At 50.5% G+C, this 56944-nt stretch carries 60 protein-coding genes (2 of these 60 running past the window's edge); 33 read left to right on the plus strand and 27 right to left on the minus strand.

Annotated elements, in window-relative coordinates; translation table 11 throughout:
* Positions 1-169 carry the final stretch of an excinuclease Cho gene (gene cho, locus BEB54_RS03045; protein WP_105276960.1) on the plus strand. 719 nt of this gene lie to the left of the window's left edge, so 169 of the gene's 888 nt are visible here — the last part of the coding sequence; its start codon lies off the left edge, out of view; it ends in the stop codon at positions 167-169.
* Here cho and ves read toward each other — a convergent pair.
* The 7 genes from ves to astC all read right to left on the minus strand — a co-directional run bounded on the left by ves (position 129) and on the right by astC (position 7748).
* Entirely contained in the window at positions 129-704 is a 576-nt protein-coding gene (ves, locus tag BEB54_RS03050) for an environmental stress-induced protein Ves (protein WP_105276959.1), read from the minus strand. The genes cho and ves overlap by 41 nt on opposite strands.
* Before the next feature lie 201 nt (positions 705-905).
* The gene (spy, locus tag BEB54_RS03055; RefSeq protein ID WP_001228981.1) at positions 906-1391 is read right to left on the minus strand and encodes an ATP-independent periplasmic protein-refolding chaperone Spy; all 486 of its coding nucleotides are present in this window, start codon (positions 1389-1391) and stop codon (positions 906-908) included.
* A gap of 329 nt (positions 1392-1720) precedes the next feature.
* Positions 1721-2689 carry a succinylglutamate desuccinylase gene (astE, locus tag BEB54_RS03060; RefSeq protein ID WP_105276958.1) on the minus strand — a complete coding sequence of 323 codons (969 nt, stop codon included), beginning with the start codon at positions 2687-2689 and terminating at the stop codon, positions 1721-1723.
* Positions 2682-4025 (minus strand): N-succinylarginine dihydrolase, encoded by a 1344-nt coding sequence (gene astB / locus BEB54_RS03065; protein ID WP_105276957.1) that lies wholly within the window; start codon positions 4023-4025, stop codon positions 2682-2684. The genes astE and astB overlap by 8 nt, the downstream gene beginning before the upstream one ends.
* A complete protein-coding gene (gene astD, locus BEB54_RS03070) occupies positions 4022-5500 on the minus strand; it encodes a succinylglutamate-semialdehyde dehydrogenase (protein WP_105276956.1) in 1479 nt (492 codons plus the stop codon). Before astD ends, astB begins: the two co-directional genes overlap by 4 nt.
* Positions 5497-6531: an arginine N-succinyltransferase gene (astA, locus tag BEB54_RS03075; RefSeq protein ID WP_000989455.1), complete on the minus strand. Its 1035-nt coding sequence runs from the start codon at positions 6529-6531 to the stop codon at positions 5497-5499. The genes astD and astA overlap by 4 nt, the downstream gene beginning before the upstream one ends.
* Positions 6528-7748, minus strand: a complete 1221-nt coding sequence (gene astC / locus BEB54_RS03080) for a succinylornithine/acetylornithine transaminase (RefSeq protein ID WP_105276955.1) — start codon at positions 7746-7748, stop codon at positions 6528-6530. Before astC ends, astA begins: the two co-directional genes overlap by 4 nt.
* A gap of 445 nt (positions 7749-8193) precedes the next feature.
* On the opposite strand from astC, the gene xthA reads away from it, so the two are divergent.
* The 9 genes from xthA to ynjE all read left to right on the plus strand — a co-directional run bounded on the left by xthA (position 8194) and on the right by ynjE (position 16540).
* Positions 8194-9000, plus strand: coding sequence for an exodeoxyribonuclease III (xthA, locus tag BEB54_RS03090; RefSeq protein ID WP_000673911.1), 807 nt, complete (start codon positions 8194-8196; stop codon positions 8998-9000).
* A 166-nt stretch (positions 9001-9166) separates the two neighbouring features.
* On the plus strand, positions 9167-9877 hold the full coding sequence (locus tag BEB54_RS03095) for a TVP38/TMEM64 family protein (protein ID WP_105276954.1): 711 nt from the start codon (positions 9167-9169) through the stop codon (positions 9875-9877).
* 4 nt (positions 9878-9881) lie between these two features.
* Positions 9882-10559 (plus strand): lipoprotein YdjY, encoded by a 678-nt coding sequence (ydjY, locus tag BEB54_RS03100; RefSeq protein WP_105276953.1) that lies wholly within the window; start codon positions 9882-9884, stop codon positions 10557-10559.
* Between the two features lie 14 nt (positions 10560-10573).
* Entirely contained in the window at positions 10574-11281 is a 708-nt protein-coding gene (locus BEB54_RS03105) for a TVP38/TMEM64 family protein (RefSeq protein ID WP_000977148.1), read from the plus strand.
* Complete coding sequence (locus tag BEB54_RS03110; RefSeq protein ID WP_105276952.1) at positions 11281-11829, plus strand: carboxymuconolactone decarboxylase family protein; 549 nt, start codon at positions 11281-11283, stop codon at positions 11827-11829. The genes BEB54_RS03105 and BEB54_RS03110 overlap by 1 nt, the downstream gene beginning before the upstream one ends.
* A 9-nt stretch (positions 11830-11838) precedes the next feature.
* Entirely contained in the window at positions 11839-13005 is a 1167-nt protein-coding gene (locus BEB54_RS03115) for an ABC transporter substrate-binding protein (RefSeq protein ID WP_105276951.1), read from the plus strand.
* A complete protein-coding gene (locus BEB54_RS03120; protein ID WP_105276950.1) occupies positions 12978-14513 on the plus strand; it encodes an ABC transporter permease subunit in 1536 nt (511 codons plus the stop codon). The genes BEB54_RS03115 and BEB54_RS03120 overlap by 28 nt, the downstream gene beginning before the upstream one ends.
* Positions 14513-15166 (plus strand): ATP-binding cassette domain-containing protein, encoded by a 654-nt coding sequence (locus BEB54_RS03125; protein ID WP_032184378.1) that lies wholly within the window; start codon positions 14513-14515, stop codon positions 15164-15166. The genes BEB54_RS03120 and BEB54_RS03125 overlap by 1 nt, the downstream gene beginning before the upstream one ends.
* 66 nt (positions 15167-15232) lie before the next feature.
* Positions 15233-16540 carry a thiosulfate sulfurtransferase YnjE gene (gene ynjE / locus BEB54_RS03130; protein WP_105276949.1) on the plus strand — a complete coding sequence of 436 codons (1308 nt, stop codon included), beginning with the start codon at positions 15233-15235 and terminating at the stop codon, positions 16538-16540.
* A gap of 8 nt (positions 16541-16548) precedes the next feature.
* On the opposite strand, the gene BEB54_RS03135 is transcribed toward ynjE, so the two are convergent.
* Positions 16549-17169, minus strand: coding sequence for a CDP-alcohol phosphatidyltransferase family protein (locus BEB54_RS03135; protein WP_105276948.1), 621 nt, complete (start codon positions 17167-17169; stop codon positions 16549-16551).
* Positions 17170-17255: 86 nt separating this feature from the next.
* Here BEB54_RS03135 and nudG point away from each other — a divergent pair, with 86 nt between their 5' ends.
* Positions 17256-17663 (plus strand): CTP pyrophosphohydrolase, encoded by a 408-nt coding sequence (gene nudG / locus BEB54_RS03140; RefSeq protein WP_105282129.1) that lies wholly within the window; start codon positions 17256-17258, stop codon positions 17661-17663.
* On the opposite strand, the gene BEB54_RS03145 is transcribed toward nudG, so the two are convergent.
* Positions 17629-17901 carry a YnjH family protein gene (locus BEB54_RS03145; RefSeq protein ID WP_105271084.1) on the minus strand — a complete coding sequence of 91 codons (273 nt, stop codon included), beginning with the start codon at positions 17899-17901 and terminating at the stop codon, positions 17629-17631. The two genes, nudG and BEB54_RS03145, sit on opposite strands and share 35 nt — an antisense overlap.
* Positions 17902-18135: 234 nt before the next feature.
* On the opposite strand from BEB54_RS03145, the gene gdhA reads away from it, so the two are divergent.
* Positions 18136-19479 (plus strand): NADP-specific glutamate dehydrogenase, encoded by a 1344-nt coding sequence (gene gdhA, locus BEB54_RS03150; RefSeq protein WP_000373043.1) that lies wholly within the window; start codon positions 18136-18138, stop codon positions 19477-19479.
* A gap of 83 nt (positions 19480-19562) precedes the next feature.
* Here the strand turns inward: gdhA and topB are convergent, their stop codons facing one another.
* The 3 genes from topB to BEB54_RS03170 form a co-directional block, all read right to left on the minus strand.
* Complete coding sequence (topB, locus tag BEB54_RS03155) at positions 19563-21518, minus strand: DNA topoisomerase III (RefSeq protein ID WP_001235791.1); 1956 nt, start codon at positions 21516-21518, stop codon at positions 19563-19565.
* 4 nt (positions 21519-21522) lie between these two features.
* Positions 21523-22566 (minus strand): selenide, water dikinase SelD, encoded by a 1044-nt coding sequence (selD, locus tag BEB54_RS03160; RefSeq protein ID WP_001295485.1) that lies wholly within the window; start codon positions 22564-22566, stop codon positions 21523-21525.
* A 116-nt stretch (positions 22567-22682) separates the two neighbouring features.
* The gene (locus BEB54_RS03170; RefSeq protein ID WP_000339269.1) at positions 22683-23234 is read right to left on the minus strand and encodes an NAD(P)H nitroreductase; all 552 of its coding nucleotides are present in this window, start codon (positions 23232-23234) and stop codon (positions 22683-22685) included.
* A gap of 160 nt (positions 23235-23394) precedes the next feature.
* Here BEB54_RS03170 and sppA point away from each other — a divergent pair, with 160 nt between their 5' ends.
* The 4 genes from sppA to pncA all read left to right on the plus strand — a co-directional run bounded on the left by sppA (position 23395) and on the right by pncA (position 27877).
* Positions 23395-25251, plus strand: coding sequence for a signal peptide peptidase SppA (gene sppA, locus BEB54_RS03180; RefSeq protein WP_088541829.1), 1857 nt, complete (start codon positions 23395-23397; stop codon positions 25249-25251).
* 115 nt (positions 25252-25366) lie between these two features.
* Entirely contained in the window at positions 25367-26077 is a 711-nt protein-coding gene (locus BEB54_RS03185) for an SIMPL domain-containing protein (protein ID WP_001030438.1), read from the plus strand.
* Positions 26078-26208: 131 nt separating this feature from the next.
* Entirely contained in the window at positions 26209-27225 is a 1017-nt protein-coding gene (ansA, locus tag BEB54_RS03190; protein ID WP_001170162.1) for an asparaginase, read from the plus strand.
* A gap of 10 nt (positions 27226-27235) precedes the next feature.
* On the plus strand, positions 27236-27877 hold the full coding sequence (gene pncA / locus BEB54_RS03195; RefSeq protein ID WP_001135079.1) for a bifunctional nicotinamidase/pyrazinamidase: 642 nt from the start codon (positions 27236-27238) through the stop codon (positions 27875-27877).
* A 168-nt stretch (positions 27878-28045) separates the two neighbouring features.
* Here the strand turns inward: pncA and BEB54_RS03200 are convergent, their stop codons facing one another.
* Positions 28046-28318, minus strand: a complete 273-nt coding sequence (locus BEB54_RS03200; RefSeq protein WP_032303188.1) for a YeaC family protein — start codon at positions 28316-28318, stop codon at positions 28046-28048.
* 41 nt (positions 28319-28359) lie between these two features.
* Complete coding sequence (gene msrB, locus BEB54_RS03205) at positions 28360-28773, minus strand: peptide-methionine (R)-S-oxide reductase MsrB (protein WP_001284618.1); 414 nt, start codon at positions 28771-28773, stop codon at positions 28360-28362.
* A 341-nt stretch (positions 28774-29114) separates the two neighbouring features.
* On the opposite strand from msrB, the gene gapA reads away from it, so the two are divergent.
* Complete coding sequence (gene gapA, locus BEB54_RS03210; RefSeq protein ID WP_000153502.1) at positions 29115-30110, plus strand: glyceraldehyde-3-phosphate dehydrogenase; 996 nt, start codon at positions 29115-29117, stop codon at positions 30108-30110.
* An 83-nt stretch (positions 30111-30193) separates the two neighbouring features.
* Positions 30194-31078 carry a D-hexose-6-phosphate mutarotase gene (locus BEB54_RS03215; protein WP_088541827.1) on the plus strand — a complete coding sequence of 295 codons (885 nt, stop codon included), beginning with the start codon at positions 30194-30196 and terminating at the stop codon, positions 31076-31078.
* A gap of 50 nt (positions 31079-31128) precedes the next feature.
* Here the strand turns inward: BEB54_RS03215 and yeaE are convergent, their stop codons facing one another.
* Both yeaE and mipA read right to left on the minus strand, forming a co-directional pair.
* Positions 31129-31983, minus strand: a complete 855-nt coding sequence (gene yeaE, locus BEB54_RS03220; RefSeq protein ID WP_105276947.1) for a methylglyoxal reductase YeaE — start codon at positions 31981-31983, stop codon at positions 31129-31131.
* 89 nt (positions 31984-32072) lie between these two features.
* The gene (gene mipA / locus BEB54_RS03225; RefSeq protein ID WP_074527090.1) at positions 32073-32819 is read right to left on the minus strand and encodes a scaffolding protein MipA; all 747 of its coding nucleotides are present in this window, start codon (positions 32817-32819) and stop codon (positions 32073-32075) included.
* Between the two features lie 435 nt (positions 32820-33254).
* On the opposite strand from mipA, the gene yeaG reads away from it, so the two are divergent.
* The 5 genes from yeaG to yeaK all read left to right on the plus strand — a co-directional run bounded on the left by yeaG (position 33255) and on the right by yeaK (position 40424).
* Positions 33255-35189 (plus strand): protein kinase YeaG, encoded by a 1935-nt coding sequence (gene yeaG / locus BEB54_RS03230; protein ID WP_001019882.1) that lies wholly within the window; start codon positions 33255-33257, stop codon positions 35187-35189.
* A gap of 112 nt (positions 35190-35301) precedes the next feature.
* A complete protein-coding gene (locus tag BEB54_RS03235; RefSeq protein ID WP_096307479.1) occupies positions 35302-36585 on the plus strand; it encodes a YeaH/YhbH family protein in 1284 nt (427 codons plus the stop codon).
* Positions 36586-36731: 146 nt separating this feature from the next.
* Positions 36732-38207 (plus strand): sensor domain-containing diguanylate cyclase, encoded by a 1476-nt coding sequence (locus BEB54_RS03240; protein ID WP_105276946.1) that lies wholly within the window; start codon positions 36732-36734, stop codon positions 38205-38207.
* A 180-nt stretch (positions 38208-38387) separates the two neighbouring features.
* Positions 38388-39878 carry a diguanylate cyclase DgcJ gene (dgcJ, locus tag BEB54_RS03245; protein ID WP_105276945.1) on the plus strand — a complete coding sequence of 497 codons (1491 nt, stop codon included), beginning with the start codon at positions 38388-38390 and terminating at the stop codon, positions 39876-39878.
* A gap of 42 nt (positions 39879-39920) precedes the next feature.
* Positions 39921-40424 carry a mischarged aminoacyl-tRNA deacylase gene (gene yeaK, locus BEB54_RS03250; protein WP_000138043.1) on the plus strand — a complete coding sequence of 168 codons (504 nt, stop codon included), beginning with the start codon at positions 39921-39923 and terminating at the stop codon, positions 40422-40424.
* Here yeaK and yoaI read toward each other — a convergent pair whose 3' ends face one another.
* A complete protein-coding gene (yoaI, locus tag BEB54_RS03255) occupies positions 40425-40529 on the minus strand; it encodes a small membrane protein YoaI (protein WP_000999630.1) in 105 nt (34 codons plus the stop codon).
* 168 nt (positions 40530-40697) lie between these two features.
* Between yoaI and BEB54_RS03260 the strand changes: the two genes are divergently transcribed.
* The gene (locus tag BEB54_RS03260; protein WP_000460707.1) at positions 40698-41144 is read left to right on the plus strand and encodes a DUF441 domain-containing protein; all 447 of its coding nucleotides are present in this window, start codon (positions 40698-40700) and stop codon (positions 41142-41144) included.
* On the opposite strand, the gene nimR is transcribed toward BEB54_RS03260, so the two are convergent.
* Entirely contained in the window at positions 41101-41922 is an 822-nt protein-coding gene (gene nimR, locus BEB54_RS03265; RefSeq protein ID WP_100733790.1) for a DNA-binding transcriptional regulator NimR, read from the minus strand. The two genes, BEB54_RS03260 and nimR, sit on opposite strands and share 44 nt — an antisense overlap.
* 96 nt (positions 41923-42018) lie before the next feature.
* Here nimR and nimT point away from each other — a divergent pair, with 96 nt between their 5' ends.
* Both nimT and BEB54_RS03275 read left to right on the plus strand, forming a co-directional pair.
* Positions 42019-43200, plus strand: coding sequence for a 2-nitroimidazole transporter (gene nimT, locus BEB54_RS03270; RefSeq protein ID WP_105282130.1), 1182 nt, complete (start codon positions 42019-42021; stop codon positions 43198-43200).
* A 54-nt stretch (positions 43201-43254) separates the two neighbouring features.
* Positions 43255-43602: a DUF488 domain-containing protein gene (locus tag BEB54_RS03275; protein ID WP_001025381.1), complete on the plus strand. Its 348-nt coding sequence runs from the start codon at positions 43255-43257 to the stop codon at positions 43600-43602.
* Between the two features lie 21 nt (positions 43603-43623).
* Here BEB54_RS03275 and yoaF read toward each other — a convergent pair whose 3' ends face one another.
* Positions 43624-43878 carry a DUF333 domain-containing lipoprotein YoaF gene (gene yoaF, locus BEB54_RS03280; protein WP_000691930.1) on the minus strand — a complete coding sequence of 85 codons (255 nt, stop codon included), beginning with the start codon at positions 43876-43878 and terminating at the stop codon, positions 43624-43626.
* 182 nt (positions 43879-44060) lie between these two features.
* On the opposite strand from yoaF, the gene dgcP reads away from it, so the two are divergent.
* The 3 genes from dgcP to yoaJ are packed head-to-tail and all read left to right on the plus strand — an operon-like array spanning position 44061 to position 45294.
* Positions 44061-45086 (plus strand): diguanylate cyclase DgcP, encoded by a 1026-nt coding sequence (gene dgcP, locus BEB54_RS03285; protein ID WP_024212062.1) that lies wholly within the window; start codon positions 44061-44063, stop codon positions 45084-45086.
* 32 nt (positions 45087-45118) lie between these two features.
* Positions 45119-45217 (plus strand): YoaK family small membrane protein, encoded by a 99-nt coding sequence (locus tag BEB54_RS03290; protein ID WP_001219350.1) that lies wholly within the window; start codon positions 45119-45121, stop codon positions 45215-45217.
* Positions 45218-45219: 2 nt separating this feature from the next.
* Positions 45220-45294: a protein YoaJ gene (yoaJ, locus tag BEB54_RS03295; protein ID WP_001386836.1), complete on the plus strand. Its 75-nt coding sequence runs from the start codon at positions 45220-45222 to the stop codon at positions 45292-45294.
* A gap of 58 nt (positions 45295-45352) precedes the next feature.
* On the opposite strand, the gene BEB54_RS03300 is transcribed toward yoaJ, so the two are convergent.
* From BEB54_RS03300 to dmlR, 5 genes are all read right to left on the minus strand, one after another.
* Positions 45353-45601 carry a GlsB/YeaQ/YmgE family stress response membrane protein gene (locus BEB54_RS03300; RefSeq protein WP_000512153.1) on the minus strand — a complete coding sequence of 83 codons (249 nt, stop codon included), beginning with the start codon at positions 45599-45601 and terminating at the stop codon, positions 45353-45355.
* Positions 45602-45748: 147 nt separating this feature from the next.
* Positions 45749-45931 carry a DUF1869 domain-containing protein gene (locus BEB54_RS03305; protein WP_000513737.1) on the minus strand — a complete coding sequence of 61 codons (183 nt, stop codon included), beginning with the start codon at positions 45929-45931 and terminating at the stop codon, positions 45749-45751.
* A 3-nt stretch (positions 45932-45934) separates the two neighbouring features.
* Positions 45935-46294, minus strand: coding sequence for a DUF1971 domain-containing protein YeaR (gene yeaR / locus BEB54_RS03310; protein WP_000939322.1), 360 nt, complete (start codon positions 46292-46294; stop codon positions 45935-45937).
* Between the two features lie 172 nt (positions 46295-46466).
* Positions 46467-47105, minus strand: coding sequence for a leucine efflux protein LeuE (gene leuE, locus BEB54_RS03315; RefSeq protein WP_105276943.1), 639 nt, complete (start codon positions 47103-47105; stop codon positions 46467-46469).
* 126 nt (positions 47106-47231) lie between these two features.
* The gene (gene dmlR / locus BEB54_RS03320; RefSeq protein ID WP_105271125.1) at positions 47232-48155 is read right to left on the minus strand and encodes a DNA-binding transcriptional regulator DmlR; all 924 of its coding nucleotides are present in this window, start codon (positions 48153-48155) and stop codon (positions 47232-47234) included.
* 102 nt (positions 48156-48257) lie between these two features.
* Between dmlR and dmlA the strand changes: the two genes are divergently transcribed.
* The 4 genes from dmlA to yeaX all read left to right on the plus strand — a co-directional run bounded on the left by dmlA (position 48258) and on the right by yeaX (position 53380).
* Entirely contained in the window at positions 48258-49343 is a 1086-nt protein-coding gene (gene dmlA / locus BEB54_RS03325; RefSeq protein ID WP_000978494.1) for a multifunctional D-malate/3-isopropylmalate/tartarate dehydrogenase, read from the plus strand.
* Between the two features lie 249 nt (positions 49344-49592).
* On the plus strand, positions 49593-51203 hold the full coding sequence (gene yeaV, locus BEB54_RS03330; protein WP_039020735.1) for a BCCT family transporter YeaV: 1611 nt from the start codon (positions 49593-49595) through the stop codon (positions 51201-51203).
* Between the two features lie 31 nt (positions 51204-51234).
* A complete protein-coding gene (gene yeaW / locus BEB54_RS03335; RefSeq protein ID WP_105276941.1) occupies positions 51235-52359 on the plus strand; it encodes a carnitine monooxygenase, oxygenase subunit YeaW in 1125 nt (374 codons plus the stop codon).
* A 55-nt stretch (positions 52360-52414) separates the two neighbouring features.
* The gene (yeaX, locus tag BEB54_RS03340) at positions 52415-53380 is read left to right on the plus strand and encodes a carnitine monooxygenase reductase subunit YeaX (RefSeq protein ID WP_105276940.1); all 966 of its coding nucleotides are present in this window, start codon (positions 52415-52417) and stop codon (positions 53378-53380) included.
* A gap of 53 nt (positions 53381-53433) precedes the next feature.
* Here the strand turns inward: yeaX and rnd are convergent, their stop codons facing one another.
* The 3 genes from rnd to yeaY all read right to left on the minus strand — a co-directional run.
* Positions 53434-54549: a ribonuclease D gene (gene rnd / locus BEB54_RS03345; protein ID WP_123057322.1), complete on the minus strand. Its 1116-nt coding sequence runs from the start codon at positions 54547-54549 to the stop codon at positions 53434-53436.
* An 81-nt stretch (positions 54550-54630) separates the two neighbouring features.
* Positions 54631-56316: a long-chain-fatty-acid--CoA ligase FadD gene (gene fadD / locus BEB54_RS03350; protein WP_000758422.1), complete on the minus strand. Its 1686-nt coding sequence runs from the start codon at positions 56314-56316 to the stop codon at positions 54631-54633.
* A gap of 204 nt (positions 56317-56520) precedes the next feature.
* On the minus strand, positions 56521-56944 hold the 3' portion of the coding sequence (yeaY, locus tag BEB54_RS03355; protein WP_032303203.1) for a Slp family lipoprotein YeaY. Its footprint extends 158 nt past the window's final position; 424 of the gene's 582 nt are visible here — the last part of the coding sequence; its start codon lies beyond the right edge, outside the window — the gene reads right to left on this strand; its stop codon occupies positions 56521-56523.

Raw genomic sequence — 56944 nt, forward strand, 5'->3', positions numbered from 1 at the left:
AAACTGGCTGTGGCTGGGGGCGGTTAATTCGCTGGAAGAAGCGACAATGTTAATTCGGACACCCGCCGGGTTTGATCACGACGGTTATAAAATTCTTTGTAAGCCGCTGCTTTCCGGTAACTATGAAATTACTGAACTTGATCCGGCGAATGACCAGCGAGCCAGTTGATTTCACTGAACAACAGTTTACCTTGCGGTTGTAAAAGCCGCAGGGTGTGTTTGCCATCATACCAGCACGCTCCCTGGTCAGTAGTGAGAAGTTTGTCACCCAGTTGCCACGCCCCGTTAATGACAAACACTACCCCGCCGCGTGAGCCAAAGGTAGTAAACGTACGTTCGGCAATTCTGACTTTCGCCTTACAGATATCCAGACGTGTCATGATGTTGAAATCCATCGACATCTGCCCTGCCGTCAGTTTCGCTTTAACCACCTGGTCCGCCGCAAAGGCAAAAGGCTGTAACGGTTTTAAGGTATGTTTAAAGCGGTCTGCACTTTCAAGGAACATCTCGCCGCCTTCCAGCAACGTCACTATCCTTTCCATACCTGGAAACAAAGAAAACTCCCCATTCGCCGCGATGGATGCAATGCTGGCTCGCCAGTAAAAATCACGTTTTGCCGGTGGGAAAGTACAGATTTCGCGGGTTTCACCGGCAGCGTTTCGCCACAGATTCACCGACATTTTACGTATATCAAAGTATTCCATACTCGCTCCCGGCCCGTTCTTTTCATTGTTATCGTTCAGGTAACCGTGGATGGTTATCGGCAACTCGGGTGATTTACGTTAGTGGCGATCAGTTTTTTTTTGCATCTGTTTGAGAACAAAAAAGAAAACCGCCGACCCTGTCCACCGCATTACTGCAAGGTAGTGGACAAGACCGGCGGTCTTAAGTTTTTGGCTGAAAGATTATTCAGCAGTTGCAGGCATTTTACCTTTTGCCGCTGGACGTTCTGTCAGACGCTTCTCAAAATTAGCATTAAATTGCTTTTTCTGTTCCGGCGTCAGGATGTTGTAAATCTTGTTCTGGGTTTCCATGTGCGCCAACATATTGGCTTTGCGCTGTTCTTCCATTTTTGCGATCTGCGCTTCAGCTTTTGCTTTATCGAAGGTATCGCTGGCAATGATGTCATGCATTGCGCGGCGTTCTTCCAGCGGCGGACGTTTCATCTGGTCACGCTGGCCTTTCATGATTTCGCGAATCTGCTGTTTCTGCGCGTCGGTCAGGTTCAGGTCTTTGAACATCATGTCCTGATGCGGACCGAACTTGCCTTTGTGGTGCATCATCGGCTTCGCGTCAGCCGGTGCTGCGGTAGTGGTGTCTGCGGCATGGGCCAGGTTAGCCGCGCCAAGAGCCAGGGTAGAGGCAACAAACAGTGCAGTTAATTTACGCATATTCTATATCCTTCCTTTCAGTTATTTATTACGGCTTTCTTAAGTAGCGTGCCGTGTTGACGAGATTAACTTTACTGACTTTAGCGTCAATTAATCAGAGCAACGGTAAAACAATGAAAGTGTAAAAAACACTTTTGCGCCAATTATGGAGAAAAAAAGAAAATTTGATGGAGAGTAATGAGAGAATATTACAACACGATGATTTTGCAGAGATTATGAAGAACTATACCGGATGACTGGTGATAAATAAAGCAAATAACCAGGATTAATCTGTATTAATTTATAAGAAAGTAACTTAATACCCGCAGAATGATTTCTGCGGGTAAGTATTAGCTTATTTTTTCGAGCATTAATCCCGCGCGTAATCCCAACGCTACCAACGGATTAGGGAATAACACATACTCTACATCATGGGTTACGGTAAAACGTTCCTCACCGTCCTGCGCCAGCAACGTTCCTTTCTTAAACGGCATAAAATTCAGCGTGTCACTTGCCATATGCATTTCGAAGGACGGCGAGTGGCGAGTAATTTGCGAAACCACCCGATAACGTAGTGGCGGCGTTCTCACGATACCGACACTCTCACCAGATAGCAGTGCAGCAATTGCGCTGGCAGTGACTGCAAACTGGCGAAGATCGTTTTGCCCAAAAGGTAACGCTTTGCCAAGTTCCAGCGTACAGGCCAGCGCGCCAAAATGTCTGGCGCTGAAATGGGTAAACGTACCACCAGGCGCCTGATGGAACACCAGTGCCTCCAGCCCCGCCGTCCCCAGCCACGTCAGAAATTTCTCGTCCCAGGGAATGTCGCGTTGCGGTAATACACCGAACTGCGGATGCAAGGAGCCACGAATTGCGGTATGTAGATCAAGGTGCCAGCGCACAGATTCTTTGCCCTGGTCATAAAAATCTTCCAGGCACTGTTCCAGTTCGCGCGCGCGACAGGTTTCCCCGCTTTCAGCAAATAGCTGCCAACGTCCGCCAAACATTCGGTTCATATCGCTATGGCAATAACGTTTCCCTTGCTTCAGCGCAGGAGGATTCCCGAGGATCACCAGCAGCCGCCAACGTAACGGGATCTCGCCGTGAGATATCGCGCCAAGCAACGCGTCCAGCATCTCCACAGGTGCCGTCTCATTGCCGTGGATCCCCGCTGAAATTACCAGCGCGCCTTGCGGTGGCGTTAATGGTGTCAGTTCCAGCACGCCATCGCCCAGCCAGCGCCAGCGAACACCGTTGATTTCTCGCTCGGTGATAACCGGTTTTTTACCCGTTAAGGTTAGAGCAAGAAAATTATCCATTGCCCCCTCCCTCACGCTGGAACGGATAAACCGAACCGAGATTCAGTAATTGGCTCAATACATCCAGTGCTTCCCGCCCTTCGCGCAGCAGCAGCGGATCAGCCAGATCGGCAGCAGTAAGGCGATCGCGGTAGTAACGATCCACCCAGTCATTGAGCGCATTAAACAGCGTATCGTTCATCATCACCGCCGGATTCACTGCCCGGCGTTCTTCTTCTGTCAATACCACGCGCAACCGCAGGCACGCCGGACCGCCGCCGTTTGCCATGCTTTCACGTAAATCAAAGACTTTTAGTTCGCTAATCGGGTTGTCAGCGGCAAGGAGTTCATTGAGATAACCCCATACTCCGGCGTGTTCCCGACACTCCTGAGGCAGCACCAACATCATGGAACCATCATCGCGGCTCAGCAGTTGGCTGTTAAACAGATACGTAGACACCGCATCTGACACGGAAACCTGTGCCGCCGGAACTTCTATCGCCATAAAACCATTGACCCGCGAACGCAGATTTGCCAGTAATTGCGCCTGGCGAGCGAACGCCTGCTGATGGCAAAACAGCACCTGGCGGTTGCTCACGGCAATGACATCATTATGAAAAACACCCTGGTCGATAACGTCCGGATTTTGCTGGGCGAAAATCACCTGTTGGGGATTCACCTGATTCAGCCTTGCCACCGCTTCGCTGGCTTCGCGTGTCTGCCGCGCCGGATAATGGGAAGGTCGGGAAACATTGCCCTCTTCTCGCCCGTAGACAAAAAGTTGAATACCCGGCTCACCATAATGGCCGCCGAGACGATTGTGGTTTGCCGCCCCCTCGTCACCGAGCAAGGCCACCTGCGGCAACGCCGAATGGACACTAAATTTCTCTTCGTCGTTAAAAATCGCTTTTAACAGCGATTCGGTCACAGACGCTTCCAGCGAGCGGTGAAATTTATTGTTAAGGTTGGCAACGGTGAGATGCACTTTGCCATCCAGCGTATCGGCGGATGGCGCGACCGTTGCCGCATTGGCTACCCACATTGGAGATGCGGAACTGACGCTGGAAAGCCAGTGCGGTGCCTGGCGGGCAACCTTTTCCAGTACCTGCTCATCGCTGCCGCTAAATCCCAGTTGACGCAAAACCGGAATAAACGGGCGCTCGTGCGGTGGGATCACCGCCTGCGGGAATCCCGCATCGGCAAGGGCTTTCATTTTCAGTAAGCCCTGTTTCGCCGCCAGTCGCGGGTTAGACACCTGAAAACGATGACGGGTAGAAGCTTCATTACCAAACGACAGGCCCGCGTAATGATGCGTCAGCCCCACCAGTCCGTCGAAATTGACTTCCCAGGCGTTCATCGCTTCACCTCCTCGGAAAAATCCAGACCGGGGTTAAGCGTCGTGGGCAACGTTAACGAGTCTGACTCCAGGCTTGCCATCGGCCAGGCGCAGTAATCGGCGGCATACCAGGCACTGGGGCGATGGTTACCGGAAGCGCCAATACCGCCGAATGGTGCGGTACTGGCAGCACCGGTAAGCGGTTTGTTCCAGTTAACAATCCCTGCTCGCGCCTCCAGCAAAAGTTGATCGAATTTTTCCCGCGCGGGGGAAACCAGACCGCATGAGAGGCCGAAGCGAGTGTTATTCGCCATTCGAATCGCTTCATCGAAAGTATCATACCGCCAGACGCGCAATAACGGTCCGAACACCTCTTCATCTGGTACGCCAGCAACGCCCGTCATTTCAATGATCCCCGGCGTCAGCAACGATGTTCCTGCTTGTAATAAGCGCGGCGCAAGCAGGGTTCGCCCGCCCATCGCTTCCAGTTGCTGCCAGGCAGTAACCACCTGCTGTGCACCCTGCTCTGATATCAACCCGCCAATAAACGGTTGGGGTTCATCGTCCCAGTTGCCCGGCGTTAATCGCTGGCTGACGGCAACCAGACGGGCAAGAAATGCATCGCCCTGCGCCCCGCTTTTAAGCAATAAACGGCGGGCGCAGGTACACCGTTGCCCGGCAGTGACAAATGCCGACTGAATGGTCAGATGGACAGCCGCGTCGATATCCGCCACGTCATCGATTATTAGCGGGTTATTGCCGCCCATTTCGAGGGCGAGAATTTTCTCCGGCTGACCGGAAAGCTGACGATGCAACTGGTAGCCAGTATTGGCGCTACCGGTAAACAGCAAGCCGTCGAGATCCTCCAGCGCACTCAGCGCCTGACCCGTTTCACGCCCGCCCTGCACCAGGTTCAGCACGCCCGGCGGCAAGCCAGCCTGCTGCCATAAACGCATTACCGCTTCGCCACTCCACGGTGTCAGTTCGCTGGGTTTAAAGATAATGGTGTTACCTGCCAGCAATGCCGGAACGATATGTCCGTTCGGCAAATGACCAGGGAAATTATACGGCCCAAACACCGCCAGCACGCCGTGCGGGCGATGTCGCAGGCTCGCCGCGCCGTCCGGCATTTCACTACGCTGCTCGCCGGTACGAACGTGATACGCCTTAATTGATATCGCGATTTTATTGATCATCGCCGTCACTTCGGTTGCCGCTTCCCATCGCGGCTTACCGGTTTCTCTGGCAATAATCGCGGTTAATTCGGCTTTATTGCTTTCCAGCAATCCGGCAAAGCGTTCAACTCTTACCTGACGATCGCCAAAGGAGAGTCGCGCCCAGCGCGGAAACGCCGCACGGGCTGCCCGACAAGCCTGCCCGACCTGAGCGGCATCGGCATCATTGCCCTGCCACAACACCTCGCCCGATACCGGATTACGCTTCACACGCAATGCACCCTGGCCGGTCACCCAGTCACCGTTGATCCATAAAGTCATGCTGTTTTCTCCTCTGCGCACAGGCGCACCAGACGAACGCGATCCCCTGCGTGGCATTTGAGGGCATCCAGTTGTGCGGCGGTTAAAATCAAACGCTCGGTCGCTGGATCGGTACGCACCAGCACCACGCGGAAATGGTGATAATTTTCATTGGCGACCAGGCAGGCCGGGAATTCGCCCTGCGCAGGCTGCCCTTCTGCCACTTCCACCAGCCGACTTTTGCGAATGGCTCGCACGCGGTCGATGTCACACTCAAGCGTCGGCCCGCCGTCAAAAATGTCGATATAGTTACGGTAGCGAAAACCTTCTTTCTCCAGCACCGCGCGGGCAGGCGCGGTCTGCGGATGTACCTGACCGATGACGTCCTGCGCTTCCTGGGATAAAAAGTGGGTATAGATCGGATGTTTCGGCATCAGTTCTGCAATAAACGCCTTTTGCCCGGTGCCGCAGAGAAAATCGGCGCGGCTAAAATCCATCGAAAAGAAGCGTTTACCGAGGCTTTGCCAGAACGGTGAATAGCCGTGTTCGTCAATCACCCCGCGCATTTCGGCGACCACTTTGTCATTAAACTTGTCGCGAAAAGCCGCCATAAACATAAAGCGCGATTTCGACAGCAAATAGCCGTTGCCCTCTTTACGCCACTCCGGGTCGAGAAATAGCGTGCACAACTCGCTGCTGCCGGTGTGATCATTACTGAGAAACAGCGTCGGTAACGCGTTATAGACATTTAGCTCTTTTGAGGCGTGAACCAGCGTGCCGACGCGGTAGTTATACCAGGGATCGTTCAGACCAACCGCCACTTCAATGGCGCAAATTCCCGCCACAGTGCCTGTCTCACTATCTTCCAGTACAAATACATAACCCTGCTCGCTTTTGGGCAGTTCGCCCTGCCAGGTTTTGATTGCCCTTTCGATACGCGCCGAAAGCGTGGCTTCATTGGCGGGAAGCGACGTCAGGCCGCCGCCCGTTTTGCTGGCAAGCTGCATTAACGCTGAGACATCAGTGCGTTCAACGGGTCGGATCACCATCATGATGAACCTCCGCTCACAAAGCGTTCACAGGCCGCAGCAAAACGATCCAGTCCGGTCGTCACCTCTTCTTCGCTGACATTGAGCGCTGGTGCAAAACGCACCACGTTGCCACCCGCAATCAGTACCATCACGCCTGCTTTCGCCGCTTCCTGAGAAATTTGTTTCGCTTGCCCGGCGTAATCAACATTCAGTACACAGCCAATTAAAAGACCTAAGCCGCGAACTTCACTGAACAAACCATAGCGGTGATTAATGGTATTAAGACGCTCAACAAACCAGTCATGACGCTGTTTAACGCCATTAAGCATCTCTGGCGTGTTGATGAGATCCAGCACTTTGCCTGCCACCGCCGAGGCCAGCGGATTGCCGCCATAGGTGGTGCCATGAGTGCCAACAGTCATCACGCTGGCGCACCCTTCGGTTGCCAACAGAGCGCCAACGGGGAAACCGCCGCCCAGCGCTTTGGCGGTAGTTAACAGATCAGGCGTCACGCCGTAGTGCATATAGGCATACAGTTCCCCGGTGCGCCCGACGCCGGTTTGTACTTCATCAAAAATCAACAGCGCATTGTGGCGGTCACACAATTCACGCAGACCTTGTAAAAATGCGTTGCTGGCTGGCACCACACCGCCTTCCCCCTGGATGGGTTCGACAATCACCGCACAGGTAGAGTCGTCAATCAGCGCGCTGGCAGAGTTAATATCGTTATATGCAGCATGACGAATATCCGGTGGCAGTGGCGCAAAATCCTGTGAATAGGCTGGCTGTCCGCCCGCGCTGACGGTAAACAGCGTGCGACCATGAAACGCATTTTTAAACGCCACGATACCGCTCTTATGGCTGCCGTAGCGGTCGTGAGCGAATTTACGCGCCAGTTTTAGCGCCGCTTCGTTGGCTTCCGCACCGGAGTTACAAAAGAAGACGCGATCGGCAAACGTGGCGTCGATCAATTTTTTCGCCAGTCGCAGTACCGGCTCGTTGGTGTAACCGTTGCCGGTATGCCAGAACTTACTCGCCTGTTCGTTCAGCGCCTCACGCAGTTCCGGATGCGCATGGCCCAGCGCGTTCACCGCAATGCCACCCGCGAAGTCGATATATTCTTTCCCCTGCTGCTCCCACAAGCGCGAACCTTCGCCACGTACCGGAATAAATGGTGCCGGAGCGTAAACAGGTATCATCCATTCATCAAAGTTTTCACGCGTAATTGGCTGAGACATAGCGACCTCTACAGTAAATAATTCGTTATTTATATGTTAATAATAAGTAATGTTTGCGCTGTAAATGTAGATTGCAGGGTTCGTGCCAGCCAGTGATAAAATTGCATAAAAGGGGGCGATTAACTGATAATCAAGGAGTTATAACTGTACACTATGCATTTAAAGTGCATATAAAGTGAATACGTTTGCTATGTAGGTGAATAAAAAGAATAAAAAACGCAATGTTATGCAGAAGTAAAATATAATTCTGGAATTGTGATCATTGACGAAATTTACTGGAAATTACTGCGCCATTCTGACGCAGCGCGCACCAAAAGCGGGCAATTTTTGCGCCATCGTTGACATCATTAACAACCATCGATCAAATCACTTAACAACAGGCGGTAAGCAAAGCGAAATTCTGCTACCATCCACGCACTCTTTATCTGAATAAATGGCAGCGACTATGAAATTTGTCTCTTTTAATATCAACGGCCTGCGCGCCAGACCTCACCAGCTTGAAGCCATCGTCGAAAAGCACCAACCGGATGTGATTGGCCTGCAGGAGACAAAAGTTCATGACGATATGTTTCCGCTCGAAGAGGTGGCAAAGCTCGGCTACAACGTGTTTTATCACGGGCAGAAAGGCCATTACGGCGTGGCATTGTTGACCAAAGAGACGCCGATTGCTGTGCGTCGCGGCTTCCCTGACGACGGCGAAGAGGCGCAGCGGCGAATTATTATGGCGGAAATCCCCTCGCCGCTGGGCAATGTCACCGTGATCAACGGTTACTTCCCGCAGGGTGAAAGCCGCGACCATCCGATAAAATTCCCGGCGAAGGCGCAGTTTTATCAGAATCTGCAAAACTATCTCGAAACCGAACTTAAGCGCGAAAATCCGGTGCTGATTATGGGCGATATGAATATCAGCCCCACCGACCTGGATATCGGCATTGGCGAAGAGAACCGCAAACGCTGGCTGCGTACTGGTAAATGTTCTTTCCTGCCTGAAGAACGTGAATGGATGGACAGGCTGATAAGTTGGGGGCTGGTGGATACCTTCCGCCATGCGAATCCGGAAACAGCAGATCGTTTCTCATGGTTTGATTACCGCTCAAAAGGTTTTGACGATAACCGTGGTCTGCGTATCGACCTGCTGCTCGCCAGCCAACCGCTGGCAGACTGTTGCGTAGAAACCGGCATCGACTATGAAATCCGCAGCATGGAAAAACCGTCCGATCACGCGCCTGTGTGGGCGACCTTCCGCCGCTAATTTAGCTGCTCTCCTGGCTCAAACGGAGTCAGGAGAATTAACCTTGAGAAAAATCAACAAACTGTCAGTAATGATTTGTTGCTTGTCGTCCTTTGTTATACCGTCACAGCGTTTTTAGTTGTCTGACCACTTCTCTATTATCAAGTTTGATATAGGAAACTCCACAATGAACGCTGAGCGTAAATTTCTTTTTGCCTGTTTTATTTTTGCGCTGGTCATTTACGCTATCCACGCTTGCGGTTTATTCGATCTGCTCACCGATTTACCCCACTTACAAACTCTCATTCGCCAGAGCGGATTGTTCGGTTATTGCCTTTATATTGTGTTATTCATCATTGCCACCCTCTTTCTGTTACCAGGAAGCATACTGGTGATCACTGGAGGCATAGTTTTTGGCCCGATCTTAGGGACACTACTCTCATTAATTGCCGCTACGCTGGCCTCCTCGAGTTCATTCCTGTTGGCACGCTTTTTGGGGCGCGATTTATTGCTGAAATACGTTGGTCACAGCCATACCTTCCAGGCCATTGAAAAAGGCATTGCACATAACGGTATCGATTTTTTAATTCTTACCCGCTTAATCCCGCTGTTTCCTTACAATATTCAAAATTACGCCTACGGATTAACCACTATCGCCTTCTGGCCTTATACCTTTATTTCGGCACTCACTACCCTGCCCGGTATCGTTATTTATACCGTGATGGCCAGCGATCTCGCCAGTGAAGGCATTACGCTGCGCTTTATTTTTCAACTCTGTCTGGCGGGCCTGGCACTGTTTATTCTCGTCCAGCTTGCCAAACTCTACGCCCGACACAAACACGTGGATCTGTCTGCTTCGCGCCGCAGCCCACTTACTCACCCCAAAAATGAAGGATAGAACGATGTTGCAACATTTTTCAGCGTCATGGAAAAAAGGACTGGCTGCACTGTGTTTACTGGCCGTTGCAGGGCTTAGTGGCTGCGATCAAAAAGAGAATGCGGCAGAAAAAGTGGAATACGACGGGCTTTCAGACAGCCAACCACTGCGTGTCGATACCAATAACCATACGGTCACCATGCTGGTACAAATTAATGGCCGTTTCCTGACAGACGACACTCGACACGGCATAGTGTTTAAAGATGGCTCCAACGGACATAAATCGCTGTTTATGGGTTATGCGACCCCGAAAGCATTTTATGAAGCACTGAAACAAGCCGGTGGTATCCCGGGCGAAAACATGACGATGGATAATAAAGAAACGACTCATGTAGCGGGCAGCAAACTGGATATTTCGGTCAACTGGCAAGGGGCAGCAAAAGCGTATTCATTCGATGAGGTGATTGTCGACAGTAACGGTAATAAACTGGACATGCGTTTTGGCGGTAATTTAGCCGCCGCAGAAGAGAAGAAAACGGGCTGCCTGGTATGTCTGGATAGCTGCCCGGTCGGCATCGTCAGCAATGCAACATACACTTATGGTGCGGTGGAAAAACGTGGTGAAGTGCAATTCAAAGGCAATGCCTCGGTTCTCCCGGCAGATAACACGCTGGCTACGGTTACCTTTAAAATCACCGAATAAAGCCACGATAAAGGATGATGAAGATGCAATCGCGTAAAATCTGGTACTACCGTATAACCCTCATCATCCTGTTGTTCGCTATGCTGCTGGCATGGGCACTGCTTCCCGGCGTCCATCAGTTTATCAATCGCAGCGTTGCGGCGTTTGCCGCCGTGGACCAACAGGGTATAGAACGCTTTATTCAGTCTTACGGCGCACTGGCAGCAGTTGTCTCGTTCATGTTGATGATTTTACAGGCCATTGCTGCACCGCTGCCTGCATTTTTGATCACCTTTGCCAATGCCTCGCTGTTCGGTGCGTTCTGGGGTGGCTTGCTGTCGTGGACCAGTTCTATGGCGGGCGCGGCGCTATGCTTTTTTATTGCCAGAGTGATGGGCCGCGAAGTGGTGGAAAAATTAACCGGTAAAACCGTGCTTGACAGTATGGACGGCTTTTTCACTCGCTACGGCAAACACACTATCCTGGTATGCCGGTTATTGCCTTTTGTCCCTTTCGATCCAATCAGCTATGCTGCCGGTTTGACGTCAATACGTTTTCGTTCATTTTTTATCGCCACCGGGCTTGGTCAGTTACCGGCGACTATTGTTTATTCCTGGGCGGGCAGCATGTTAACGGGGGGTACCTTCTGGTTTGTCACCGGACTGTTTATTCTGTTTGCCCTGACCGTGGTGATTTTTATGGCGAAAAAAATATGGCTTGAACGCCAGAAGAGGAATGCCTGATGGGTTTACCACCGCTTAGCAAAATTCCTTTAAGTTTACGTCCGCAGGCGTGGCTGCATCGTCGCCATTACGGCGAGGTGCTAAGTCCAATTCGCTGGTGGGGACGGATCCCGTTTATCTTTTATCTGGTGTCGATGTTTGTCGGTTGGCTGGAGCGTAAACGCTCACCGCTCGATCCGGTAGTGCGATCGCTTGTCAGCGCACGCATTGCGCAAATGTGCCTGTGTGAGTTTTGCGTGGATATCACCAGTATGAAAGTCGCCGAGCGCACCGGCAGCACCGATAAACTGCTGGCAGTGGCTGACTGGCGGCAAAGCCCGCTCTTTAGCGATGAAGAACGGCTGGCGCTGGAGTACGCCGAAGCCGCCAGCGTAACGCCGCCAACGGTCGATGATGCCCTGCGTACCCGACTGGCTACGCATTTTGACGCTCAGGCGCTCACCGAACTGACGGCATTGATCGGCCTGCAAAACCTGTCAGCCCGTTTTAATTCTGCCATGGACATTCCCGCTCAGGGGCTGTGCCGTATTCCTGAAAAACGTTCTTAAGGAGAGATGATGCGCCATTGTGGGTGGTTGCTGGGATTGTTATCGCTGTTTTCTCTGGCAACACATGCCAGTGACTGGCAGGAAGTTAAAAATGAGGCCAAAGGGCAAACCGTCTGGTTTAACGCCTGGGGCGGCGATACCGCAATTAACCGCTATCTCGACTGGGTTAGCGGCGAGATGAAAACCCATTATGATATAAACCTGAAGATTGTCCGCCTGGCGGATGCCGCAGACGCGGTGAAGCGCATTCAGACCGAAGCCGCAGCCGGGCGCGAGACAGGCGGTTCGGTGGATCTGCTCTGGGTGAATGGCGAAAACTTCCGCACCTTAAAAGAGGCCAATTTACTGCAAACCGGCTGGGCTGAGACTCTGCCAAACTGGCGTTATGTCGATACACAACTGCCGGTACGGGAAGATTTTTCTGTACCTGTCGAAGGCGCAGAATCGCCGTGGGGCGGCGCTCAACTGACGTTTATCGCCCGCCGCGATGTTACGCCACAGCCACCACAAACACCGCAAGCCTTACTGGAATTCGCTAAAGCCAATCCTGGCACGGTTACCTATCCGCGCCCGCCAGACTTTACTGGCACCGCATTTCTTGAACAGTTACTGATTATGCTGACGCCAGATCCCGCAGCATTAAAAGAAGCGCCGAACGATGCGACTTTCGCCCGTATCACTGCGCCCTTGTGGCAATATCTTGATGCGCTGCATCCATATCTATGGCGCGAAGGAAAGGATTTCCCACCTTCGCCCGCGCGGATGGATGCTCTGCTGAAAACTGGCACATTGCGCCTGTCGCTGACCTTTAATCCTGCACATGCCCAGCAAAAAATCGCCAGTGGCGATTTGCCAGCAAGCAGTTACAGTTTTGGCTTTCGCGAGGGGATGATTGGCAACGTGCATTTCGTCACCGTTCCTGCCAACGCGAATGCCAGTGCTGCGGCGAAGGTGGTTGCCAATTTCCTGCTCTCACCTGATGCACAGCTGCGTAAGGCAGATCCTGCTGTATGGGGCGATCCATCGGTTCTCGATCCACAAAAACTGCCTGACGGGCAGCGCGAAATATTGCAATCAAGAATGCCGCAGGATCTGCCGCCGGTACTGGCTGAACCGCACGCAGGTTGGGTAAATGCGCTGGAACAAGAATGGCTACACCGTTACGGTACGCATTAATCTTGTTGCTGTGGGCGATGGTGGCGGTGATTTATGCACCGCTGATCCCGGCGGCGTTCACGCTGATATCGCCTGCTTTGTCGTTGGCACACTGGCAGGCGTTATTTGCCGATCCGCAGCTACCGCAGGCATTACTGGCGACGCTGGTGTCAACAACCATCGCGGCGCTCGGCGCATTGACGATTGCCCTGCTGGTAGTTATGGCGCTGTGGCCTGGGCCGAAATGGCAGCGTATGTGCGCCCGTCTGCCGTGGCTGCTCGCCATTCCCCATGTGGCTTTTGCCACCAGCGCCCTGTTGCTGTTTGCTGAAGGTGGCCTGGTTTATCAGTTTTTTCCTTTTCTCACTCCGCCGATGGATAAATTGGGTATTGGGCTGGGCCTTACCCTGGCGGTGAAAGAAAGCGCATTTCTGCTGTGGATCTTAGCGGCAGTATTGAGCGAGAAACGGCTGTTGCAGCAGGTTATTGTACTGGATTCGCTGGGCTACAGCCGCTGGCAATGTCTGAACTGGTTGTTGTTGCCCTCCGTCGCGCCTGCACTGGCAATGGCGATGCTGGCTATTGTGGCATGGTCGTTGTCGGTCGTGGATGTGGCAATTATTCTCGGGCCGGGTAATCCACCGACGCTGGCGGTAATTAGCTGGCAGTGGCTAACCCAGGGTGGCATTGACCAACAGACAAAAGGCGCGCTTGCCAGCCTGCTGCTGATGCTGTTACTCGCCGCCTACGTTTTGCTGGGTTATCTGTTATGGCGCGCCTGGCGACGCACGATCCCCCAGGACGATGGCGTTCGTAAGCCTGCCACGCCTTTATTGCCAGGGATTACGCTGGCGATTTTTTTACCCTTAACCGGTGTGCTGTGTGTGGTTCTGCTGGCGATCCTCGCGGATCAGTCGACGATCAATAGTGAAGCGCTCATCAACAGCCTGACAATGGGGCTGGTGGCGACGTTTATCGCTTTGGTCCTGTTACTGCTGTGGCTGGAATGGGGGGCAAAGCGTCGCCAGTTGTGGCTCTGGTTGCCCATTTTATTACCCGCTCTGCCGCTGGTGGCGGGCCAGTACATGCTGGCGCTATGGCTGAACATAGATGGGAACTGGACAGCGGTGGTCTGGGGGCATCTGCTGTGGGTAATGCCGTGGATGCTGTTTATCCTGCAACCCGCCTGGCAGCGCATTGATTCACGGTTAATTTTGATTGCGCAAACACTGGGCTGGTCGCGGGCCAAAATCTTCTTTTACGTGAAATGCCCACTCATGTTGCGCCCTGCGCTGATTACCTTCGCGGTGGGATTTTCAGTCAGTATTGCGCAGTATATGCCGACGCTGTGGCTGGGCGCGGGGCGTTTTCCGACACTCACCACTGAAGCGGTGGCATTAAGCAGCGGCGGCAGCAACGGCATTCTCGCCGCCCAGGCTTTATGGCAACTACTGTTGCCGCTTATTATTTTTGCCCTGACCGCGTTAGTCGCAAAATGGGTAGGTTATGTCAGACAAGGACTCCGCTAATGCTCTGCGTGAAAAATGTTTCGCTACGTTTACCAGAAAGCCGCTTGCTGACAAACGTTAACTTTACGGTGGATAAAGGTGACATTGTCACGTTAATGGGGCCGTCTGGCTGTGGAAAATCTACACTGTTTTCATGGATGATTGGTGCGCTGGCCGGACAGTTTTCTTGTGCAGGTGAGCTATGGCTCAATGAGCAACGGATTGACATGCTACCCACCGCACAGCGTCAGATTGGCATTCTTTTCCAGGATGCACTGTTATTTGACCAGTTCAGCGTCGGGCAAAATTTACTGCTGGCGCTACCGGAGACACTTAAGGGGAATGCCCGACGTAATGCCGTGAATGATGCACTTGAGCGTTCAGGCCTTGACGGAGCTTTCCATCAGGATCCTGCCACTTTGTCTGGCGGTCAGCGAGCGCGCGTTGCTCTGCTACGCGCCCTTCTCGCCCAGCCAAAAGCGTTACTCCTGGATGAGCCGTTCAGCCGTCTTGATGTGGCTCTGCGCGATAATTTTCGCCAGTGGGTGTTCAGCGAAGTTCGCGAACTGGCGATCCCCGTCGTTCAGGTAACGCACGATCTCCAGGATGTTCCTGCTGATAGTTCTGTTCTGGATATGGCGCAGTGGTCAGAAAATTACAACAAACTGCGATAACGCAAAGTTTTTCCCAATGCGTCAGTTCAGAATGGCGCACTCAAAACTACAATGTCGGGATTTTCGATGAAACGTGTTTCTCAAATGACCGCGCTGGCAATGGCTTTAGGGCTGGCTTGCGCTTCTTCGTGGGCCGCTGAACTGGCGAAGCCTCTTACACTTGACCAGCTTCAACAACAAAATGGCAAAGCGATAGATACTCGCCCCAGCGCGTTTTATAACGGCTGGCCACAAACCTTAAATGGCCCTTCCGGTCATGAACCTGCCGCCTTAAACCTTTCTGCTGGCTGGCTCGACAAAATGAGCACCGAACAGCTCAACGCGTGGATCAAGCTACATAACCTGAAAACCGATGCTCCGGTGGCGCTGTACGGTAATGACAAAGATGTCGACGCCGTCAAAACGCGACTGCAAAAAGCAGGCTTTACGCATATCTCCATCCTGAGTGACGCGCTAAGCGAACCTTCCCGTCTGCAAAAACTGCCGCACTTTGAGCAGCTGGTTTATCCGCAATGGCTGCATGACCTGCAACAGGGTAAAGAGGTTACGGCGAAACCTGCCGGTGACTGGAAAGTCATTGAAGCGGCCTGGGGCGCTCCTAAGCTTTACCTTATCAGCCATATTCCCGGCGCGGATTACATCGATACCAATGAAGTGGAAAGCGAACCGCTGTGGAATAAAGTCTCTGATGAACAACTGAAAGCGATGCTGGCAAAGCATGGCATTCGTCATGACACCACGGTGATTCTATATGGTCGTGATGTATACGCAGCAGCGCGTGTAGCACAGATTATGCTCTATGCAGGGGTGAAAGATGTGCGCCTGCTGGACGGCGGCTGGCAAACCTGGTCCGACGCGGGACTGCCTGTTGAGCGCGGAACGCCACCGAAAGTGAAAGCTGAACCGGATTTCGGCGTGAAGATCCCGGCGCAACCGCAGTTGATGCTTGATATGGAACAGGCCCGTGGGCTGCTGCATCGCCAGGATGCATCGCTGGTGAGCATTCGTTCGTGGCCAGAATTTATCGGTACGACCAGTGGTTACAGCTATATTAAGCCAAAAGGTGAAATAGCCGGAGCCCGTTGGGGACACGCTGGTAGCGACTCGACGCATATGGAGGATTTCCATAACCCGGATGGCACCATGCGTAGCGCCGATGATATTGCCGCTATGTGGAAAGCATGGAATATCAAACCAGATCAGCAAGTTTCATTCTACTGCGGCACCGGCTGGCGCGCGTCCGAAACCTTTATGTATGCGCGCGCAATGGGCTGGAATAACGTCTCCGTATATGATGGCGGCTGGTATGAATGGAGCAGCGATCCGAAAAATCCCGTAGCAACCGGTGAGCGCGGCCCGGACAGCAGCAAATAACATTGCAATTACTGGCGCTGGAGCGACTTCAGCGTCAGATACCCACTCCACACCCGCGTAAAGGTCGTCAGCCAGCACAACGCACCAAATACCCACGCAAACCACGGAAAATAAGCTGGCAAGAGGCAACTCAGAACAAACAGCAAAATCGTCTCGCTGCCTTCGGTTAACCCGCCCAGATAATAAAACGATTTATGCGCATAACCGGGATTATCAATCTGATGTTTCGCCGCCAGCGCAGCAAAAGCGAGAAAACTGCTGCCCGTGCCGATAAACGCAAACAGCAGCCAGCCGCCTGCCAGCGCGTTTTGCTCCGGTGCGGCGAGGATAAACCCAAAAGGCACCAGTGCGTAAAAAAGAAAATCGAGAGAAATATCGAGAAAGCCACCCGCGTCGGTAAGTCCTCTTCGCCGCGCCAACGCGCCGTCCAGACCATCAAGCAGCCTGTTCAACAAAATGACGATTAGCGCCGCCAGATACCAGCCCAGCGCCAGAAACGGCAGTGCCAGCACGCCGATGGCAAACCCCACTAATGTTAAACCATCTGGCGTAATGCCGGGTTTATCCAGCACCTTCACACACTGATGCAACAAAGGTTTAATTCGGGGATGAAGATGGCGGTCTAACACAGGCACTCCTTAGATATAAAGCCTTTCTGATTGAGCAACAGTGCGGATATTATGGCATTTTTCGCTTATCTGCCCGTGTGTAATTTATGAATATGATTGAAGTTGTTGCCGCCATCATCGAACGTGATGGCAAAATTTTACTCGCTCAACGCCCCGCCCATAGCGATCAGACGGGATTATGGGAGTTTGCCGGTGGTAAAGTCGAGCCGGATGAAAGCCAGCGGCAGGCGCTGGTGCGTGAGTTACGCGAAGAATTGGGCATCGAAGCAACTGTGGGTGAGTATGTTGCCAGCCATCAGCGAGAAGTGTCGGGGCGGATTATCCATCTTCATGCCTGGCACGTACCCCACTTCCACGGGACGTTACAGGCACATGAACATCAGGCGCTGGTCTGGTGCTCACCTGAAGAGGCTCTGCAATATCCGCTGGCCCCTGCTGACATTCCACTATTAAAGGCGTTTATGGCTTTACGCGCCGCCAGACCAGCGGATTAGTGCTAAGAGTTTTGTCATCCCGCTGGCATTGCAGCAGTATTCCTTCGGCTTTAATTACCGCCCCTTCAGAATAGTTTTGATCCTGATAGACGCAGCACTGATTACAGGGCTGCGCTGACTGCCCGCCTGAACTGAACACTTCTGGCGGTACGTTCACCTCCACGTCCGGACGATAATGCGGGTTAGCCAGTGCAATGAATGGAAATGCCAATGCTACGGCGAACAATGCTCGACTCACAGGGAACTCCTTAACGTTTTGTCTCTGTTACTGATAACGGTAGCCTGGCGGCAAAACTTTAGCGTCTGAGTTATCGCTTTTGGTTATGAGATTTCTCCCGTTATTAATTTGCTTTCGTGAGTCATTTTTTTCTTGCTTACCGTCACATTCTTGATGGTATAGTCGAAAACTGCAAAAGCACATGACATAAACAACATAAGCATAATCGTATTAATATATAAGGGTTTTATATCTATGGATCAGACATATTCTCTGGAGTCATTCCTCAACCATGTCCAAAAGCGCGACCCGAATCAAACCGAGTTCGCGCAAGCCGTTCGTGAAGTAATGACCACACTCTGGCCTTTTCTTGAACAAAATCCAAAATATCGCCAAATGTCATTACTGGAGCGCTTGGTTGAGCCGGAGCGCGTGATCCAGTTTCGCGTGGTATGGGTTGACGATCGCAACCAGGTGCAGGTCAACCGTGCATGGCGCGTGCAGTTCAGCTCCGCCATCGGCCCGTACAAAGGCGGTATGCGTTTCCATCCGTCAGTTAACCTCTCCATTCTCAAATTTCTCGGCTTCGAGCAAACCTTCAAAAATGCCCTGACTACCCTGCCGATGGGCGGTGGTAAAGGTGGCAGCGATTTCGATCCGAAAGGGAAAAGCGAAGGCGAAGTGATGCGGTTCTGCCAGGCGCTAATGACTGAACTGTATCGCCACCTGGGCGCAGATACCGACGTTCCGGCGGGCGATATCGGCGTTGGTGGTCGTGAAGTCGGCTTTATGGCGGGGATGATGAAAAAGCTCTCCAACAATACCGCCTGCGTCTTCACCGGTAAGGGGCTTTCTTTTGGCGGCAGTCTTATTCGCCCGGAAGCAACCGGCTACGGTCTGGTTTATTTCACAGAAGCAATGCTAAAACGCCACGGTATGGGTTTTGAAGGGATGCGCGTTTCCGTTTCTGGCTCCGGCAACGTCGCTCAGTACGCTATCGAAAAAGCGATGGAATTTGGTGCCCGTGTGATTACTGCGTCAGATTCCAGTGGCACTGTCGTTGATGAAAGCGGATTCACTAAAGAGAAACTGGCACGTCTTATCGAAATCAAAGCCAGCCGCGATGGTCGAGTGGCAGATTACGCCAAAGAATTTGGCCTGGTCTATCTCGAAGGCCAACAGCCGTGGTCTGTACCGGTTGATATCGCCCTGCCTTGCGCCACCCAGAACGAACTGGATGTAGACGCCGCGCATCAGCTTATCGCCAATGGCGTTAAAGCCGTCGCCGAAGGGGCAAATATGCCGACCACCATCGAAGCGACTGAACTGTTCCAGCAGGCAGGCGTACTGTTTGCACCGGGTAAAGCGGCTAATGCTGGTGGCGTAGCTACATCCGGCCTGGAAATGGCGCAAAACGCTGCGCGCCTGGGCTGGAAAGCCGAGAAAGTTGACGCACGTTTGCATCACATCATGCTGGATATCCACCATGCCTGTGTTGAGCATGGTGGTGAAGGTGAGCAAACCAACTACGTGCAGGGCGCGAACATTGCCGGTTTTGTGAAGGTTGCCGATGCGATGCTGGCGCAGGGTGTGATTTAAGTCATTAGCGCCGTTTCAGGCGTTTATGCCAGATGCGGCGTGAACGCCTTATCTGGCCTACGAAAACTGACTGCATCAGAGCATTACATTATCACTCCACTGCCCGCCTCTGCTGCTGGCGGGCTTTTTTTCGCTGCTCGCTTACGTGATGAAGTCTTTTTATTTCCTTCTCCGCCATCTGGAGCCACTATGCCGCGAAACTGCCGCACCGGCGTACGTTTGGCCTGATCAATCAACTGATACAGCGTCCCCACCAGCGGTTGCATAAAGTCCTGGTAGCGACACTGCTTTTCGCTGATTTGCGTCAGCACCGATTCCCAGTGCGCGGTCATGTCCGGTCGCGTCGCCATCTCTGGCAGCGAATGGAATAATGCTTTTCCGGCGTCGGTGGAGTGGATATAGCGCCCTTTTTTGGTCAGAAAGCCACGCTTGAACAACAGTTCAATAATCCCGGCACGGGTTGCTTCTGTCCCCAGACCATCGGTGGCACGAAGGATCTTTTTCAGATCTTTGTCCTGCACAAAGCGCGCGATCCCGGTCATCGCCGAAAGCAGTGTTGCATCGGTAAAATGGCGCGGCGGCTGCGTTTGTCGCTCTACCACCTCACCTTTTTCACACAGCAACTCATCGCCTTTCGCCACCACAGGCAGTGGCGTGCCGTCGTTTTCTTCATCGCGCTCTTTGCTGCCTAACAGCGTGCGCCAGCCTGCTTCAGCTAGAAAACGGGCTTTAGCGACAAATTTGCCTTTGGCTATTTCCAGTTCGATAACACACTTGCGGAACACCGCGTCCGGACAGAACTGCATCAAATACTGACGAGCAATCAGGTTATAGACCTTCGCCTCGTTTTCCGTCAGGTTGATGGCAGAACTCCTCGCGGTCGGGATGATGGCGTGGTGCGCATCGACCTTTTTGTCATCCCAACAGCGGTTGCGTATATCTGGATCTACCACTGGTTGCGGCAACAGATCCGGCGCATGGACGCCGATAGCATTCATCACCGCGTGGCGTCCGGCAAAATGCTCTTCTGGCAGATAGCGACAATCGGAACGCGGATAAGTGATTAGCTTGTGCGTTTCGTACAACTTCTGGCAGATATCAAGCACGTTCTGCGCACTCAGACCAAAGCGTTTAGCCGCTTCAATCTGCAACGCCGAAAGCGAAAACGGCAGCGGTGCGGATTCTGATTCCCGTTTATCGTTATAGCTGGTGACAATAGCCGGTTGGCCGCTGATGCGGTTGACCACATGCTCCGCCAGCGGACGATGTAACAAGCGCCCTTCTTCATCCTGGTACGGTTCACACGCTTCGCTCGGTTGCCAGATAGCGGTAAACCGCTCATCGGCAGGTGTCACGATATGCGCTTTGACTTCAAAGAAGTCTTTCGCCACGAAGTTTTCAATTTCTTCATCGCGGCGCACCACCAGCCCGAGCACGGGCGTCTGCACGCGGCCCACGGAAAGCACGCCCTGATAACCCGCATTACGACCGAGAATGGTGTACGCGCGGGTCATATTGATGCCGTATAACCAGTCGGCTCGTGCTCGCGCCAGCGCAGAAACGCACAGTGGTACAAACTCGCTATTGGAGCGAAGACGATCGATCGCCCGCTCAACCGCCTGCGGGTTCAGGTCGTTTATCAAACAACGCTGTACCTGCTGGCGCTTTTCTGGTGCCAGTTGCAGGTAGTCCAGCACTTCATCTACCAGCAATTGCCCTTCACGGTCCGGGTCACCGGCGTGAACGATTTCGCTGGCTTCATGCAGAAAGCGTTTGATGACGTTAAGTTGTTTGGTCACGGAGGGTCGTGGCTGTAATTGCCACTTTTCCGGGACAATGGGGAGATCGGCCAGGTTCCAGCGCGCATAGCGACTGTCGTAGGCGTCTGGCTGCGCCTGCTCAAGCAGGTGACCGATACACCAGGTCACCACCTGGCCATTACCGCACTCGATAAAGCCATCGCCTTTCCGGTGCGGTTTGGGCAGGACATCAGCAATGGCGCGCGCCAGACTCGGTTTTTCGGCAATAAACAACCGCATTGAATTAACGGATCTCAACCATGGCACGACCGCCGCGCGCTGGCACCAGTTCGCCAATCGCCGTCAGTTCAATGCCAAACTCGGCGGCTGTAGCTTTGACCTCATTTTCTGCTTCCGGCATGACCGCCAGCAGCAGACCGCCAGAAGTTTGCGGATCGCACAGCAGATCGCGCACTTCACGCGGCATTTCACCCATCAGATGCCCATAGCTGGCAAAGTTACGTTCGGTGCCGCCAGGCACTGCGCCCAACTTAATGTACTCTTCAACCCCCGGCAGTTTCGGGATCGCTTCATAGTCGACTCGCGCCTGCACACCAGCACCCTGACACATTTCGCTCAAATGCCCCAGCAGACCAAAACCAGTCACGTCAGTCATCGCTTTTACGCCTTCGATGTTGGCAAAGGACGCGCCTGCGATGTTCATCCGGCACATCACTTCCGTCGCTAGTCCCTGATGTTCTGGTTTCAGCAGTGATTTTTTCTCAGCCGTAGTAAGAACGCCAATTCCCAGCGGTTTCGTCAGGAACAGTTTGCATCCGGCTTGTGCAGTACTGTTTTTCTTCACCCGCTCGGTCGGTACGATCCCCGTTACCGCCAGACCAAAAATCGGCTCCGGCGCATCGATGGAGTGACCGCCAGCCAGCGCAATACCCGCCTGACGGCATGCATAGCGTCCACCTTCGGTTACTTCGCGGGCAATTTCAGGGGAAAGTTTGTTAATAGGCCAGCCGAGGATCGCAATCGCCATAATCGGTTTGCCACCCATCGCGAAGATATCGCTGATGGCGTTAGTCGCCGCAATGCGGCCAAAATCGAAAGGATTATCAACGATCGGCATAAAGAAGTCGGTGGTACTGATAACGCTGGTGCCATTGCCCAGATCGTACACCGCCGCATCGTCGCGGGTTTCATTACCCACAAGCAAATTCGGATCAACAAACTTCGCCTGCTCACTGTGCAGGATGGTTTCCAACACTTTTGGGGAAATTTTACAGCCGCAACCTGCACCGTGGCTGTATTGGGTCAAACGAATCGAGTTCTCGCTCATGGACATCTCCTGTCAATGCAATCCGGGTATGGTAACCCTCATTCCATGAAGTGATAAGTGAGAGTGTCTGAATTCCTGCGCCTTTGCTCACAATCCAGACAGTTTCGCGACAATTATCAGAAATAAGTCACAAACGGCGTCGGGTCCGGAACGTTTATCGATGTAGATGCTTTCAACTGCGGCGTACCAAGGTAGAGAAAACCGACAATTTTATCCTGCTCACGGCAACCGAATGCTTCACGCACTACCGGACTTTCAGTTAATGCGCCACTGCGCCAGATGCCGCCAAACCCCTGGGCAACTGCTGCCATTTGCATCGCCATGACCGCACATCCCGCAGACATTTCCTGTTCCCAGCGCGGGACTTTATGATTTTCTTCGCATTTTGCCACCACCGTTATGATGAGCGGTGCGCGGAACGGCGCATTACGCGCTTTGTCGATAGCTTTGTCATCACTACCGGCAGCAATCGCCCCCTGTTCCAATAATGCGCTGAAACGCTCGCGTCCTTCCCCTTCAATCACAAAAAAATGCCACGGTTGCATGGACTTATGGTCCGGGGCACGCATACCCGCACGCAGGATGTTTTGCAGTTGTTCACCCGTTGGCGCAGGTTCAGCCAGGCGGGAGGCGCTACGGCGATTGATCAATAGTTCGAGTGCATCCATTTGATTAACTCCTGTCATGATATTTATTCACAAAATTAACACGAGAGTGGATTTTGTTACAGCACAGTCCGCAATTCCTGCTGACAAGTGCCGGTTGGGTCATTACGATAACCACATCTATTGCGCCTGTGACAGGTGTGACCTTAAGTTGGGAGAATACATGCGAACCCTTTGGCGATTTATTGCCGGATTTTTTAAATGGACGTGGCGTCTGCTGAATTTCGTCCGTGAAATGGTACTTAACCTGTTCTTTATTTTTCTCGTACTGGTTGGTGTGGGGATCTGGATGCAGGTCAGTGGTGGTGATTCGAAAGAAACGGCCAGTCGTGGCGCGCTGCTGCTGGACATATCTGGTGTAATCGTCGATAAACCCGACAGTTCTCAGCGGTTTAGTAAGCTAAGCCGCCAGCTCCTTGGTGCCAGTTCCGACCGTCTGCAGGAAAACTCACTGTTTGATATCGTCAACACCATTCGCCAGGCGAAGGACGACCGCAATATCACCGGTATCGTGATGGATCTGAAAAACTTCGCAGGCGGCGACCAGCCGTCTATGCAGTACATCGGCAAAGCCCTGAAAGAGTTTCGTGACAGCGGGAAGCCAGTTTATGCCATAGGCGAGAACTACAGCCAGGGGCAATATTATCTCGCCAGTTTCGCCAACAAAATTTGGCTATCTCCACAAGGCGTGGTGGATCTGCACGGTTTTGCTACCAACGGTCTGTACTACAAATCGTTACTGGATAAGCTGAAAGTCTCCACCCATGTGTTCCGCGTGGGTACGTATAAATCTGCCGTTGAACCGTTTATTCGTGATGATATGTCACCGGCAGCCCGCGAAGCTGACAGCCGCTGGATCGGTGAGCTGTGGCAAAACTATCTGAATACTGTTGCCGCTAACCGGCAGATCCCTGCTCAGCAGGTATTCCCTGGTGCGCAAGGGTTGCTTGAGGGTTTAACCAAAACAGGTGGCGATACCGCGAAATATGCGCTGGAAAACAAGCTGGTCGATGCACTGGCATCAAGTGCCGAAATCGAAAAAGCTCTGACCAAAGAGTTCGGCTGGAGTAAGACTGATAAAAATTATCGCGCCATCAGTTATTACGATTACGCATTGAAAACGCCGGCAGATACCGGTGACAGCATCGGTGTCGTCTTCGCGAATGGCGCAATTATGGATGGCGAGGAAACTCAGGGGAATGTTGGCGGTGATACCACTGCGGCACAAATCCGCGACGCTCGCCTTGACCCGAAAGTGAAAGCGATTGTTCTGCGTGTTAATAGCCCTGGCGGCAGCGTTACCGCCTCTGAAGTGATTCGCGCTGAACTGGCAGCCGCCAGGGCAGCGGGTAAGCCTGTGGTTGTATCGATGGGCGGCATGGCGGCATCTGGTGGTTACTGGATTTCCACGCCAGCTAATTACATTGTGGCTAACCCCAGCACCCTGACCGGTTCTATCGGTATCTTCGGCGTGATCACTACCGTAGAAAATAGTTTGGATTCGATTGGTGTTCATACCGATGGCGTCTCAACTTCACCGCTGGCGGATGTTTCTATCACCAAGGCACTGCCGCCGGAAGCGCAGCAGATGATGCAGTTAAGCATTGAGAATGGCTATAAACGCTTTATCACGCTGGTTGCTGATGCGCGTCATTCGACGCCGGAGCAGATTGATAAAATCGCCCAGGGCCACGTCTGGACCGGTCAGGATGCAAAAGCTAACGGGCTGGTCGATAGTCTCGGAGATTTCGATGATGCGGTTGCCAAAGCAGCAGAGCTGGCAAAAGTGAAACAGTGGCATCTGGAATACTACGTTGATGAACCGACCTTCTTCGACAAAGTGATGGACAATATGTCTGGTTCTGTCCGGGCAATGTTGCCAGATGCGTTCCAGGCCATGTTACCTGCACCGCTGGCCTCGGTAGCCTCTACCGTTAAAAGTGAAAGCGACAAGCTGGCAGCGTTTAACGACCCACAAAACCGTTATGCGTTTTGCCTGACCTGCGCCAACGTGCGTTAAATCCTGCAAAAATGTGGCCGATATGCTGTCGGCCACACTCCTGAATCGGACTGTCTTTCACTCCCTCTCTCCACTACATTCCCTTGCTCATTTAGCATCTGATATGGAGTCATCAGTGAATAAGGCCCCCTCTTTAATTGCCGCTATCGTCCTCGGACTGGGGATTAGCGCCTGTGGTTATTTTGTTGGCGATGGTGTTAAACATTTAAAAACCAATAACCGTTATGTAAATGTGCGTGGGCTTTCTGAAAAAGAAGTTCGCGCAGATACGGCAGAATTAACAATTGCGATTAACTTTAAGGGTAATATTCCCGGCGAACTGTTCCCGAAACTGGAAGACGCGCAGAAAAAAATTGTTGCCGAACTCAATGCTCAGGGGATTAACGAGAAAGAGATAACCCTGGGCCAATGGACAAGCAAGCGAACAGATTCCTTTTATCTGAAAGATGATCCCACAATGCCACGCTATAACGCAGACGGGTCAGTGACGATAAAAACCCATAATGTTGCTGCTGTCGAAAAAGTCGTCGCGAAATTAAACGAACTGCAAGTCGCTACGGAGGGCGCTATCGCTGAGAGCAAAGTCGCCTATCGCTTTAATGGTATTGGCGCACTGCGCGCTGAGATGATTGCCGCCGCCACCAAAGATGCACGCAACGCAGCATTACAATTTGCAACGGACTCAGGTAGCCAGGTGGGGTCAATTAGCGATGCCTCACAAGGCGTGTTCCAGATCTTCGCCAGTGGCAGTGATGAAGATGATCCTACGGCGATTAATAAAACGGTACGCGTAGTAACCACCGTAACCTATGCGTTGCAGGATTAACCACTTTTCTCCGGCGGGACACTAATCCCTCCGTTCTGCCGGACTTTTCTCATATCCACAGAGTATCCAGGTGCGCTCGCTGCCCCTCACGTATATACTTTTGCTCTTTCGATATCATTCATATCAATATCATGCAAAAGAAATCAATTTACGTCGCCTACACGGGCGGGACCATCGGGATGCAGCGTTCCGAGCAGGGTTATATTCCGGTGTCAGGTCATCTACAACGCCAACTGGCGCTGATGCCGGAATTCCATCGCCCGGAGATGCCAGATTTCACCATTCATGAATATACGCCGCTGATGGACTCTTCAGATATGACGCCAGAAGACTGGCAGCATATTGCTGAAGATATTAAAGCGCATTATGACGACTATGATGGTTTTGTCATTCTGCACGGCACCGACACGATGGCGTATACCGCCTCTGCGCTGTCGTTCATGCTCGAGAATCTCGGTAAACCGGTCATTGTGACAGGGTCACAAATCCCGCTGGCTGAGTTACGCTCTGACGGACAAATTAATCTGCTGAATGCGTTGTACGTTGCGGCGAATTATCCTATCAACGAAGTAACTCTCTTTTTTAATAATCGACTTTATCGTGGCAACCGTACCACCAAAGCCCATGCCGATGGTTTTGATGCGTTTGCCTCTCCAAACCTGCCTCCGTTACTGGAAGCAGGTATCCATATTCGTCGTTTGAATACGCCACCCGCCCCGCACGGTGAAGGGGAATTGATCGTTCATCCAATCACCCCACAACCGATTGGCGTAGTGACGATTTATCCAGGGATTTCTGCTGACGTCGTGCGCAATTTTCTGCGCCAACCGGTGAAAGCATTGATTCTGCGCTCATATGGCGTGGGTAATGCGCCACAAAACAAAGCCTTCCTGCAAGAATTACAAGAAGCCAGCGATCGCGGTATTGTGGTGGTCAACCTGACACAATGTATGTCCGGTAAAGTGAACATGGGGGGTTATGCCACCGGTAACGCCCTCGCCCATGCCGGCGTTATTGGCGGTGCAGATATGACTGTAGAAGCCACGCTAACCAAACTGCATTACCTGCTTAGCCAGGAACTGGATACTGAAACCATTCGCAAGGCCATGAGCCAAAACCTGCGCGGCGAACTGACGCCGGATGATTAAGGAGACTGCAATGCCCCCTCGCGCCCTGTTACTGGTCGATTTACAAAATGATTTCTGTGCTGGTGGCGCGCTCGCCGTGCCGGAAGGTGACAGTACGGTGGATGTCGCTAACCGCCTGATTGACTGGTGCCAGTCGCGCGGTGAAGCGGTTATCGCCAGTCAAGACTGGCACCCGGCGAATCACGGCAGTTTTGCCAGTCAGCACGGTGTAGAGCCTTATACGCCAGGCCAACTCGACGGTTTGCCACAAACCTTCTGGCCAGATCACTGTGTGCAGAACAGTGAAGGCGCACAATTACATCCGTTACTGAACCAAAAAGCGATCGCAGCGGTGTTCCATAAAGGCGAAAATCCTTTAGTTGACAGTTACAGTGCCTTTTTTGATAACGGCCGTCGGCAGAAAACCACGCTCGATGACTGGTTACGTGATCATGAAATCGATGAATTGATCATTATGGGCCTGGCTACTGACTATTGCGTGAAGTTTACCGTGCTGGACGCGTTACAGTTAGGTTATAAGGTTAATGTGATTACCGATGGTTGTCGTGGCGTGAATATCCAGCCACAGGACAGTGCGCACGCGTTTATGGAGATGTCAGCAGCTGGGGCAACGCTATATACGCTGGCAGACTGGGAAGAGACGCAGGAGTAATATTAGTTGAATACATCTCTGGCCTACATTTCCTCATTGACATCGTAGGCCAGGTTATACTCGTCAGTGTTGCATTTAACCTATCAACCGCTAAATCGAACAATCAAGACGTCAAACAAGTATTTTTGTTCGCACTTAATAACAGACTCAAAAAGCTGAATAATTCAATCATTTAAACATGGCAATAGGCTTTGCTGAGATACCAAAATCTTCTTTTAACTGTTGTTTGCTCTTCATAACCATCTGACCATGTGTGTCAATTGTCATATGCTGTGCTTCGGTATTATGGCGGGCTTGCCACAGCATCACCAGCTGTAGGCAGTTCTCTTTTTGTTCCTCGGTCAGCGCAACGCCATCGGGCCATTTCCCCAGCTCAACGGCAGTCGACAAACGCTGGTATACATCAGGCGTCATGCTGTTGATAATGTCATCAAGATTCATAATTTTTCCGCTCCTGTGGAATAAGTTGCTGAATCGTTTTTTCAACCGTTGATTTCTTCGCCGTTTTCGCCATCGGTAAAGCGTAAAGAGGCTGAGTTAACACAATAACGTTCACCCGTTGGCTGCGGCCCGTCGGGGAAGACATGCCCCAGATGGGCATCACAGTTACCGCAACGAATTTCTATGCGCTGCATTCCATGTGACAAGTCTTTGATATAACGAATGGATTCTTCACTCACCGGTTCGTAGAAACTGGGCCAACCACAGCCGGAATCATACTTGGTTTGGGAATGAAACAGCGGGGCATCGCAGATCAAACAGTGATATACGCCGTCACGCTTGTTATGCAGTAAACGACCCGTAAATGGCGGCTCTGTCCCATGATTCTGCGTCACGTAGAACTGCATCTCGGACAAATTTTTTTTCAGTTCTTCTGCCGAAGGTTTATTAGCCATTTGCTCACATCTCACTTTAATCGTACTCACATTACGTGACTGATTCTAACAAAACATTAACACCAACTGGCAAAATTTTGTCCTAAACTTGATCTCGACGAAATGGCTGCACCTAAATCGTGATGAAAATCACATTTTTATCGTAATTGCCCTTTAAAATTCGGGGCGCCGACCCCATGTGGTCTCAAGCCCAAAGGAAGAGTGAGGCGAGTCAGTCGCATAATGCTTAGGCACAGGATTGATTTGTCGCAATGATTGACACGATTCCGCTTGACGCTGCGTAAGGTTTTTGTAATTTTACAGGCAACCTTTTATTCACTAACAAATAGCTGGTGGAATATATGACTATCAAAGTAGGTATCAACGGTTTTGGCCGTATCGGTCGCATTGTTTTCCGTGCTGCTCAGAAACGTTCTGACATCGAGATCGTTGCAATCAACGACCTGTTAGACGCTGATTACATGGCATACATGCTGAAATATGACTCCACTCACGGCCGTTTCGACGGTACCGTTGAAGTGAAAGACGGTCATCTGATCGTTAACGGTAAAAAAATCCGTGTTACCGCTGAACGTGATCCGGCTAACCTGAAATGGGACGAAGTTGGTGTTGACGTTGTCGCTGAAGCAACTGGTCTGTTCCTGACTGACGAAACTGCTCGTAAACACATCACCGCTGGTGCGAAAAAAGTGGTTATGACTGGTCCGTCTAAAGACAACACTCCGATGTTCGTTAAAGGCGCTAACTTCGACAAATATGCTGGTCAGGACATCGTTTCTAACGCTTCCTGCACCACCAACTGCCTGGCTCCGCTGGCTAAAGTTATCAACGATAACTTCGGCATCATCGAAGGTCTGATGACCACCGTTCACGCTACTACCGCTACTCAGAAAACCGTTGACGGCCCGTCTCACAAAGACTGGCGCGGCGGCCGTGGTGCTTCCCAGAACATCATCCCGTCCTCTACCGGTGCTGCTAAAGCTGTAGGTAAAGTACTGCCAGAACTGAATGGCAAACTGACTGGTATGGCGTTCCGCGTTCCGACCCCGAACGTATCCGTAGTTGACCTGACCGTTCGTCTGGAAAAAGCTGCAACTTACGAGCAGATCAAAGCTGCCGTTAAAGCTGCTGCTGAAGGCGAAATGAAAGGCGTTCTGGGCTACACCGAAGATGACGTAGTATCTACCGATTTCAACGGCGAAGTTTGCACTTCCGTGTTCGATGCTAAAGCGGGTATCGCTCTGAACGACAACTTCGTGAAACTGGTATCCTGGTACGACAACGAAACCGGTTACTCCAACAAAGTTCTGGACCTGATCGCTCACATCTCCAAATAAGTTGAGATGACTCTGTGATCTAAAAAGAGCGACTTCGGTCGCTCTTTTTTTTACCTGATAAAATGAAGTTAAAGGACTGCGTCATGATTAAGAAAATTTTTGCCCTTCCGGTCATCGAACAAATCTCCCCTGTCCTCTCCCGTCGTAAACTGGATGAACTGGACCTCATTGTGGTCGATCATCCCCAGGTAAAAGCCTCTTTTGCATTACAGGGCGCACACCTTCTCTCGTGGAAACCTGCGGGTGCAGAAGAAGTTCTGTGGTTGAGTAACAACACACCGTTCAAAAATGGCGTCGCCATTCGCGGTGGCATACCGGTTTGCTGGCCGTGGTTTGGTCCGGCTGCACAACAAGGTCTGCCTGCGCACGGTTTTGCCCGCAACCTGCCGTGGACGCTGAAATCACATCGTGAAGATGCTGATGGTGTAGCGCTGACTTTTGAATTGACACAAAGCGAAGAGACGAAAAAATTCTGGCCGCACGACTTTACGCTGTTAGCGCATTTCCACGTGGGTAAAACCTGTGAAATCGATCTTGAAGCACACGGCGAATTTGAAACTACCTCTGCTCTGCATACCTACTTTAACGTGGGTGATATCGCTAAGGTAAGCGTCAGTGGACTAGGCGATCGCTTCATTGATAAAGTAAATGACGCGAAAGAAGATGTACTGACCGACGGTATTCAGACCTTCCCTGACCGTACCGATCGCGTGTATCTGAATCCGCAAGATTGCAGCGTAATTAATGACGAAGCGCTGAATCGTATTATCGCCGTAGGCCACCAGCATCATCTGAACGTTGTAGGCTGGAACCCAGGACCGGCGCTTTCAGTTAGCATGGGCGATATGCCGGATGATGGCTACAAGACCTTTGTTTGTGTAGAAACGGCATACGCTTCAGAAACGCAAAAAGTCACCAAAGAGAAACCTGCACATCTGGCGCAATCCATTCGCGTTGCGAAACGTTAATTTGCGTTAATATTGTGTGCCGGGTGCGATGCATCCGGCACGTATCAACATCACACCATATCCAACGCAGTTTTTCCTTTTGGTGCCGGATACGCTTTATCCAGCATAACTAATTCCGCTGACGAAAGTTCAACCTCAAGCACATCCGCATTTTGTTGGACATGTGCGACAGTTGCCGCTTTTGGAATCGCCATCACACCCTGATGGCTGATTACCCACGCCAACAATACTTGTGCCGCACTGATATTGTGAGCATGTGCAATTTCGTTGACTACCGCATTTTTTAACAGTCCATTGCGCAACCGCCCGGCCTGGGCTAATGGACTGTAAGCCATCACCGGCATCTGCTGTTTCTGGCACCAGGGAAGTAGATCGTACTCAATCCCTCGTGAACCGAGATGGTAAAGCACCTGATTAGTGGCACACTGATTTCCCCCCGGCAGCTGCCAGAGTTCCTGCATATCGGCATAATCAAGGTTAGAAACGCCCCAGCGGCGGATTTTTCCCTGGGCGATCAATTTTTCCATCGCTGCGACAGTCTCTTCGAGAGCGAAACTGCCAGACCAGTGTAATAAGTAGAGATCGAGATAATCAGTATTGAGACGGCGTAAACTGGCTTCGCATGCATTTATCGCTTTTTGCCCGCCAGCATTCCACGGATAGACTTTAGAGACGAGAAAGACGTTCTCACGCAGACCGATTAATGCTTCCCCAACCACTTTTTCGGCACCGCCATCGGCATACATTTCGGCGGTATCAATGAGGGTTAAACCGAGTTCAATGCCCGCGCGTAGTGCAGCAACTTCTGTTTTGCGCTGACTGGCATCTTCGCCCATATACCATGTACCCTGCCCTATGGCTGGCAGTAAGACATCGCCACTAAATTGAATCATTTTTTGTTGCATTGTTTCCTCCCAGGTATTGCACCACCGTAATGCAAAACAGGGCGTTACGCCCTGTTTTTATGCACAAAATGCCCTGGAAAGATGCATTATCAGAATTTGTAGGTGATCCCGGTAGAAATCAGGCCAGTCCAGGATTTATCCACCATTGGGCTGTCAGTAACTTCATCAGACAGACGGGTGTAGCGCGCGGTACCGTAAACACTCCAGTCACCGAGGAAGTTGTAGCTGGCACTCAGCTCCAGGTAAGGGCTCCAGCTGTCGTTCGGGTTATAGCCACGCAGACCGCTGCGAGTGGACTCTTTGCGCGATACGCCATAATAGTATTCGTTCTGGTTTTCGCTGTTCCACTGCACACCAATACCCGGAGTCACGGTCAGGCCACCGTTGGTGTAACGATACAACCAGGCCATATCCCAGACGATGCCGTTGCTGTTATCCAGGGTATCGCCAGCCAGGGTGGTACGCAGGTAACCGTACTGGGTAAAGTGAGCATAAGACAGACCAGCCATCATGGTGCTCTTACGGTCATCCAGGTGACGCATTTGGTGATCGCCACTGTCTTTAGCTTTGAAGTAAAGCGGCGACCAGTAAGCGGTAATTGAAAGTTTATCCGTTGCGTCATTCCACAGGTAGTAACCACCACCTAAGCCACGGAACCAGAAGTTATCGCCTTCATAGTTGATTACCGGTACTGGGTAAACATCGGTATCGTAATCTTTATATGGGTGTTCAACGACACCTACGCCTGCGCCCAGGGAAAATTTACCTTCAGCGTGCGCTACGCCTGCAGACGTTGCGATAAGCACTCCAAGTGCCAGAAGTTTGAGTTTGGTCACAATTAATCATTCCTTAAACAAATGTTTAGCGGGCGACAAAGTTTACCCGTCAATACATCGAAACCCAACCTTTTTACGTTTTCATTTTTTAAAGTAACTGTTTAATTTTCCTGACGCAGATGACACCACGCTTACAGCCAAATGAATTATGCGTTACTGGCGACCCTGGTCTTTACATTAATTATGCAAATTTTATGGATGAGTTGTTGATATGCCATTGAAATTAAGAAAGCCGTGCAGGCAAGTTTTCCATTTGCCATCTACGCTTAATTTTGAAGGTGTATCACCGGGCACGTTGTTCTCATCGTCGTTAAAATGGCATGAGAGTTGCTGTGTTTTAGCAAGAGACGTCGTTCAGTTTACCTCTTCCGGGAGCCTCTACTATTCATATGAACGGCTCTTAACCTGTGCTAAAAAACGAAAGGACGGCATACCATGAATATATTCGATCACTATCGCCAGCGATATGAAGCTGCCAAGGACGAAGAGTTCACACTGCAGGAGTTTCTTACCACTTGTCGGCAAGATCGCAGTGCTTATGCCAACGCGGCTGAGCGGCTATTGATGGCTATCGGTGAGCCTGTCATGGTCGATACAGCCCAGGAACCCAGACTTTCTCGACTCTTTTCTAACCGGGTCATTGCACGTTACCCGGCCTTTGAAGAGTTTTACGGCATGGAAGACGCGATTGAACAGATTGTCTCTTATCTGAAACACGCGGCTCAGGGGCTGGAGGAGAAGAAACAAATCCTGTATCTGCTGGGGCCTGTGGGTGGGGGTAAATCATCGCTTGCTGAGCGACTGAAATCATTAATGCAGCTCGTGCCGATCTATGTATTAAGCGCTAACGGTGAGCGGAGCCCGGTCAACGATCATCCGTTCTGTCTTTTCAATCCGCAGGAAGATGCGCAGATTCTGGAAAAAGAGTATGGCATTCCTCGCCGTTATCTCGGCACCATCATGTCGCCGTGGGCGGCAAAACGCCTGCATGAATTTGGTGGCGATATCACTAAGTTCCGGGTAGTGAAGGTCTGGCCGTCAATTCTGCAACAAATTGCTATCGCCAAAACGGAACCCGGTGATGAGAACAACCAGGACATCTCCGCGCTGGTTGGGAAAGTCGATATTCGTAAACTCGAACACTACGCGCAGAATGACCCGGACGCCTACGGCTATTCCGGTGCACTGTGCCGCGCCAACCAGGGGATCATGGAGTTTGTCGAGATGTTTAAAGCACCGATTAAAGTGCTGCATCCCCTGTTAACCGCCACTCAGGAAGGTAACTACAACGGGACGGAAGGTATCTCCGCCTTGCCGTTTAACGGGATTATTCTCGCCCATTCGAACGAATCCGAATGGGTCACTTTCCGTAATAACAAGAACAACGAAGCCTTCCTCGATCGTGTTTATATCGTGAAGGTGCCATATTGCTTGCGTATTTCCGAAGAGATCAAAATCTACGAGAAATTGCTTAATCACAGTGAACTGACTCACGCCCCCTGCGCACCTGGCACGCTGGAAACGCTGTCTCGTTTTTCCATTCTTTCGCGTCTGAAAGAGCCGGAAAACTCCAGCATTTATTCGAAGATGCGGGTTTATGATGGCGAAAGTCTGAAAGACACCGATCCGAAAGCCAAGTCGTATCAGGAATATCGTGACTACGCAGGCGTTGATGAAGGGATGAACGGTCTGTCCACGCGTTTTGCGTTTAAGATCCTCTCTCGCGTGTTCAACTTCGATCATGTAGAAGTGGCGGCAAACCCGGTCCATCTGTTCTACGTCCTGGAACAGCAGATCGAGCGCGAGCAGTTCCCGCAAGAGCAGGCAGAACGCTATCTGGAGTTCCTGAAAGGTTATCTGATCCCGAAATATGCCGAGTTTATCGGCAAAGAGATCCAGACGGCCTACCTTGAATCCTATTCAGAATATGGGCAAAACATTTTCGACCGTTATGTTACCTACGCGGATTTCTGGATTCAGGATCAGGAGTATCGCGACCCGGATACCGGGCAGCTATTTGACCGCGAATCTCTCAACGCTGAGCTGGAGAAAATTGAGAAACCGGCGGGGATCAGTAATCCAAAAGATTTCCGCAACGAGATTGTCAACTTCGTACTGCGCGCCAGAGCGAATAACAGCGGACGCAATCCGAACTGGACCAGCTATGAAAAACTGCGCACGGTTATTGAGAAGAAAATGTTCTCTAATACCGAGGAGCTGTTGCCGGTTATTTCGTTTAACGCCAAAACGTCAACCGACGAGCAGAAGAAACACGACGATTTTGTCGACCGTATGATGGAAAAAGGCTACACCCGTAAACAGGTGCGTTTACTGTGCGAATGGTATTTGCGCGTACGTAAATCGTCTTAACAACCATGGCCCGGTACGCATGCTACCGGGCCTACAACGACAGCGAACCGTGGGCCAGAGAAGCGGCAACACAGGCGTAGCAAACAGTTGGCAAATGTAGTACGGGGGGCATATGACCTGGTTTATTGACCGGCGTCTGAACGGCAAAAACAAAAGCATGGTGAATCGCCAGCGTTTTTTACGCCGTTATAAAGCGCAAATTAAACAGTCGATCTCCGAGGCCATTAATAAGCGTTCGGTGACTGACGTCGACAGCGGCGAGTCCGTATCCATTCCCACGGAAGATATTAGCGAACCGATGTTTCATCAGGGGCGTGGTGGCCTGCGCCACCGCGTACATCCGGGCAATGACCATTTCGTCCAGAACGACCGAATTGAACGTCCCCAGGGTGGTGGCGGAGGTTCCGGCAGTGGTCAGGGCCAGGCCAGCCAGGATGGTGAAGGTCAGGATGAATTTGTCTTTCAGATTTCGAAAGATGAGTATCTTGATCTGCTCTTTGAAGATTTGGCCTTACCGAATCTGAAACAAAACCAACAACGCCAGCTGACCGAATATAAAACGCATCGGGCGGGTTATACCGCTAACGGCGTTCCTGCCAATATCAGCGTTGTGCGTTCATTGCAGAACTCACTGGCGCGACGCACAGCCATGACGGCGGGCAAGCGGCGGGAACTTCATGCGCTGGAAGAGAATTTGGCCATCATCAGCAACAGTGAGCCTGCGCAACTACTGGAAGAGGAACGTCTGCGCAAAGAAATTGCAGAATTACGTGCCAAAATTGAACGCGTCCCTTTTATTGACACCTTCGATTTACGTTACAAGAACTACGAAAAACGACCCGATCCCTCCAGCCAGGCAGTGATGTTTTGCCTGATGGACGTTTCGGGTTCAATGGATCAGTCCACTAAAGATATGGCTAAGCGTTTTTATATTCTGCTGTATCTGTTCCTTAGCAGAACGTACAAGAACGTGGAAGTCGTTTACATCCGGCACCATACCCAGGCGAAAGAAGTCGATGAACATGAGTTTTTCTACTCACAGGAAACTGGCGGTACCATTGTTTCCAGCGCCCTGAAACTGATGGATGAGGTGGTGAAAGAGCGTTATAACCCGACGCAATGGAATATTTACGCGGCACAAGCATCGGACGGCGATAACTGGGCCGATGACTCTCCACTTTGCCATGAAATCCTGGCGAAAAAATTATTGCCCGTTGTTCGTTATTACAGCTATATCGAAATTACCCGTCGCGCTCATCAGACACTGTGGCGAGAATATGAACATCTGCAATCTACTTTCGACAATTTTGCGATGCAGCATATCCGCGACCAGGATGATATTTATCCGGTGTTCCGTGAACTGTTTCATAAACAAAATGCAACAGCTAAAGACTAAAACTGTCAGCCGGGTCATTATCGCCTGGCTGATTTTTAGCTCACTGTAAATTATCTCATTTATTACATACATTAGCTTACAATCGCTTTAAATATGACAGCATAACCTTTACACAATTTAGTTTCAGAAAACAATCATTCGGAAAAATGATTCGGTCAACACGTATTTCCCTGGGGTTATTCTTTAATTATTTTTTATCGTCAACGAAAATTGATCCTGGTCAAAACCATATATCTCTGCCATCAATAAAATCCAGCACTCACATTGCTCTCCTTTTTATGGCTTCTATGGGTACACAAAAATTAAAAGCTCAAGGCTTTTTTATTTTCAGCTTATTGCTGACGTTAATTTTATTTTGCATTACTACCTTATATAACGAAAACACGAATGTAAAACTCATCCCACAGATGAATTACCTGATGGTTGTTGTGGCTTTGTTTTTCCTTAACGCCGTCATTTTTCTTTTCATGTTAATGAAGTATTTCACTAACAAACAAATTTTACCAACACTCATTTTAAGCCTTGCATTTTTAAGTGGCCTTATCTATTTAGTTGAAACCATTGTAATTATCCATAAACCAATCAACGGCAGTACACTGATCCAGACAAAGTCGAATGATGTTTCTATTTTCTATATTTTCCGCCAACTCAGTTTCATTTGTTTAACCTCGCTGGCGCTCTTTTGTTATGGGAAAGACAACATCCTTGACAACAATAAGAAAAAAACTGGCATTCTGTTGCTGGCGCTGATTCCTTTTTTAGTTTTTCCCCTTCTGGCACACAATCTGAGCAGTTATAACGCTGACTATTCTTTGTATGTCGTCGATTACTGTCCGGACAACCATACTGCGACCTGGGGAATCAACTATACAAAAATATTGGTTTGTTTGTGGGCATTTTTACTGTTCTTTATTATCATGCGTACACGATTAGCCAGCGAACTATGGCCGTTAATAGCATTATTATGTCTGGCATCGCTATGCTGCAACTTACTTCTACTGACTCTGGATGAGTATAATTACACCATCTGGTATATCAGTCGCGGGATTGAAGTTTCCAGTAAACTGTTTGTTGTGTCTTTTCTGATTTATAACATTTTTCAGGAACTGCAACTCTCCAGCAAACTGGCAGTTCATGATGTACTGACCAATATTTATAATCGGCGCTACTTTTTCAACAGCGTAGAGTCATTATTGTCGCGACCTGTTGTTAAGGACTTTTGTGTCATGCTGGTTGATATTAATCAGTTCAAGCGCATCAATGCCCAATGGGGACATCGTGTGGGTGATAAAGTGCTGGTTTCAATTGTCGATATTATCCAGCAAAGCATCCGCCCCGATGATATTTTAGCGCGACTGGAGGGTGAGGTGTTTGGCTTGCTATTTACCGAACTCAATAGTGCCCAGGCAAAAATCATTGCGGAACGTATGCGTAAAAATGTCGAACTCCTGACCGGTTTTAGTAACAGATATGATGTTCCTGAACAAATGACCATCAGTATTGGCACGGTTTTTTCAACGGGTGACACGCGTAATATCTCGCTTGTCATGACGGAAGCAGATAAAGCCTTACGCGAAGCGAAAAGCGAGGGGGGCAACAAAGTGATTATTCATCATATTTAAGTGCAAAAATATTCAGAGCCATGCTTTTTGCGTGGCTTTTGCATACAATTTATTACTATTACCCCTAAATTTCCCCTCCCCAGCGGCGCAGAGATGAGTATAATTAGCGCCCCTGTGCCAGGCCGCAATCGAACTTTATCTGGTTTTCTCGTTTCACTAACCGAAGGAGTGCCATTTATCATGAAATTGCACCATAGAATGCTCCGGCATTTTATCGCCGCAAGTGTCATTGTGCTGACATCTTCCTTCCTTATTTTTGAACTTGTCGCCAGCGACAGAGCAATGAGTGCCTATCTGCGCTATATCGTGCAGAGAGCAGATTCCTCCTTTCTTTATGATAAGTATCAGAATCAGAGTATTGCCGCGCATGTGATGCGCGCTCTCGCTGCAGAGCAGTCGGAAGTGTCGCCAGAACAGCGGCGTACCATCTGCGAGGCTTTTGAGTCTGCCAATAATACCCATGGCTTAAACCTGACTGCCCATAAGTACACGGACTTACACGGTACACTACAAACCGCATCCACTGACTGCGACACAATTGTAGAAGCTGCGGCACTATTACCCGCTTTTGATCAGGCAGTGGAAGGCAACCGCCACCAGGATGATTATGGTTCAGGTCTTGGAATGGCCGAAGAGAAATTTCACTATTATCTCGATCTCAATGACCGCTATGTCTATTTTTATGAGCCGGTTAATGTTGAGTACTTTGCGATGAATAACTGGTCCTTCCTGCAGTCAGGAAGTATTGGCATCGATCGCAAAGATATTGAAAAGGTATTTACCGGGCGTACCGTATTATCGAGCATTTACCAGGATCAGCGTACTAAACAGAACGTGATGAGTTTGCTGACGCCAGTGTATGTTGCAGGGCAGCTAAAAGGAATTGTGCTGCTGGATATTAACAAAAACAATCTGCGGAATATCTTTTACACGCATGACCGCCCTCTCCTTTGGCGTTTTCTCAATGTCACGCTAACCGATACAGATTCTGGGCGCGACATTATCATCAACCAGAGCGAAGATAATCTGTTCCAGTATGTCAGTTACGTCCATGACTTACCGGGCGGCATTCGTGTATCGTTATCCATTGATATTCTTTACTTTATCACATCTTCGTGGAAAAGCGTTCTGTTCTGGATTTTGACGGCGTTAATTTTGCTGAATATGGTGCGGATGCACTTCCGTTTATACCAAAATGTGTCGCGAGAAAATATTAGTGATGCGATGACCGGACTGTATAATCGCAAAATATTAACCCCTGAACTGGAGCAGCGGTTGCAAAAACTGGTGCAATCTGGTTCTTCGGTGATGTTTATTGCAATAGACATGGACAAGTTAAAGCAAATAAATGACACCCTCGGTCATCAGGAGGGGGATTTAGCGATTACGTTATTAGCTCAGGCGATTAAACAGTCGATTCGTAAAAGTGATTATGCCATCCGACTCGGTGGCGATGAATTCTGCATCATTCTTGTCGATTCGACGCCGCAAATTGCAGCACAACTGCCTGAACGTATCGAAAAACGTCTGCAACATATCGCGCCTCAGAAAGAGATCGGCTTCTCTTCCGGTATTTACGCGATGAAAGAAAACGATACGTTACATGATGCATATAAAGCTTCCGATGAGCGTTTATATGTCAATAAGCAGAACAAAAACAGCCGTTCATGATAACCTTCTGTGGTTGTTTGCTTGTAATCTCAGGAGCATGAAATGACTGAAATGGCTAAAGGAAGCGTGACGCATCAGCGGTTAATCGCTTTATTATCACAAGAAGGTGCTGACTTCCGCGTCGTTACCCATGAAGCGGTAGGTAAATGTGAAGCGGTGTCAGAAATTCGTGGCACCGCTTTAGGCCAGGGGGCTAAGGCACTGGTATGTAAAGTCAAAGGCAATGGTGTAAATCAACATGTTCTGGCGATCCTCGCGGCCGATCAACAGGCCGATCTGAGCCAACTCGCCAGCCATATAGGCGGATTACGCGCTTCGTTGGCCAGCCCGGCGGAAGTCGATGAACTCACAGGCTGTGTCTTCGGCGCGATCCCCCCTTTCAGCTTCCATCCAAAACTCAAACTGGTTGCCGATCCCCTACTCTTCGAACGATTTGATGAAATCGCCTTCAATGCAGGCATGCTGGATAAATCCGTTATTTTGAAAACCGCGGATTATTTGCGCATTGCGCAACCAGAACTGGTCAATTTCCGCCGCACTGCGTAACTAGCCTGTCCGTTCAATAAGCAGAACGGACAAAACCAGCACAACAGCAATGGCAAAAAACGATGACGTGATAATCAGTGTCTCGACAAACATTTGATCGTTCATGGTATGCCCCGGGAGATAACTGTTTTCACGTTATTGATAGCGTGTACAAATGGCAGTTTGATGACAGTTCGCCTGATTTTTTATGCAAAAAACGTAAAGATTTTCTACTTCCTTCCTGCAGCAAGCGTAAAGTAAGCAGGCTTATTATTTTTTGGCAAGGAAACCACGATGTTTGATGTCACTTTGCTGATCCTGCTCGGGTTAGCTGCGCTGGGCTTTATCAGTCATAACACCACTGTCGCCGTTTCAATTCTGGTGTTAATCATTGTCCGCGTCACACCGTTAAGCACCTTTTTCCCGTGGATTGAAAAACAGGGGCTAAGTATCGGGATAATCATTCTGACGATTGGCGTTATGGCCCCCATCGCCAGCGGGACGCTACCGCCCTCAACCCTGATTCACTCGTTTCTGAACTGGAAATCGCTGGTGGCAATTGCAGTAGGCGTTATTGTCTCCTGGCTGGGTGGGCGCGGCGTGACGTTAATGGGCAGCCAGCCGCAACTGGTCGCCGGGCTGCTGGTGGGCACTGTTTTGGGCGTGGCGCTGTTTCGCGGCGTACCGGTTGGCCCGCTTATTGCCGCGGGTCTGGTTTCGCTGATTGTGGGGAAACAGTAGTTAATCCCGCAATATATCGGCCTGGCGTTTGCCCCAGGCCTTTCTTAAACATAGTAATAAAGGCCGTTGTTGAATCATACCCCAGCGTATGTGCAACTTTCTGTACTGTATCGCCTTTTACTAATCCCTGAAGCGCCATAATCAACTGTAACTGCTGACGCCACTGGCGAAAACTCAACCCCGTCTCTTTCACTATCAGCCGGGCAAGATTGCGTTCACTCATCGCGAAAAAGCGAGCCCATTGGCCCAATGACCCCCACTCGACGGGCTCTTTCGCCATCATCTCCACCATCGTGCGGATTTTAGGATGAGAAGAAACGGGCAGGTGCAGCTGTTGTTGTGGCTGCTGAGGCAGTTCATCAAACAGGACCTGAATTAATCTGCGGGTCATCGGCTCAGCACGCTGAGTCGTCGTCCTGTTTGCCAGGGTTAAAATTAATTCCCGGCATAAGGGCGATATTTTCAATGTGCAACAGGTTGTCGGCATTGTCACTGCGCTGGGTTCGATAAACAGAAAACAGAGTTCAGCGTTAGCTGTCACTTGATTGCTATGTTCCACCCCTCCCGGTATCCAAACCGCATATTGCGGCGGCACCATCCACAACGCATTTTCCACCGTACAGGTAATTGCACCATGTAGCGCCAGTATCAGCTGCCCTTTACGGTGCTGATGTACAGGACTGGTTAACTCATCCGTTCCGGCGTGAATACAAAATGCGACCGCGGCTTCATGGTGTCGGTCGGGTTCATAACCATTGAGATTCAACCTGTGCATCATTTTGTCCGAATTTAGCGATAATTTGTCATTTTAACTTGATTCAACATAACAATAAAAACGGTAAGGTACAGCCTCGTTTGTATCAATGAGAAACATATGGCCTGTTCAACTTCATTAAGCGGCAAAAACAGGATTGTCCTTATCGCTGGCATTCTGATGATTGCCACAACATTACGCGTCACCTTTACCGGCGCAGCACCGTTACTGGATACGATTCGTTCCGCTTACTCGCTAACGACGGCGCAAACCGGCTTATTAACCACCCTGCCATTATTGGCCTTTGCGCTAATCTCACCTCTTGCCGCCCCGGTGGCGCGACGTTTTGGTATGGAACGTAGCCTGTTTGCCGCGTTACTTTTGATCTGTGCAGGTATCGCAATTCGCTCTCTCCCTTCGCCTTACTTATTATTTGGCGGTACAGCGGTCATTGGCGGTGGGATTGCATTAGGCAATGTCTTACTGCCAGGATTAATTAAACGCGATTTTCCTCATTCCGTCGCCAGACTTACCGGCGCATATTCCCTGACAATGGGAGCTGCGGCGGCACTGGGATCGGCTATGGTCGTGCCGCTGGCTTTGAACGGTTTTGGCTGGCAAGGCGCGTTGCTCATGCTGATGTGTTTTCCTCTGCTGGCTTTTTTTTTATGGCTGCCACAGTGGCGAAGTCAACAACATGCAAATTTGAGTACCTCACGCGCCTTACATACTCGGGGTATCTGGCGTTCGCCGCTTGCCTGGCAGGTAACATTGTTTCTTGGGATCAACTCACTCGTCTATTACGTGATTATTGGCTGGCTTCCGGCGATCCTCATCAGTCACGGCTATAGCGAAGCACAGGCGGGTTCACTGCATGGTTTGCTGCAACTAGCCACAGCAGCTCCCGGTTTGCTGATCCCACTTTTCTTACATCATGTGAAAGATCAGCGTGGTATTGCAGCGTTCGTTGCCTTGATGTGCGCAGTGGGCGCGGTTGGGCTCTGCTTTATGCCAGCGCACGCGATCACATGGACTCTGCTTTTCGGTTTTGGTTCCGGCGCAACAATGATACTGGGGTTGACGTTCATTGGTCTGCGGGCAAGTTCTGCGCATCAGGCGGCGGCACTCTCGGGGATGGCACAATCCGTCGGGTATTTGCTGGCAGCCTGTGGGCCGCCGCTGATGGGTAAAATACACGATGCTAACGGTGACTGGTCCGTACCACTGATGGGTGTTGCAATACTTTCACTACTGATGGCGATTTTCGGACTTTGCGCCGGAAGAGACAAAGAAATTCGCTAATATCCGGTGCTATAGTGACGTGACAAATCATGCGTGAAAGGGAGAACAAATACGATGAATATTCAGTGCAAACGCGTTTATGATCCGGCTGAACAGAGCGATGGTTATCGCGTACTGGTCGACCGCCTCTGGCCGCGTGGTATCAAAAAAACCGATTTAGCCCTTGATGAGTGGGATAAAGAAATCACGCCGTCAACGGAACTGCGCAAAGCCTTTCACGGCGAAGTCGTCGATTTTGCAACCTTTCGCGAGCAATATCTTGCAGAACTGGCGCAACACGAGCAAGAAGGAAAGCGGCTGGCAGACATCGCCAAAAAACAGCCGCTAACCCTGCTCTACTCAGCAAAAAACACCACGCAGAACCATGCGCTGGTGCTGGCAGACTGGCTACGTAGCTTGTGATTTTAGTGCAGCATCCGGCGGTTATTTTTCACCAGCCGGATGGTCCCGTCGCCACAATGCCCATTCATCAATCGTTTCACCGCCCGGTAATTTGCAATTGTTGCTGACCCCTTGCGCTGTCTGCACAGGAATGAGCGTCCCGCCCTTCTGCTGGCAATAGACCGACGCCGGATTTGCCATACCAATCTGCGGCGGTTTAGGTGCTTCTGGCTGAGAAGGGGTTGAACAACCAGCCAGGACCAGCAAGCAAGGCAGAACAAAACTGATAATTTTCATTTATTGATCTCACATATTTATCCAAGCTTAGAGTATCGCGGTATCGTTTTGTTTTGCAGCACTATTTTTATTACATTCACTCAAATCATATTACGCCTTGTTTCATCTTTGTTGTTGATGTTTTATCATGCCTGCAAAGATTAAATAATCAGCATTTACCCGCCGTATCCTGGAGTTGTTTCGTGTCAGATCAGATTATCGCCCGCGTCTCGCAATCCCTTGCCAAAGAACAGTCACTGGAAAGCCTGGTCCGACAGCTTCTGGAGATGCTGGAAATGGTCACTGATATGGAATCAACCTACCTGACCAAAGTGGATGTCGAAGCGCGCCTGCAGCATATAATGTTTGCCCGTAACAGCCAGAAAATGCACATCCCGGAGAATTTTACCGTCTCGTGGGATTACTCGTTATGCAAACGCGCCATTGATGAAAACTGCTTTTTCAGCGATGAAGTCCCCGACCGTTGGGGCGACTGTATTGCGGCACGCAATCTTGGCATCACCACATTTCTGAGCACGCCAATTCACTTACCGGATGGATCATTCTATGGCACGCTTTGCGCCGCCAGCAGTGAGAAGCGCCAGTGGAGTGAACGCGCGGAACAGGTTTTGCAGTTATTCGCCGGACTGATTGCACAATATATTCAAAAAGAGGCGCTGGTTGAACAGCTGCGCGAAGCCAATGCCGCACTGATTGCGCAATCGTATACCGACTCGTTAACCGGGCTACCGAATCGGCGGGCGATTTTTGAAAACCTGACGACGCTGTTTTCTCTTGCGAGGCATCTTAACCATAAGATAATGATCGCATTTATCGATCTGGATAACTTCAAATTAATCAATGATCGTTTTGGTCATAATAGTGGCGATCTGTTTCTTATTCAGGTTGGCGAGCGCCTTAATACGCTCCAGCAAAATGGCGAAGTTATTGGTCGTCTCGGCGGTGATGAGTTTTTGGTTGTTTCACTGAACAATGAGAATGCGGATATTCCATCGCTGCGAGAACGTATTCAACAGCAAATACGCGGAGAATATCACTTAGGTGATGTTGATTTGTATTATCCTGGTGCCAGTCTTGGCATAGTAGAAGTCGATCCTGAAACGACCGATGCAGACAGCGCCCTGCATGCTGCCGATATCGCGATGTATCAGGAGAAAAAACACAAACAGAAAACACCTTTTGTCGCGCATTCAGCGCTACATTCCTGAGGCGTATTCACATCCTTTTGATTGGTGATAACATGCGAATCGGTATTATTTTTCCGGTTGTAATCTTTATTACAGCGGTCGTATTTTTAGCATGGTTTTTTATTGGCGGCTATGCTGCCCCGGGAGCATAAAGATGAAAAAAACAACGATTATTATGATGGGCGTAGCGATTATTGTCGTTCTCGGCACTGAGTTGGGATGGTGGTAACGTCACATCTAAAAAATAGCAAAGGCTGCCTGTGTGCAGCCTTTGTGCAATTTACGCGTTAACTTTTGATCTTTCTGTAGATAAACAGCACGACAATCGCACCAATAACGGCAACCACGAAGCTGCCAAAATTGAAGCCATCGACTTTACCAAAGCCAAACAGCGTGCTGATCCATCCGCCGACTACGGCACCGACTATCCCCAGCAGGATAGTCATAAAGAATCCACCACCATCTTTACCTGGCATGATCCACTTCGCCAGAATACCGGCAATAAGCCCAAAAATAATCCATGACAGAATGCCCATTGTTTCCTCACTTATCTGTTTTGCATTAGCGGGTTAGTCGCTGATAAAAAGCATAGCACAACATCAGGAGGGCAAGATTTGTGACAAGCATCACGGAGGATTTTTTTGCGATGGCGCAGAAATTGCGCCATCTACGATCAGTGATAATTACCAACCACAAACATCATGTTCGTTTTCCGTGTCATAAGAACGCACGGTATTCACCAGATCTTTTATCACTTCAGCCGCCACTTCTGGCACCAGCAAAGTCATCGGCGTCTCTGTTTCATAATCGACAGAAACGCCATTACTGTTATTGGTGACGGTCACGGTATACGTTGCTTTGCCCATGATTCATTTCCCGTTATGAATGACTTTTCGTTGTTGCGCGCCTTCCATCAGGACTTCAGGAGCAACGAAGAAGTCAATGTTGAAATAAGTGTCGTCAGTCATGGCTTCAATGTTGTGCCACTTTTCTGGAGGGAACACCGCAAACTGCCCCGCTTCGATAAGGATCACTTGATCAGGCTCTGTACTGTGTTCATCAGCGTAGCCGAGATATTTGACCGCCCCATGCATAACGGAAAGGCGTGGGTAAACCCCCGGGCGCGTTCCTTTATCAAGATGACGTTCGAATATTCCGGCAGGCGCAGTTTGTTTATTCCAGAAAGGCGTTGAGCGCGTATGAATATAATTCTGTGGGATTTGCAGCATCCTTTTCCCTCCTTCGGTGAATGCGCTGAAAACGGTTTATTTCAGCCGTTTCAGGGGACGCCTGATAATTTGCATTTTAAATACCATTTATTGGTTACTATTTAGCACCGTATCAGAGAAGAATCAGGGAGGATTACAGGTTGGAAGCCCGCGACAACGCGGGCTGAATGCATCAGGACTGGAGCGTCGCCAGTCGGGCGGCGAAACCCACAAAGATCAAACCAATCAGTGAGTTGCCCACTTTAGCCAGTTTCTTTTTGGTACGTATATACTGCGTGACAAAAGCACCAGAAATAATCAGGAAGCTCAAATAGCAGAAACTCACCAGTTCCAGCGTCGTCGCCAGAATAAAGAATGAAATTCCCGTATGTGGGGCATTAACATCGATAAACTGTACAAAAAACGACACATAGAACAAAATGGCTTTCGGATTAGTCAGGCTCAAAATTAACGCGCGCTTAAAGATGGCACCGTATTGGGGCTCGTCGGATTTGACCTCGCTATTTTTACCCTTCAGGGTCGCGTAGAGAATTTTACTCCCCAGGTAGAGCAAATAAAACGCACCGAGATAACGTACAATGTTGAATAATATCGGGGTGGTTTTAATTAATGTCGCCACTCCGGCCCATGCCAGAAACATCAATACTGCATCGCCAATAAATACGCCACAGGCCGCAAGATAGCCGCCTTTGATACCGCTACTGACGCTATTTTTGAGTACAAACAGGGTATTTGGCCCTGGCACCAACACAATAAAAATGGCTCCAACCAGATAGGTCCAGTAATTCAGTACCCCGTATTCAGCGAACACATTAACCTCTTTAATTATCTATCGATCATGCGCGATTAAAGGTGAATATGCTAACCAATCTCTAGCGGCTTAGAAAGGAGAAAATCAGGGTTTAACCTGATATCAACCCGATAATTGAATCATTAATCAGGCGTGGTCCAGTGAAAAATTCGGGTAGTGCTCGGCAAAATACTGGCGTAAAAATTCTACCGTTATCCGCACTTTCGCTGACGTCGCCAGCCTTGAAACATAAACGGCCCAGACATTTGCTGGCTGGTAATACTCCGGTAGCACTTGCACTAAATGTCCACTGGCAATATTTTCGCTAACATCCCACCAGGAGCGCAGAGCAATCCCCTGCCCATCGAGACACCACTGATGGACAATTTCTCCATGATTAGACGACAGCGGGCCGGTGACTTTAATCGCATGGTGGCCTTCTTTATTGCGTAATTGCCAGACACCAAAAGGATGATCGCGCTCTTTAATGACCAGACATGGCAATGCAGAAAGGTCGGTTAAATGTTTCGGCGTGCCATATTGCGCAATAAATTCCGGCGAAGCGCAGAGAATGCGGTAATTGGTCGCCAGTTTGCGGGCGATTAAATTAGGAGCGATGTCATCGCCAATGCGAATATCGAGATCGACACCTTCATTGACCAAATCGACCAACCGGTCTTCCACATCAAAACGTAATTCCAGTTGCGGATACGCTTTCGCCAGCGCTGATAACGCCGGAGCCACCACCTGCCGTCCAAAACCAAAGCTGCTGATAATACGCAGCATCCCCTGCGGCACCTGACGCACGTCAGAAAGCTCGTCCATCATTTGACCGACATCCTGCAAAATCCGCTGCGCCCATTCATAAATCCGCTCTCCTTCTTCGGTAATAGTGACGCGGCGGGTGGTACGGTGTAACAACACCACATTTAGCGTTTGTTCCAGCAAGGCAATGCGTTTGCTGACAAAAGCCGGTGAAACACCCAATTCTTCTGCCACGGAGGCAAAACCAGCCCGGCGAGCCACCAGCATAAAGACGCGCAAATCGTTCAACAGCGGTAAATTATTCATGATTCGTGTTTTATGTTTCACCAGTTACGGGGATTAATTCCTTTTCAGTCAATTATAGGATGAGGGTATTGTCAATTTTGATGGTCAGGAAGTGAGAACCCAATGATGAAAACGATGCGTATTGCTGCGATCCCGGGAGACGGGATTGGCAAAGAAGTCCTTCCTGAAGGGATTCGCGTGTTACAGGCTGCCGCTGAGCGCTGGGGCTTCGCCTTGAGTTTTGAGCAAATGGAGTGGGCGAGCTGCGAGTATTACAGCCATCACGGTAAAATGATGCCGGACGACTGGCATGAGCAACTTAGCCGTTTCGACGCCATCTATTTTGGTGCCGTCGGCTGGCCGGATACCGTTCCGGACCATATTTCGTTGTGGGGTTCGCTGCTGAAATTTCGTCGTGAGTTCGACCAGTACGTCAACCTGCGCCCGGTTCGTCTCTTTCCTGGCGTTCCCTGCCCGCTGGCGGGAAAACAGCCTGGCGACATCGATTTTTACGTGGTCAGGGAAAACACCGAAGGCGAATATTCCTCGCTCGGCGGTAGAGTGAATGAAGGTACAGAGCATGAAGTCGTCATTCAGGAATCGGTATTTACTCGTCGTGGTGTCGATCGTATTTTGCGCTATGCCTTTGAACTTGCGCAAAGCCGCCCACGTAAGACGCTAACTTCTGCCACTAAATCGAACGGTTTAGCCATCAGCATGCCGTACTGGGATGAGCGAGTGGAAGCAATGGCTGAGAATTACCCGGAGATCCGCTGGGACAAGCAGCATATTGACATTCTCTGCGCACGTTTTGTGATGCAGCCGGAACGCTTCGATGTGGTAGTGGCGTCCAATTTGTTTGGCGATATCCTTTCCGATCTTGGCCCGGCCTGCACCGGCACCATTGGCATTGCCCCATCCGCCAACCTGAATCCGGAACGCACTTTCCCGTCGCTCTTCGAGCCAGTCCACGGTTCCGCGCCGGATATCTACGGGAAAAACATTGCTAACCCTATCGCCACAATTTGGGCCGGTGCAATGATGCTCGATTTTCTCGGCAATGGCGATGAGCGTTTCCAGCAAGCGCATAACGGTATTCTGGCCGCGATTGAAGAAGTGATTGCTCACGGGCCGAAAACACCTGATATGAAAGGCAATGCCACCACGCCACAGGTTGCCGACGCGATTTGCAAAATTATTTTGCGTTAAGGTCAAACCAGTTTATTTGAACCGCGTCACTGACGCGGTTTTTTTATTCGTTCTTTGCAGTAAATAACCTGCGTCATTTCACCTTTTATTGTTTCCGTTTCGTGTTTTATGGCTTTCCGCATTCTTAATTGTTTAATTTATGTAACATGTAAATAATCAATTGGTTAAACACAACATACAACTCATACCCTGCAAATAATTACAACTGGCAAAAGCCAGAGACGGGCTTTTATGCCCAGGAGATGACTCATGATGAGCAATGTTAAGAAAAAAGATGTGCCGTTGATAAGCATCAGCCTGGTGGCCATTCTTTTCATCGCAGCTGCATTAAGCCTTTTCCCACAACAATCGGCCGACGCGGCCAACGCAATATACACTTTTGTTACGCGTACGTTAGGTTCCGCCGTACAGGTATTGGTTTTGCTGGCAATGGGACTGGTGATTTATTTAGCCACCAGTAAATACGGCAATATTCGTCTTGGCGAAGGAAAACCGGAATACAGCACGCTCTCCTGGCTGTTTATGTTTATTTGTGCAGGTTTAGGTTCTTCTACGCTTTATTGGGGGGTTGCTGAATGGGCCTATTATTATCAAACGCCTGGATTAAATATCGCACCGCGTTCACAACAGGCACTCGAATTTAGCGTTCCCTACTCCTTCTTCCACTGGGGCATCAGCGCCTGGGCAACTTATACGCTGGCCTCATTAATCATGGCTTATCACTTTCATGTGCGGAAAAATAAAGGGCTGAGCCTTTCCGGCATTATTGCTGCTATTACCGGCGTTCGCCCGCAAGGCCCGTGGGGGAAACTGGTCGATTTGATGTTCCTGATCGCCACTGTCGGCGCACTGACCATTTCCCTTGTTGTCACCGCAGCAACCTTTACCCGTGGGCTTTCCGCGCTGACCGGTTTACCCGATAACTTTACCGTACAGGCATTTGTGATCCTGCTTTCCGGCGGCATTTTTTGCCTAAGCTCGTGGATTGGTATCAACAACGGTTTGCAACGTCTAAGCAAAATGGTTGGCTGGGGCGCGTTCCTGCTGCCATTACTGGTGCTGATTGTCGGCCCAACCGAATTTATTACCAACAGCATCATCAATGCCATCGGCCTGACCACGCAAAACTTCCTGCAAATGAGTTTATTCACCGATCCGCTTGGCGATGGTTCATTTACCCGCAACTGGACCGTTTTCTACTGGCTGTGGTGGATCTCATACACCCCTGGCGTAGCAATGTTTGTCACCCGAGTTTCGCGCGGTCGTAAGATTAAAGAAGTTATCTGGGGACTGATCCTCGGCAGCACCGTCGGTTGCTGGTTCTTCTTCGGCGTAATGGAAAGCTATGCCATTCACCAGTTTATCAATGGCGTAATCAACGTCCCACAGGTGCTGGAAACACTGGGCGGCGAGACAGCAGTGCAGCAAGTTCTGATGTCGTTGCCAGCCGGTAAATTGTTCCTCGCGGCCTATCTGGGCGTGATGATTATCTTCCTCGCCTCGCATATGGATGCGGTGGCTTACACCATGGCGGCGACCAGCACGCGTAATCTCCAGGAAGGTGACGATCCTGACCGTGGGCTGCGTCTGTTCTGGTGCGTAGTGATCACTCTGATCCCGCTTTCCATCTTGTTTACCGGTGCTTCGCTGGAAACAATGAAAACTACCGTCGTCCTCACTGCCCTTCCCTTCCTCGCCATTTTACTGGTGAAAGTCGGCGGATTTGTTCGCTGGCTGAAACAGGATTACGCCGACATTCCGGCTCATCAAGTTGAACATTATCTCCCGCAGACACCGGTTGAAGCCCTGGAAAAAACGCCAGTGCTCCCTGCGGGAACCGTATTCAAAGGCGACAACTGAGCGCCATCATCCTAACGATAAAGGTATCCCTATGAGCAATCTGAGCCCTGACTTTGTACTACCCGAAAATTTTTGCGCTAACCCGCAAGAGGCGTGGACCATTCCTGCCCGTTTTTATACCGATCAGAATGCCTTTGAACACGAAAAAGAGAACGTCTTCGCCAAAAGCTGGATTTGTGTCGCTCACAGCAGCGAACTGGCGAATGCCAATGATTACGTGACCCGTGAGATCATTGGTGAAAGCATCGTGCTGGTACGCGGTCGTGATAAGGTTTTGCGCGCGTTCTATAACGTTTGTCCGCACCGTGGTCATCAGTTATTGAGCGGCGAAGGGAAAGCGAAAAATGTAATTACCTGTCCGTATCACGCCTGGGCATTCAAACTCGATGGCAACCTGGCCCATGCGCGTAACTGCGAAAACGTCGCCAATTTCGATAGCGACAAAGCGCAACTGGTTCCAGTACGTCTGGAAGAATATGCCGGATTCGTCTTCATCAACATGGACCCCAACGCCACCAGCGTAGAAGATCAGTTACCCGGTCTGGGGGCGAAAGTGCTGGAAGCCTGCCCGGAAGTCCACAACCTGAAACTGGCGGCCCGCTTTACCACCCGCACGCCTGCCAACTGGAAGAACATTGTCGATAACTATCTCGAGTGCTATCACTGTGGTCCGGCGCATCCAGGTTTCTCCGACTCCGTTCAGGTTGATCGTTACTGGCACACCATGCACGGTAACTGGACGCTGCAGTACGGTTTCGCCAAACCGTCCGAACAGTCTTTCAAATTCGAAGAGGGCACGGATGCGGCATTCCATGGTTTCTGGCTGTGGCCGTGCACGATGCTGAACGTCACCCCGATCAAAGGCATGATGACGGTCATTTATGAATTCCCGGTGGATTCTGAAACCACCCTGCAAAACTACGATATTTACTTCACCAATAAAGAGTTAACTGACGAGCAAAAATCGTTGATTGAGTGGTATCGCGATGTGTTCCGCCCGGAAGATTTACGTCTGGTTGAAAGCGTACAGAAAGGGCTGAAATCGCGTGGCTACCGTGGTCAGGGGCGCATCATGGCCGACAGTAGCGGTAGTGGCATTTCCGAACATGGTATCGCCCATTTCCATAATCTGCTGGCGCAGGTGTTTAAGGACTAATGACATCGGCGGCGGTATTTTCCGCCGCTGGGCTGATTTTTGATGGAGTACAGCAATGTCAGACTATCAAATGTTTGAAGTACAGGTGAGTCAGGTTGACCCCCTTACCGAACAGGTGAAACGCTTCACGCTGGTGGCAACCGATGGCAAACCATTACCTGCGTTTACTGGAGGAAGTCACATCATTGTGCAGATGAGCGATGGTGATAACCAGTACAGCAATGCGTACTCACTGCTGAGTTCGCCACTCGATACGTCTCGTTATCAGATTGCCGTTCGGCTGGAAGAAAACTCGCGCGGTGGTTCGCGCTTTTTGCATCAGCAGGTGAAAGCAGGCGATCGGTTGACCATTTCGACGCCTAATAATCTGTTTGCGCTAATTCCCTCGGCCAGAAAGCATCTATTTATCGCGGGCGGTATTGGTATCACCCCTTTCCTGTCGCACATGGCAGAGTTGCAATACAGCGACGTCGACTGGCAGTTACATTACTGCTCGCGAAATCCAGAAAGTTGCGCATTTCGTGATGAGCTAGTCCAGCATCCGCAGGCCGAGAAAGTCCATTTGCATCATTCATCAACCGGAACACGACTGGAATTAGCGCGATTATTGGCGGATATCGAACCTGGCACACATGTTTATACCTGTGGCCCCGAGGCGCTAAATGAGGCGGTAAGAAGTGAAGCTGCGCGTCTGGACATCGCCACCGATACGCTGCACTTTGAGCAATTTGCTATCGAAGACAAAACCGGCGATGCATTTACGCTGGTGCTTGCCCGTTCCGGAAAAGAGTTTGTGGTGCCGGAAGAGATGACTATTTTGCAGGTTATTGAAAATAGTAAAGCAGCGAAAGTGGAATGTTTATGTCGTGAAGGGGTATGCGGAACCTGCGAAACGGCAATACTGGAAGGTGAAGCTGACCATCGGGATCAGTATTTTAGCGATGAAGAGCGTGCCAGCCAGCAAAGTATGTTGATCTGTTGTTCACGCGCGAAGGGTAAACGCCTGGTGTTGGATTTGTAGTTTGCCGAAGCCGGATGTGGCGCTGAGCGCGCCCAGTCCGGCTTCGGAAGATTTTACTGTGGATATTCCTGCAATAAATTGTGTAATGCTTCCGCCATCAGCTCACCACGCCAGCCGGAAATCAGCTCCGGCAAATTGTTCTGCGGTTTCAGTTTCCAGTGCCAGTTCAGCAGCTGGTTGATTTGCCGACGCGATGCCAGCAATTCGGCGCTGATCTTGTGTGTTTCGCTCACGTCAGTAATCAGCGACTTAATCGCTTTAAACGCTTTACGATAACCCGGCATGTCCATCAGGTTAAGCATCGGCTGCGGTAAGGCCTCTTCCGGCAATGTCTGCGCTTTTTCCACCAGCGCCAGCAGCGTTTTACCGTGAAAGCGGATTTCGCTACCGGATAAGCCCAGGCTATCCAGTTCGCCAAGACTTCCCGGCATATAACGTGCTACCGACCACAAATGCTCTTCACGCACAACAAAGTTCACTGCCAAATCGCGCTCCCGCGCCTTGCGCAGTCGCCAGTCGGCTAACAGTTGCAAACAGGCTAGCTGGCGTGTGCGTAACTGCCAGGCATTGGTGATATCACGCCAGGCATCTTCCGGTGCAACGACTTCCTGACGACGCATTTGCATCAGGCGGCATTCATCCAGCGCCGCAGGTAGCCAGCCGGAGGCCTCCGTTTCTACCATAAGCTTTGCGGTGATCGGTAACAGATACCAGACATCCGCCGCTGCGTATTCACACTGACGTTCAGTCAGCGGTCTGGCCAGCCAGTCGGTGCGCGATTCACTCTTGTCCAGCGTAACGCCGGAATACTCTTCCACCATGGAAGCAAAACCCCATGACATCGGGCGTCCGCAGAAGGCAGCAAGGATTTGCGTGTCAATCAGGGGTTGTGGTAATTCGCCAAAGACATTGAGGAACACTTCCAGATCTTCACTGCCCGCATGGAGAAATTTTGTGATGGACTGATCGCGCAGTATCGCTTTCAGCGGTGACCAGTCGGAGATCCCGAGAGGATCAATTAGCGCCAGATGCTCACCATCAAAAAGTTGAATTAGACCCAGTTGCGGGTAATAGGTGCGCGTACGAACAAATTCAGTATCCAGGGCTATCGCCGGAAAGGCACGGACGGCTTCACACAAAGAAGCCAGCGCATCGTCCGTGGTAATCATTTGGTAATTCAAATTGTATTCTCTTTAGTGGGCGTCAAAAAAAACGCCGGATTAACCGGCGTCTGACGACTGACTTAACGCTCAGGCTTTATTGTCCACTTTGCCGCGCGCTTCGTCACGTAATTCTCGTCGCAAAATTTTTCCGACGTTAGATTTCGGTAACTCATCACGAAACTCCACCAGCTTCGGTACTTTGTAGCCCGTGAGCTGACGGCGGCAAAAGGTCACCAGTGACTCTTCGGTAAGCGATGGATCTTTTTTCACTACGAAGATTTTCACCGCTTCACCACTGGAGCCGGAAGGTACGCCAACAGCTGCGACTTCCTGTACGCCAGGATGCTGCATGACGACATCTTCAATTTCGTTGGGATAGACATTAAAACCGGAAACCAGAATCATGTCTTTTTTACGATCGACAATGCGCAGGAATCCTTCTTCATCCATCACCGCGATATCGCCGGTGTGTAACCAGCCATTTTTGATGATTTCATCGGTAGCATCCGGACGCTGCCAGTAACCCAGCATCACCTGCGGTCCTTTGACACAAAGCTCACCCGGTTGACCCGGTGGTACTTCATTATCATCATCATCCACCAGTTTGGCTTCCGTCGACGGCACCGGCAAACCGATGCTACCACTATGATAATCAATATCATACGGGTTAACGCTGACCAGCGGCGCACACTCGGTCAGGCCATAACCTTCCAGCAGATACTGTCCGGTCAGTTTCACCCAACGTTCAGCCACCACTTGTTGAACAGGCATACCACCGCCTGCAGAAAGATGCAGACTGGAGAAATCCAGCTGCTGGAACTCTTTATTGTTCAGCAACGCATTGAACAAGGTGTTAACGCCGGTTATCGCGGTAAACGGATATTTCGCTAACTCTTTTACCAACCCCGGAATATCGCGCGGGTTAGTGATAAGCAGGTTCTGCCCACCCAGTTCAATAAACAGCAGGCAGTTAATGGTCAGAGCAAAAATGTGATACAGCGGCAGTGCCGTCACCACCAGCTCTTTGCCCGGATGCAACAGCGGCCCATAAGTCGCGTTAACTTGTTCCAGATTCGCCAGCATATTGCGGTGAGTCAGCATCGCGCCCTTCGCCACACCAGTGGTACCGCCGGTATATTGCAGGAAAGCTAAATCTTCTGGCACCAGTTCGGGTTTGACGTACTGCATCCGGTAGCCGTTATGCAGTGCGCTGCGAAATGAGATGGCATCTGGCAGATGGTATTTCGGCACCAGACGCTTGATGTATTTAACAACGAAGTTGACTACCGTGCCTTTTGCCGTGGATAGCTGATCGCCCATACGGGTCAGAATAACGTGCTGAACGGCGGTTTTATCAACCACTTTTTCCAGAGTGTGGGCAAAATTAGACACGATAACAATCGCTGATGCGCCGCTATCGTTAAGCTGATGCTCCAGCTCACGCGGGGTATACAACGGGTTAACGTTTACAACGATCATCCCGGCACGCAAAATGCCAAACAGCGCCACCGGATATTGCAATAAATTAGGCATCATCAACGCAACGCGATCGCCTTTCTTCAGTCCCAACCCTTGTTGCAAATAAGCGGCAAACGCGCGACTGCGTTCTTCCAGTTTGCGGAAGGTCATCACCTCCCCCATATTCACAAACGCGGGTTGATCGGCGTAGCGCGCGACCGACTGCTCAAACATATCTACCAGAGATTGATAACGGTCAGGGTTGATCTCCGTCGGAACGTCCGCGGGATAACGGTTAAGCCAAACCTTCTTCAATTCTTCACCTCTAAAATGCGTGTTCGTCGTCATCGCAACCCCAAATGATATACATGCTGTTAACATAATATTAACTCATCATACCAGCTTGATAATTACCCAACGAAAAGGTTGCGAAGCGCGTCACTATTTATTTTTATCTTTACCGTAAGAATGCAGAAACAGCGGACCAGCCGCTGTTTCTTTTTCTTTAAAAACAAGCAATTATTCAGTTACAACAGTTTGTACTCTCGCGGGGCCGGGATTATACCAGCCCCATCCACCGTAGCCATAGGGCCAGCCACGACCGCCATAAAACCATGGATCAATCGGCTGAGGCGGCATAATCACCTGCTGGGTTAAATGCCAACGTTTGTAACCCGTTACCTGCATCACCATAAATTTATAGGGCGTGTTGCCGATTTTGCCGTCAACCGCACCGGTGATTGGTCCAACTACCGTGACCAATTGTCCACGAAAATCTAGCGGATCCAGAAAACCGTTCACATCGGCATAAATGCGACCGCGAGAAGGTTCTCCCAGCGTCGGTCTGGCTCCACTGTCCAGCGGTACGGTGGCAATTTCCAGGCGGGTTTTCCCTTGCTGGTTTTGTACCGCAACCACTTTGCCGCCAAAGCGTGCCTCCTGA

Source organism: Escherichia sp. MOD1-EC6021, assembly GCF_002965245.1.
GTDB lineage: Bacteria > Pseudomonadota > Gammaproteobacteria > Enterobacterales > Enterobacteriaceae > Escherichia > Escherichia coli_F.

Bases quoted from the DNA above. Each gene is read 5' to 3' on its own strand.
- dmlR (WP_105271125.1), bottom strand. From the start codon at position 48,155: ATGAATAATTTACCGCTGTTGAACGATTTGCGCGTCTTTATGCTGGTG.
- yeaX (WP_105276940.1), top strand. From the start codon at position 52,415: ATGTCAGACTATCAAATGTTTGAAGTACAGGTGAGTCAGGTTGACCCC.
- astB (WP_105276957.1), bottom strand. From the start codon at position 4,025: ATGAACGCCTGGGAAGTCAATTTCGACGGACTGGTGGGGCTGACGCAT.
- astE (WP_105276958.1), bottom strand. From the start codon at position 2,689: ATGGATAATTTTCTTGCTCTAACCTTAACGGGTAAAAAACCGGTTATC.
- BEB54_RS03240 (WP_105276946.1), top strand. From the start codon at position 36,732: ATGATTCGGTCAACACGTATTTCCCTGGGGTTATTCTTTAATTATTTT.
- BEB54_RS03260 (WP_000460707.1), top strand. From the start codon at position 40,698: ATGTTTGATGTCACTTTGCTGATCCTGCTCGGGTTAGCTGCGCTGGGC.
- rnd (WP_123057322.1), bottom strand. From the start codon at position 54,549: ATGATTACCACGGACGATGCGCTGGCTTCTTTGTGTGAAGCCGTCCGT.
- selD (WP_001295485.1), bottom strand. From the start codon at position 22,566: ATGAGCGAGAACTCGATTCGTTTGACCCAATACAGCCACGGTGCAGGT.
- yeaR (WP_000939322.1), bottom strand. From the start codon at position 46,294: ATGCTGCAAATCCCACAGAATTATATTCATACGCGCTCAACGCCTTTC.
- yeaK (WP_000138043.1), top strand. From the start codon at position 39,921: ATGACTGAAATGGCTAAAGGAAGCGTGACGCATCAGCGGTTAATCGCT.
- BEB54_RS03170 (WP_000339269.1), bottom strand. From the start codon at position 23,234: ATGGATGCACTCGAACTATTGATCAATCGCCGTAGCGCCTCCCGCCTG.
- yeaG (WP_001019882.1), top strand. From the start codon at position 33,255: ATGAATATATTCGATCACTATCGCCAGCGATATGAAGCTGCCAAGGAC.
- sppA (WP_088541829.1), top strand. From the start codon at position 23,395: ATGCGAACCCTTTGGCGATTTATTGCCGGATTTTTTAAATGGACGTGG.
- BEB54_RS03115 (WP_105276951.1), top strand. From the start codon at position 11,839: ATGCGCCATTGTGGGTGGTTGCTGGGATTGTTATCGCTGTTTTCTCTG.
- spy (WP_001228981.1), bottom strand. From the start codon at position 1,391: ATGCGTAAATTAACTGCACTGTTTGTTGCCTCTACCCTGGCTCTTGGC.
- xthA (WP_000673911.1), top strand. From the start codon at position 8,194: ATGAAATTTGTCTCTTTTAATATCAACGGCCTGCGCGCCAGACCTCAC.
- topB (WP_001235791.1), bottom strand. From the start codon at position 21,518: ATGCGGTTGTTTATTGCCGAAAAACCGAGTCTGGCGCGCGCCATTGCT.
- astC (WP_105276955.1), bottom strand. From the start codon at position 7,748: ATGTCTCAGCCAATTACGCGTGAAAACTTTGATGAATGGATGATACCT.
- BEB54_RS03120 (WP_105276950.1), top strand. From the start codon at position 12,978: ATGGCTACACCGTTACGGTACGCATTAATCTTGTTGCTGTGGGCGATG.
- BEB54_RS03095 (WP_105276954.1), top strand. From the start codon at position 9,167: ATGAACGCTGAGCGTAAATTTCTTTTTGCCTGTTTTATTTTTGCGCTG.
- BEB54_RS03290 (WP_001219350.1), top strand. From the start codon at position 45,119: ATGCGAATCGGTATTATTTTTCCGGTTGTAATCTTTATTACAGCGGTC.
- gapA (WP_000153502.1), top strand. From the start codon at position 29,115: ATGACTATCAAAGTAGGTATCAACGGTTTTGGCCGTATCGGTCGCATT.
- BEB54_RS03110 (WP_105276952.1), top strand. From the start codon at position 11,281: ATGGGTTTACCACCGCTTAGCAAAATTCCTTTAAGTTTACGTCCGCAG.
- BEB54_RS03215 (WP_088541827.1), top strand. From the start codon at position 30,194: ATGATTAAGAAAATTTTTGCCCTTCCGGTCATCGAACAAATCTCCCCT.
- nimT (WP_105282130.1), top strand. From the start codon at position 42,019: ATGGCCTGTTCAACTTCATTAAGCGGCAAAAACAGGATTGTCCTTATC.
- yoaF (WP_000691930.1), bottom strand. From the start codon at position 43,878: ATGAAAATTATCAGTTTTGTTCTGCCTTGCTTGCTGGTCCTGGCTGGT.
- yeaW (WP_105276941.1), top strand. From the start codon at position 51,235: ATGAGCAATCTGAGCCCTGACTTTGTACTACCCGAAAATTTTTGCGCT.
- BEB54_RS03200 (WP_032303188.1), bottom strand. From the start codon at position 28,318: ATGAATCTTGATGACATTATCAACAGCATGACGCCTGATGTATACCAG.
- astD (WP_105276956.1), bottom strand. From the start codon at position 5,500: ATGACTTTATGGATCAACGGTGACTGGGTGACCGGCCAGGGTGCATTG.
- BEB54_RS03275 (WP_001025381.1), top strand. From the start codon at position 43,255: ATGAATATTCAGTGCAAACGCGTTTATGATCCGGCTGAACAGAGCGAT.
- yeaE (WP_105276947.1), bottom strand. From the start codon at position 31,983: ATGCAACAAAAAATGATTCAATTTAGTGGCGATGTCTTACTGCCAGCC.
- BEB54_RS03105 (WP_000977148.1), top strand. From the start codon at position 10,574: ATGATGAAGATGCAATCGCGTAAAATCTGGTACTACCGTATAACCCTC.
- nudG (WP_105282129.1), top strand. From the start codon at position 17,256: ATGAATATGATTGAAGTTGTTGCCGCCATCATCGAACGTGATGGCAAA.
- BEB54_RS03305 (WP_000513737.1), bottom strand. From the start codon at position 45,931: ATGGGCAAAGCAACGTATACCGTGACCGTCACCAATAACAGTAATGGC.
- BEB54_RS03125 (WP_032184378.1), top strand. From the start codon at position 14,513: ATGCTCTGCGTGAAAAATGTTTCGCTACGTTTACCAGAAAGCCGCTTG.
- dmlA (WP_000978494.1), top strand. From the start codon at position 48,258: ATGATGAAAACGATGCGTATTGCTGCGATCCCGGGAGACGGGATTGGC.
- gdhA (WP_000373043.1), top strand. From the start codon at position 18,136: ATGGATCAGACATATTCTCTGGAGTCATTCCTCAACCATGTCCAAAAG.
- ynjE (WP_105276949.1), top strand. From the start codon at position 15,233: ATGAAACGTGTTTCTCAAATGACCGCGCTGGCAATGGCTTTAGGGCTG.
- yoaI (WP_000999630.1), bottom strand. From the start codon at position 40,529: ATGAACGATCAAATGTTTGTCGAGACACTGATTATCACGTCATCGTTT.
- yeaV (WP_039020735.1), top strand. From the start codon at position 49,593: ATGATGAGCAATGTTAAGAAAAAAGATGTGCCGTTGATAAGCATCAGC.
- ves (WP_105276959.1), bottom strand. From the start codon at position 704: ATGGAATACTTTGATATACGTAAAATGTCGGTGAATCTGTGGCGAAAC.
- astA (WP_000989455.1), bottom strand. From the start codon at position 6,531: ATGATGGTGATCCGACCCGTTGAACGCACTGATGTCTCAGCGTTAATG.
- nimR (WP_100733790.1), bottom strand. From the start codon at position 41,922: ATGATGCACAGGTTGAATCTCAATGGTTATGAACCCGACCGACACCAT.
- dgcJ (WP_105276945.1), top strand. From the start codon at position 38,388: ATGAAATTGCACCATAGAATGCTCCGGCATTTTATCGCCGCAAGTGTC.
- pncA (WP_001135079.1), top strand. From the start codon at position 27,236: ATGCCCCCTCGCGCCCTGTTACTGGTCGATTTACAAAATGATTTCTGT.
- msrB (WP_001284618.1), bottom strand. From the start codon at position 28,773: ATGGCTAATAAACCTTCGGCAGAAGAACTGAAAAAAAATTTGTCCGAG.
- BEB54_RS03300 (WP_000512153.1), bottom strand. From the start codon at position 45,601: ATGGGCATTCTGTCATGGATTATTTTTGGGCTTATTGCCGGTATTCTG.
- ansA (WP_001170162.1), top strand. From the start codon at position 26,209: ATGCAAAAGAAATCAATTTACGTCGCCTACACGGGCGGGACCATCGGG.
- BEB54_RS03235 (WP_096307479.1), top strand. From the start codon at position 35,302: ATGACCTGGTTTATTGACCGGCGTCTGAACGGCAAAAACAAAAGCATG.
- ydjY (WP_105276953.1), top strand. From the start codon at position 9,882: ATGTTGCAACATTTTTCAGCGTCATGGAAAAAAGGACTGGCTGCACTG.